Below are 57,671 nucleotides of genomic sequence, written 5' to 3'. Positions count from 1 at the left end.
GGCGTCCACCACCTGCAGGCGGTCGGCGTCGCCGTCGAATGCCAGGCCGAGATCCGCGCCGTTAGCCTTGACTGCTTCGATCAGCTTCTCGGGCGCGGTGGCGCCATACCCGGCGTTGATGTTGCGGCCATTGGGCTGGTTGCCGATCGAAATCACCTCGGCGCCCAACTCGTGGAACACATGCGGTGCGATGTGATAAGCGGCACCATTAGCGCAATCGACTACGATCTTCAGACCATGCAGGTCGTGTTCGTACGGGAATGTGCTCTTGCAAAACTCGATGTAACGACCTGCAGCGTCGTCGATCCGGCGGGCGCGGCCGAGTTCATCCGAGTGCACGCAGGTCATTGGCTCTTCAACCATGGCCTCGATCCGCGATTCCACGTCATCGGGCAGCTTGTCACCCGACGCCGAAAAGAACTTGATACCGTTGTCGTAGTACGGGTTGTGGCTTGCGGAAATCACCACTCCCGCCGCCAACCGGAGCGTTCGCGTGAGATAGGCAATGCCCGGCGTGGGCAACGGACCAGTCAGCAGCACATTGACGCCTGCGGCTGTAAAGCCGGCCTCGAGTGCCGCTTCCAGCATATATCCAGAGATCCGCGTGTCCTTGCCAATCAGGACGGTGGGCTTGCCCTGCGAACTCTTCTGCCCCAGCGCCAGCACCTTGCCGGCCGCATGGCCAAGTCGCATCACAAAATCTGGCGTGATCGGCGCGTCGCCGACCCGACCCCGCACGCCGTCTGTCCCGAAATACTTGCGTGTCATATTTCTCATTCTCCGTGTTGCCCATCGGGGGCAACTGATTCTTGGCGGACGGCCCACCACACCTTGAGGGCGTCCACTGTTTGTTCAACATCATGTACCCGGACGATATATGCACCGCGCTCAGCTGCGCACACGGCTGCCGCCACACTGGCAGCTACGCGCGCCTGTGGAGGTTTGCCGCCGATGATTGCACCCAGCGTCGATTTGCGCGACAGGCCCACCAGGAGCGGCAGGCCATCAACGGCAAGGCTAGGTAATTGCCCGAGCAACCTCAGATTATGGTCTGGAGTCTTGCCAAATCCAAAACCTGGATCAAGGGAAATACGCGCAGTGTCGATGCCCGCCGCACGCAGGGTTGACACCCGCTCTTCCAGAAAAGATGCTACCTCGGCAACCACATCGGTGTAGTGCGGATCCTCCTGCATCGTCTGGGGATCACGCTGCATATGCATGACGCATAGTCCGAACTGCCCTGCGGCAACTGCCTCAACGGCACCCGGCATTCGGAAGCCCCAGATATCATTGATCAGATCCGCTCCGCCCGCCAGCGCTGCACGCATAACCTCCGGCTTGTAGGTGTCGATCGAAAGCGGCTTACCGCAATCGGCCAGCGACTCGACAATCGGCATCACACGATCTAGTTCCTGATCGAGCGGCAGCGCGGCCGACCCAGGTCGGCTGGACTCTCCACCGATATCGATGATGTCGACACCCTCTGCAATCAATTGCTCCGCGTGGCGCAGCGCGGCGTCACGGGTGGTGTGCTGCCCGCCATCGGAGAACGAATCGGGGGTCACATTGAGAATACCCATCACGAGTGGGCGGCGGCGGCGGGAAAAACGATAGCGCCCGCACTGGAAGAACTCGGTCGACAAGATTCGCGTCCTGAAAACAAAAAAGCCGGCGCGCAAGGCACCGGCCTGAGAGGCTATCAGAAACCAGCCCTTGCGAGCTGGTCTCTGCGTATCACCTCATGTCACATCCGTATCAAACCGTTTCGTCGGCACGTGCCGTTGCGGGTGCATTGGTCGGTGCCACCGGGGAACCGCCGGGAGGCGTGTTGCCACCGCTGTTCGGACCCTGCGCGCCACGCGGCGGACGCGGCGGACGGCCCGCCATGATGTCGTTCACCTGTTCGGCGTCGATCGTTTCCCACTCCATCAGCGCGTTGGTCATCGCTTCGACCTTGTCGCGGTTCTCTTCGAGCAAGCGCTTGGCCAGCGCGTATTGATCGTCGATGATGCGGCGGATCTCTGCGTCAACCTTCTGCTGCGTCGCTTCGGACACGGTCTTCGACGACAGCTTGCCGAACATGCCGTCCTGCTCTGTGTCCACGTAGACCATCGCGCCGAGCGAATCGCTCATGCCAAAGCGGGTCACCATATCGCGGGCGATCTTGGTGGCACGCTCGAAGTCGTTCGAAGCACCGGTGCTCATGGCGTTGAGGAACACCTCTTCGGCAGCGCGGCCGCCGAACAGGATGGCAATTTCCTCGAGCATGTTGTCCTTGTACTTCGAGTACTTGTCATGCTCCGGCAACTGCCAGGTCACGCCCAGCGCCCAACCGCGCGGCATGATCGTGACCTTGTGGACCGGATCGGCCTTCGGCAGCAGCTTGGCAACCACGGCATGGCCAGACTCGTGGTAAGCCGTGGCCTTGCGCTCTTCCTCGCGCATGACCGTCGACTTGCGCTCCGGGCCCATGTAAATCTTGTCCTTGGCGTCCTCGAAGTCCTGCATGTCCACCACGCGCTTGCTGCGGCGGGCGGCAAACAGCGCAGCCTCGTTGACCAGGTTGGCCAAGTCCGCACCCGAGAAGCCAGGCGTACCACGAGCGATGATCGATGCGTCCACGTCGTTGCCGATCGGCACCTTGCGCATATGGACCTTCAGGATCTGCTCGCGGCCGCGGATGTCCGGCAGGCCCACATAGACCTGACGGTCGAAACGGCCCGGACGCAGCAGCGCCTTGTCCAGCACGTCGGCACGGTTGGTCGCGGCGATCACGATCACGCCAGAGTTGGCCTCGAAGCCATCCATCTCGACCAGCATCTGGTTCAGGGTCTGCTCGCGCTCGTCGTTACCGCCGCCCATGCCGGCGCCACGATGGCGACCGACCGCGTCGATTTCGTCGATGAACACGATGCAGGGGGCCTGCTTCTTGGCGTTCTCGAACATGTCGCGCACACGGGCTGCACCCACGCCGACGAACATTTCCACGAAGTCCGAACCCGAGATGCTGAAGAACGGCACCTTGGCCTCACCGGCGATAGCACGCGCCAGCAGCGTCTTGCCGGTACCCGGAGGCCCGACCAGCAGCACGCCGCGCGGAATACGTCCGCCCAGCTTCTGGAATTTCTGCGGGTCCTTCAGGAAGTCGACCAGTTCGACCACTTCCTCCTTCGACTCGTCGCAACCCGCGACGTCAGCGAAGGTAACGGCGTTCTGGTTCTCGTCGATCAGGCGCGCGCGGGATTTACCGAAGGAGAAGGCTCCGCCTTTCCCCCCGCCCTGCATCTGCCGCATCATGTAGAACCAGAAGACGATGATCAGGAGCGTCGGTCCGAGGTAGTACAGCGCCTGGACCAGCACGTTGGGCTCGTCGTCAGCCTTGCCGGTCACCTGGACACCGTACTTCATCAGGTCGCCGACCATCCAGATATCGCCCGGCGAAATGATCGTGTACTTGGAGCCTTCCTTGGGCGAAACCACGAGGTTGCGGCCCTGCACGTCGACACGCGACACCTTGCCGTTCTTGGCGTCATCCATGAACTGCGAATAGGTGACACTGTCCTGGGCACGCGGTTTGTCGAACTGCTTGAAGACGGTGAACAATACCAGCGCGATTACGAGCCAGATTGCCGCCTTTTGAAACAGGTTGTTATTCAAGGCCGAACTCCTTTCCAATTGCCTTGCCAACGGGTAGCTGCATTGCATTGTAATGCAGCCCCCGCCCCCGCAGGGAAATCTGAATCTATGGACCTGATAGTGCCTGATACGGCCCATTCAGGGCAAGTCGCGCACCGCCCGGGCGTACCCCGCCCCCTTTTGGGAGCACTGGGAGCGCCTGCGGCATGTTTTGGGCCCGCGTCAGTCCATCGACTTCAGGTAGCGCCCAAGAATAAATGTTTCCGAAGACTTGTCACGCGACGCCTTGGGCTTGCGGCTCGCGACGACCTTGAACTGCCGCTTGAACTTTTCCACGATCTGGCTGTAGCCCGAGCCGTGAAAGCACTTGACCAGCAAGGAACCTTCCGGCTTCAGGTGGGCCTGGGCAAAGTCCAGCGCCAGATCGCACAGATACTCGATCCGCGCGGCATCGGCCGAGGCCACGCCAGACAAGTTGGGGGCCATATCGGAGATAACAAGGTCGATGCGGGAGCCACCAGACGCATCGAGCACCACCTGCTCGAGCTGACGGAATACCTCTTCCTCCCGGAAATCGCCCTGGATAAAGGTCACGTCGGCCACCGGCTCCATCGGCAGGATGTCGATCGCCACCACGGCGCCGTCGATCCGGCCGTCTTTCGCGCGGGGTGAAGCGGCCAGTTTGTTCCGGGCGTACTGGCTCCAGCTGCCCGGCGCGGCGCCCAGATCCACGATGACCTGGCCTGGCTGGATCAACTTGTCCTGATCGTCGATCTCCTTGAGCTTGTAGGCCGCGCGGGCGCGATAGCCCTCGCGCTGGGCCATCTTCACGTACGGATCGTTGATGTGGTCGTGCAGCCACGACTGATTGAATTTGTTCTTGGCCATTGATGAGACTTGCCTACTTGCTACTTACCGGTTTGGCGGGATTGGCACCGCAAGTCGAACGACCGTGCGGAGCTTTTTCTCCCGATTTGGAGATCTTTACCGCCTGCCGGCGATATTTTGGCGGATAATACGCGCCAAATCGCTATTTGCCCTCTCATGCCAGCCCTACAACTGATTTCCGCCCAACGCTCCGACCTGCGCTCGCGCGCCCACAGCCTCAATCCCGTGGTCATGATCGGTGCGGAAGGCCTGACCCGTGCGGTCCTGGCCGAGATCGACCGGAGCCTGGCGGCTCACGATCTGATCAAGATTCGCGTCCTCGGTGACGAACGCGACGCACGCATTGCCATTTACGACGCCATTTGTGACGAACTCAGCGCCGCGCCGATCCAGCACATCGGCAAGTTGCTCGTGATCTGGCGTCCGGGCCCCGCCCTCCTGAAGGAAAACCTGCCGGAGGAACTGGGAGCCGCCGCGCGTCGCCGTGCTACTGGCACAGGCGCTGCGCCACGTACCGTCGTGGTCCGCAAGCCGAGCACTTCCGGTCAACGCCGCCCCAAGAGCACGGCAGTCACCGTACTGGGCAACGAACGTGTGACCCAGGGTGGTAACGTCAAGCGTTCCCGCGCCCGTCCGGCCAGCCAGAAGAAGAAAGCACTGGGTTGACCAGTGGCCGAATCGGCCAGTTCCACCAAAAAGGCGGCCGAGGCCGCCTTTTTTCACACTTCTGCTCAGCGTGGCGCGCTAGCTCGCCACACCAGCACCAGTGCCAGCACACTCTGAACCAGATAGATCACGCTGGACACCCCGTGCAACATGCCGAATTCGGCCTTATAGGGTGATTCGGACACGCCCAGATTCAGCGCCTGAGCCTTGACCTTGAGTCCTTCCATGAACGGCTGCACACCGAAATAGCCGGCCAGCACGCATACCAGCATGGCCAGGACGATCCAGCGCAACGAGCGATAACGCTCGGCGCCACGGCGGATCAGCACATTGCAGAGCACGAGCTGAAGCACGCCCACGGTCATGCCGAGGATCGCCTCGTAGCGGAACAGATGCCCGGCGATCATCCCGGCCGTTTCGCGGCTCGGCAGCACCGAGAACAGCGTCGGCGCCACCAGATAGCCGATCGTCCACAGGCTGCCGGCCCAGATCACGGTCAGCAGCAGAAACAGACGATGCGGCAACGGCGGCAGATTCGAGTAAGACGAGGAGAACACGCCTGTCCCGCGCCGTCAGATGTAGCGAACCGTGATGACTTCGTACTCGCGCTCGCCGCCCGGGGCCAGCACGACTGCTACGTCGCCTTCGAACTTGCCGATCAGTGCGCGTGCGATCGGCGAGCTCACGGAGATCTTGCCGGTATCGAGATCCGCCTCGTCGTCACCGACGATCTGATAGCTCACAGGGCTGCCAGATTCCAGGTCTTCCAGATCCACGGTGGCGCCAAAAACGATGCGGCCGTCCGTGTCCAGCTGGGTCGGATCGATCACCTGGGCGGCCGAAAGCTTCGCTTCCACTTCCTGGATGCGGCCTTCGATGAACGCCTGCTTTTCCTTGGCGGCGTCGTATTCGGCATTTTCCGACAGGTCGCCCTGGGCACGCGCCTCGGAGATGGCGTTGATCACCGCAGGACGCTCGACGGCCTTGAGGCGCTGCAGCTCTTCCTTCAGGAGTTCGGCGCCACGCTTGGTAATCGGAATGGTGCTCATTGTCTTGTTCAACAAAAAAATGAGCCGCAGCGGAGCTGGAACCATGCGCCGGCAGTCACCTGCCAGGCAGCACTTCCGCTCAACCGCGGCTTTCAGATGGGATCACACAGCGGCCAGCAAGGCCGGTGCAATCGGCGAATTCGACGTAGTGTAGGCCAGAACCGCCGCCGGTATCAACCCGACGGACGGACTACTGCGGTACGGGGTCACATTCCCCGCACCGCAGCATCAGGCATGTCAGGCCAGCTGCTTGTGCAGGCCCTGCAGGTCGTAGACCTCCAGGTTCTGCATGTGCTTGAGGCCTTCCACCGCGGCGTTGGCGCCGGCGATGGTGGTGTAGTACGGAACGCGGGCGGCCAGCGCGGCGATACGGATCGAACGCGAATCGGCGATGGCCGTGCGCGTTTCGTCGACCGTCGTGAAGACCAGCGCCAGTTCACCGTTCTTGATCATGTCCACGATGTGCGGACGGCCGTCCTTCACCTTGTTGACAACCCGGACCGGGATGCCGGCGGCCTCGATGGCCGATGCCGTGCCACGTGTGGCGACGATCGGGTAACCGAGGTCGTGCAGCATGCGGGCCACGGTCACGGCGCGCGGCTTGTCGCTGTCCTTGACGGTGATCAGCACGGTGCCCTTCTCGGGCAGGCGCGAACCGGCGGCCAGCTGGCTCTTGAACAGCGCTTCGCCGAACACCTTGCCCACGCCCATCACTTCGCCGGTCGAACGCATTTCAGGTCCGAGGACCGGATCCACGCCCGGGAACTTGTTGAACGGGAACACAGCTTCCTTGACGCTGTAGTACGGCGGCACCACCTCTTCGCCGATACCTTGCGAATCAAGCGACTGGCCGGCCATGCAACGCGCGGCGATCTTGGCCAGCGACAGGCCGGTGGCCTTCGACACGTACGGCACGGTACGCGACGCGCGCGGGTTCACTTCCAGCACGTAGACGATGTCCTCGCCATTCCGCTGCTGGATCGCGAACTGCACGTTCATCAGACCCACCACGTTCAGCGCCTTGGCCATCGCGGCGGTCTGGCGCTTCAGTTCGTCGACGGTTGCCTGCGACAGCGAGTACGGCGGCAGCGAGCAGGCCGAGTCGCCCGAGTGGACGCCTGCCTGTTCGATGTGCTCCATCACGCCGCCGATGAACACGCGATTGCCGTCGCACAGGGCGTCGACGTCGCACTCGATGGCGTCGTTCAGGAATCGGTCCAGCAGCACCGGCGAGTCGTTCGACACCTTCACGGCCTCGCGCATGTAGCGCTCGAGGTCGCGCGGCTCGTGCACGATTTCCATCGCGCGGCCACCCAGCACGTACGACGGACGCACCACCAGCGGATAACCGATTTCCTCGGCCAGGCGCAGTGCCTCGTCTTCAGCGCGCGCGGTACGGTTCGGCGGTTGGCGCAGGCCCAGGTTCTGCAGCAGCTTCTGGAAGCGCTCGCGGTCTTCCGCGGCGTCGATCATGTCCGGGCTCGTACCGATGATGGGTACGCCGTTGGCTTCCAGATCCAGCGCCAGCTTCAGCGGGGTCTGGCCGCCGTACTGAACGATCACGCCGACCGGCTTTTCCTTGTCGACGATTTCCAGCACGTCTTCCAGCGTCAGCGGCTCGAAGTACAGGCGGTCCGAGGTGTCATAGTCGGTCGACACGGTTTCGGGGTTGCAGTTGACCATGATGGTCTCGTACCCGTCTTCGCGCAGCGCCAGCGCGGCGTGCACGCAGCAGTAGTCGAACTCGATACCCTGGCCGATCCGGTTCGGGCCACCGCCCAGCACCATGATCTTCTTGTTGCTGGTCGGGTCGGCTTCGCACTCGCCATGCTCGGCCTCGTAGGTGCCGTACATGTACGCGGTGTTCGTGGCGAACTCGGCCGCGCAGGTGTCCACGCGCTTGTAGACCGGGCGCACGTTCTGCGCCACGCGCGCCAGACGCACGGCCTTCGCGTCGGTCTTCAGCAGCTTGGCCAGGCGGCGATCCGAGAAGCCCTTCTGCTTCAGGTGACGCAGTTCGGCGGTCGACAGGCTTTCCAGCGTGCGATTACGCACCAGGCCTTCGGTCTTCACGATGTCTTCGATCTGGGCCAGGAACCACGGATCGATATCGGTCTCGCTCTGCACTTCCTCCAGCGACATGCCGAGGCGGAATGCGTCGCCCACGTACCAGATACGGTCCGGGCCGGCTTCGCCGATTTCCTCGATCACTTCGTCGCGATCGGTCGACTTTTCGTCCAGGCCGTCCACGCCCACTTCCAGACCACGCAGTGCCTTCTGGAACGATTCCTGGAACGTACGGCCCATGGCCATCACCTCGCCCACCGACTTCATCTGGGTGGTCAGGTGGCTGTCTGCGGCCGGGAATTTTTCGAACGCGAAACGCGGCACCTTGGTGACCACGTAGTCGATCGACGGTTCGAACGAGGCCGGGGTCTGGCCGCCGGTGATTTCGTTCTTGAGTTCGTCGAGCGTGTAGCCGACGGCCAGCTTGGCGGCAACCTTCGCAATCGGGAAACCGGTGGCCTTCGAGGCCAGGGCCGACGAACGCGACACGCGCGGATTCATCTCGATCACGATCATCCGGCCATCCGTCGGATTGATCGAGAACTGCACGTTCGAGCCGCCGGTGTCCACGCCGATCTCGCGCAGCACGGCCAGCGAGGCGTTACGCAGGATCTGGTATTCCTTGTCGGTCAGCGTCTGGGCCGGGGCCACCGTGATCGAGTCACCGGTGTGGATGCCCATCGGGTCCAGGTTTTCGATCGAGCAGATGATGATGCAGTTGTCCGCCTTGTCGCGAACAACTTCCATCTCGTATTCCTTCCAGCCCAGCAGCGATTCCTCGATCAGCAGCTCGCGCGTCGGCGACAGGTCCAGGCCACGCTTGCAGATTTCCTCGAATTCTTCGCGGTTGTAGGCGATACCGCCGCCGGTGCCGCCCAGCGTGAACGACGGGCGGATCACGATCGGGTAGCCGGCGGTGCCGGTTTCCTGGGCGATGCGCGATTGCACGGCCACGGCCTCGTCCATCGAGTGGGCGATGCCGGACTTGGCCGAGCCGAGACCGATCTTGGTCATCGCGTCCTTGAACTTCTGGCGGTCCTCGGCCTTGTCGATGGCTTCCGGCGACGCGCCGATCAGCTCGACCTTGTACTTGTCCAGCACGCCGTGGCGGTGCAGGTCCAGCGCGCAGTTCAGTGCGGTCTGGCCACCCATGGTCGGCAGGATCGCGTCCGGGCGCTCCTTCTCGATGATGCGCTCGACCACTTCCCAGGTGATGGGTTCGATGTACGTCACGTCGGCCGTGTTCGGGTCCGTCATGATGGTCGCCGGGTTCGAGTTGACCAGGATGACCTTGAAGCCCTCTTCACGCAGCGCCTTGCAGGCCTGCGCGCCGGAGTAGTCGAATTCGCACGCCTGACCGATGATGATCGGGCCCGCGCCGATGATTAGGATGCTCTTGATATCTGTGCGCTTTGGCATTGCACGCTCTCTTTGTTGGCCGGCTCGCGCGGTTGGGCGCGGGCCGGGCCGGTAATCAGGTTGTAGGCCGTCAGCCCAGTGTGGCCGTGGCCAGCTTGGCGCCGAAGCCGATGAACATCGCCCCGACCCCGCTCGACATACCTGCGGACAGGCGTCGGCGGCGGCGGAACGCATCGGCCAGCCTTGCGCCCACGAAGATGATCGTGGTCAGGTAGGCGAAGCTGCAGATCTGGCAGACCAGGCCCAGCGCCACGAACGACAGCGCCGGAACGGCGAACTGCGGGTCCACGAACTGGATGAAGAACGAGATGAAGAACAGGATGGCCTTCGGGTTCAGCAGGCTGATGAACAGCGCCTTGCTGAACGGGTTCGACGCGCGATCCAGCGACGCCACCGCCTTCGTGGCGACATCGGCTTGCGCCGACCAGTTACGCACCGCGCCACGCAGCATCTGGAAGCCGATCCAGGCCAGGTAGGCCGCACCCACGTACTTGACCGCGTGGAACAGCCCCGGGCTGGCCTTCAGCAGCGATGCCACGCCAGCGGCCGACAGCACCATCAGGATCGCATCGCCGAGGAAAACGCCGCATGCCCCCTTGTAGCCGGCGCGCACACCGCGCTGCGCGGCCACCGACAGCACATACATCGAATTCGGCCCCGGCAGCAGCACGATGAAGATCGTGCCGAGCACAAAGGTCCAGAAATCAGTGATGCCGAGGTTGGCATGCATGAAGGCGTTCATGGGCGTTTCCCGTTCAGGCTCTCGTTTCTCGATCTCAGGCAGCGGCCTTGGCGCGGGCGTCCTGCATCAGCTTGGTGAAGCGGTCGAACAGGTACGCGATGTCGTGCGGACCGGGCGACGCTTCCGGGTGACCCTGGAAGCAGAAAGCCGGCTTGTCGGTCAGCGCGAAGCCTTGCAGCGTGCCGTCGAACAGAGACGTGTGCGTGACGCGGGCGTTGGCCGGCAGCGTCGATGCATCGACCGCGAAGCCGTGGTTCTGCGACGTAATCACCACACGGCCATCATCATGGTCCTTGACCGGATGGTTGGCGCCATGGTGACCCGTGCTCATCTTGAGCGTCTTGGCACCCACGGCCAGGGCCATGATCTGGTGGCCCAGGCAGATGCCGAAGGTCGGGATACCGCGGGCGATGAACTCGCGCGTGGCGGCGATCGCGTAGTCGCACGGCTCCGGGTCGCCAGGGCCGTTCGACAGGAAGATACCGTCCGGATTCAGCGCCAGGGCGTCGGCCGCGCTGGCTTGCGCCGGCAGCACGGTCACCTTGCAGCCGCGTTCGGCCAGCATGCGCAGGATGTTGAACTTGACGCCGAAGTCGAAGGCGACCACGTGGAACTGCGGCTTGTCCTGCTTGCCGTAGCCTTCGCCGAGCTTCCACTCGGTCTGGGTCCACTCATACGGCTCCTTGACGGAGACGACCTTGGCCAGGTCCATGCCTGCCAGGCCCGGGAACGAGCGTGCCAGGTCGATAGCCTTCTGGACATTGTCCTCACCAGCCAGGATGCATCCGTTCTGGGCGCCCTTCTCGCGCAGGATACGGGTCAGCTTGCGGGTGTCGATGCCCGCGATCGCCACGACCTTTTCCTGCTTCAGGTAGTGGGCGAGGGTATGTTCCTTGCGGAAGTTCGAGGCCAGAATCGGCAGATCTTTGATGATCAGGCCGGCGGCATGGACTTTCGTGGCTTCTACATCCTCAGGGTTGACGCCGTAATTGCCGATATGCGGATACGTCAGCGTGACGATCTGCCGGGAATAGCTCGGGTCGGTGAGGATTTCCTGATAACCGGTGATGGCGGTGTTGAACACCACTTCGCCGATCGTATGGCCGGAAGCGCCGATGGAATAGCCACGAAAGACCGTGCCGTCTGCAAGCGCGAGGATGGCGGACGGAAAAGACGGTAACACGGGTAGGCTCCTGCTGGATTCACCCCGTGACCGACCTGCTCAACGCCTCGTGCCCCGTGGGCGAGTCCTCAGCCATGTGCATGGCGAGACTCCCGGCGGAGGCTCTTTCGTCACTTCGCACAATGTCTGCGTGGTGCACGAAAAGCCCTCGCGAATATGGGGGCGGCGGAAGGTGGAATACGGTAGGCGCTAGGGTGAAGGGTTCTGAAAGCGAAACTTTCGAATTATATCCCGCCGCACCCAATTTCTCAAGTTTTCAAGGACTTGCGTTTGCCATGCCTGCCAGGCGGCCCGTCATTCACGACCGCCCGGCACGCCGGTCATGCCGCGGCGGGTACCACGGCGGTGACCTCGATTTCCACCTTCGCGCGTGGCTCGACGAGGTCCGCCACCTCTACCGCGGTCATCGCCGGAAAGTGGCGGCCGATGATGTCACGATAGTGCTGCCCGATCGCCTTGTAGGCACCCACGTACTCGGCCTTGTCCTTCACATACCAGGTCATGCGCGCGATGTGCTCGGGCCGCGCCCCGCCCTGCTCCAGCACGGCGACGATATTGCGCAATGCCTGCGCCACCTGCAGCCCGAAATCGTCGGTTTCGAACTCGCACTGGCCGTTCCAGCCGATCTGCCCGCCGACGAAGATCAGGCGGCTGCCCACCTGCATCTCGGCGAGCATGCCGTTGGCGTATCCCTTCGGAGGTGCCCAGTCGGGCGGCTGCAATGTCTTGAGCATGATGTCGATTCCAATCCAGAGTTCAGAGTTGTCCGTCAGGCCGCCAGGAAGCGTCCCATTGCATGACGTACAGGGTCAGGCAGGGCCTGCGCGGTCATCGTCCGTGTGTCGACGCAGACGAGCCGCTGAGAGATATGCATACGCGTGCCGCCGTCCGGCCCGGCCAGGCGGACCTCGACCGAGAAACTGCTTCGGCCGATATGGGACACGCGCAGTTCTCGTGTGAGCAGTTCGCCAAGCCGGCTTGGCGCCTCGAAGCGGCACTGCAGTTCGGCCGTCGGCACCCCCGCATGACCGGTCAGATGCATCGCATCGAACGGCCAGTCGAGCGCTTCGGCGAACCAGTCCTCGATAAAGTCGTTCAGCATCTCGAAATAGCGCGGGTAGAAAACGATGCCGGCGGTATCGCAATGCTTGAAACGCACACGCACCTGATTGGTGAACACGTCGTTCATGGCTACGCGCCCTCTGCCGCCATCTGCCGCAGGCGGAAGCGCTGCAGCTTGCCCGTCTCGGTACGCGGCAGCGCCGCCACGAACTCGATGCGACGCGGATACTTGTATGGGGCGATCTCGCGCTTGACATAGTCTTGCAGCGCCGCCCGCGTGGCGTCGGAGGGCTCCACACCGGGACGCAGTACCACATACGCCGTCACGACCTGGCCACGCTCCGCGTCCGGCGCGCCGACCACCCCGCATTCGGCCACCCACTCATGCCGCATCAGCGATCCCTCGACCTCGGGCCCAGCGATGTTGTACCCGGCCGAGATGATCATGTCGTCCGAACGCGCCTGATAGAAGTAGTAGCCATCGGCGTCGGCCATGAATGTGTCGCCGGGCAGATTCCACCCGTCGCGCACATATGCCTCCTGGCGCGGATCGTCCAGATAGCGGCAGCCCGTGGGCCCGCGCACCGCGAGCTTGCCTACCGTGCCCGGCGGCACCGGCTGCATGTTCTCGTCGACGATGCGGGCTTCGTACCCCGGTACCACGCGACCCACTGCGCCCGGGCGCACGTCGGCGCCAGCACTGGAAACGAAGATATGCATCATCTCCGTGCCGCCGAGGCCGTCGGTCATCTCGATGCCAGTGGCTGCCTTCCAGGCCTGCCGCGTGGCATCGGGCAGCGCCTCGCCGGCGGACACGCTCTTCTTCAGGCTCGACAGATCGAAGTTCTTTGCCTGCGCCGCCATCTGCCGATAGAACGTCGGCGCGGTGAAGACGATCGTCGCGCGATGGTCCTGGATCAGCTTGAGCAGCAGTTCCGGCGTAAGTTTTTCCGACAACGCGGTACTGGCGCCAATGCGCAGCGGGAAGCAGAGCATGCCGCCCAGCCCGAATGTGAATGCGATTGGCGGCGTGCCACAGAAGACGTCGTCCGGCGTGGGCTTGAGCACGTGGCGCGGGAACAGGTCGCACATCGCCAGCACATCGCGGTGGAAATGCATGGTGCCCTTGGGCTGCCCCGTGGTGCCACTCGTGAACGCGATCAGGCAGATGTCATCGGCGGCCGTGTCGCACGCGGTGAACGTGTCGGGCTTGCCCGCCATCGCGGTTTCGAGCGCATCGGCACCCTCGCCGTGGAAGTAGCGCACGCGTTCGAGCGTCGGACAAAAGTACTCGCCATCGGCACGCCGGTTCGCGTCCAGCTCGTCGCGCAGACGTGCATCGCAGAGTGCAGCCGTCACCTGCGCCTTGTCGATGATCTGCTTGAGCTCCTTGGCGCGCAGCAGCGGCATCGTCGGCACGGCGATCAGTCCTGCCTTGAGCGTGGCAAGCCAGCTCGCCGCCATCATCAGGTTGTTCGGGCCGCGCAGCAGCACGCGATTGCCCGGCACCAGCCCCATGTCCTCGACCAGCACATGCGCGATGCGATCCACAAGCGCCGCCAGCTCGGCATAGGTCACGGTCTCGATACGGCCCGCGCGCTCATGGCGCACCGCCACGCGGCCACCGTTGCCGGCCGCCACATGTCGGTCCACAAGCTCCACTGCCGCGTTGAGGCGATCGGGGTAGCGCGTGTCGTCATTGAAGTGGAACATCGGCCACGTCTGCGGCGGCGGCAACCTGTCCCGTGCGAAGGTATCAACATGAGCGGTGGCTGGTTGGGGGGCGGCCATACTTGTCTCCTGTCTCGTGTTCTATCGGGCTGCCAGCGTCTCGCGCGCAATGATCAGCTTCTGCACTTCGGTGGCGCCTTCGTAGATCCGCAGCGAGCGAATCTCGCGATAGAGACTTTCCACTCGCGTGCCAACCTTGACGCCCAGGCCGCCGAACATCTGCACGGCCCGGTCGATGACTTGCTGCGCGTTCTCGGTGGCGACCATCTTGGCCATCGCCGCCTCGCGCGTCGTGCGTTGCTGCCTCACGTCGCGCAGCCAGGCGGCACGATAGGTCAGCAGCGCGGCGGCATCGATGGCCGTAGCCATGTCACCGATCGCCGCCTGCGTGAGTTGCAGATCCGCCAGCACGCCGCCGAACATCGGGCGCGACGTGGCGCGTGCCAGCGCATCGTCCAGCGCCGCGCGGCCGAAGCCAAGCGCGGCGGCGGCCACCGAGGCCCGGAAGATGTCGAGTGTCATCATCGCCACCTTGAAGCCCTGCCCCGGCTCGCCCAGACGGTTGCCAACGGGTACGCGGCAGTCATCGAAACGCAGCGTTGCCAGAGGATGGGGCGCGATCACGTCGATGCGCTCCGCGATGGACAGGCCCGGTGTATTGGCGTCCACCACGAACGCGGTGATGCCACGCGCGCCGGCTGCCTCCCCGGTACGTGCGAACACGCAATAGAAGTCGGCGATGCCGCCGTTCGATATCCACGTCTTGGCGCCGTTCAGCACGTAGTGCGTGCCGTCATCGGACAGCTTCGCGCTGCATTGCATCGCCGCCACGTCGGAACCTGCCTCGGGCTCGGACAGCGCGAATGCCGCAATGGCCTCGCCCTTCGCCACGCGCAGCAGATAGCGCTCGCGTACCGCGTCGCTGCCGGCCAGCGTGATCGCGCCCGAGCCAAGGCCCTGCATCGCGAAGGCAAAATCAGCCAGGCCGTCGTGGCGCGCCAGTGTCTCGCGCAGCAGGCAAAGCGCGCGCGAATCGAGCGCGGGCAGCGCGCCGCCGAACGCCGCCGGTACGCAGTAGCGGAGCCATCCCGCCTGCCCAAGCTGGCGCACCAGCGTGCGGCACGCCGCGTCGGCGTCGTGGTGATCGACGTCGCGCAGGTTCTCGCCGCACCAGGCATCCAGATCGCGCTCGAGCGAACGGTGCGCATCGTCGAAGAACGGTAGTTCGAGGTAGGTCTTGTCGCTCATGTCAGCCCCTCAATCGCCTTCGAACACCGGTTTCTGCTTCGCGACGAACGCGTCATAGGCCCGCCGGAAGTCTCGCGTCTGCATGCAGATCGCCTGGGCCTCCGCCTCGGCCTCGATCGCTTCGTCGAGCCCCATATTCCACTCCTGATGGAGCAGCTTCTTGGTAACGCCATGCGCGAACGTCGGACCCGCGGCGATCTGCGTGGCCAGCGACTGCGCCTCGGCCAGCAGCGCGTCGGAAGCGTGCAGCGCATTGAAGAAGCCCCATTGCAGCCCTTCCTCGGCGCTCATCGAGCGGCCGGTGTAAAGCAGTTCGCTCGCTCGTCCCTGTCCGATCACGCGAGGCAGCAGCGAACAGGCGCCCATATCGGCGCCAGCCAGACCAACGCGCACGAACAGGAACGCGGTCTTCGCCAGCGCGGTACCCAGACGCATGTCGGAGGCCAGCGCGATCATCGCGCCGGCGCCAGCGCAGATGCCGTCGATCGCGCTGATGATCGGTTGCGGGCAGGCGCGCATGGCCTTGATCAGGTCGCCGGTCATGCGCGTGAAGTCGAGCAGCTCCGGCATGGTCATGCGCGTCAGCGGGCCAATGATCTCGTGTACATCGCCGCCAGAGCAGAAATTCCCGCCCGCGCCGGTCACCACCACGGTCTTGATGTCGGTGGCGTAGCACAGACTACGGAACAGGTCACGCAGCTCGGCGTAGGAATCGAACGTCAGCGGATTCTTGCGCTCCGGCCGGTTCAGAGTGATCGTGCCGACCTTGCCGTCCGCCGAGACGGACCACAGGAAATGCTTCGGTTGATAGTCCGCAAAGGCGCGCTTGTGGTGGCGCATGTCCAGTGCAATATCGCTCATGTGTTGTCTCACTCCACTCTGTTTGATCGTTCAGCCCGCCATCACCTCGCCGCCGGCCACCGGCACGGCTTGCCCCGTGATCGCGGACGCCGAGGGCTGGCACAGCCAGGCCACCGCGTCAGCCACTTCATCGGGCCGTACCAGGCGCCGCTGTGGGTTACGCGCGGCCAGTTCCGCGCGCGCCTGCTCTTCCGAGCGCCCCGTCTTGCCGACGATATTGGCCACCGCGTCGCGCACGATGTCGGTTTCGGTATAGCCCGGGCACACCGCATTGACCGTCACGCCCTTGGTCGCCAGTTCCAGCGCCAGAGAGCGGGTCAGGCCAATCACGCCGTGCTTCGCCGCGCAATAGGCGCTGACGTAGCCGTACCCGATCAGGCCGGCCGTGCTGGCGACATTCACGATGCGCCCCCAGCCTGCCTCGAGCATCGCCGGCAGCGCCGCCTGCGTGCAGAGAAAGGTGCCGGTCAGGTTGACCTCCAGCATCCGCTGCCAGAGCGCGAGATCGGTCTTGCCGAACGGCGCGCTGTGCGCCTGACCGGCGTTGTTGACCAGCAGCGTGATCGGCCCGCGTGCTTCAGTGGCACCGGCAAAGGCTCCGCTCACCCAATCGGCATCCGTGATGTCCGCGCTGACCGCGCCCAGCGCCGCGCCTTCGGTCACGCACGATTGCAGCGCGTGAACGGTCGCATCAAGCGCTGCCTGCTCGCGACCCAGCAGCGTGACGCTGGCGCCATCGGCCAGCAGCCGGCGCGCGATGGCGGCACCGATGCCACGCCCACCGCCAGTCACCAGAGCGTGACGCCCTTGCAATGCATTGCCCATGATCATTTTCCCGGCTGCTGCGCGTACGATGCGGCGCGGGCGAGGTTGGTTTCCAATTGCCGTTTGCCAGACACGTACTGCTTCGGCCACGTGACATCGCGATAGCCCAGCCTGGCCGCCTCGTGCAGCGTCCACGCCGGATCGGCCAGATGCGGACGCGCAATCGCGCAAAGATCGGCCCGACCAGCCGCGACGATGCTGTCGACATGATCGGCCTCGAAGATCGCGCCCACAGCGATGGTCGGGATGCCCGCCTCATTGCGGATGCGGTCGGAGAACGGCGTCTGGTACATCCGGCCGTAGACCGGCGCCTGATCCGGGCTGACCTGGCCTGATGAACAGTCGATCATGTCCGCGCCGGCCGCCTTGAAGGCGCGTGCGATCTCCACCGCATCATCGGCGGTGATGCCGCCCTCGACCCAATCGTGCGCCGAGATCCGCACCGACATGGGCTTGTCCTGCGGCCACACGGCGCGCACGGCCGCAAACACTTCCAGCGGATAACGCAGACGGTTGGCGAGCAACCCGCCGTACGCGTCGGTGCGCGTGTTGGTCAACGGCGAGATGAAACTCGAAAGCAGATAGCCGTGGGCGCAGTGCAGCTCAAGCCAGTCGAAGCCAGCTTCCGCCGCGCGCTTCGCGTTGGCCACGAAGTCATCACGCACGCGGTCCATGTCTTCCTGCGTCATTTCGCGTGGCACCTGCGACACGCCGGGCATGTACGGCAGCGCCGACGCGGAGATCAACGGCCAGTTTCCGTCCGCCAGCGGGTAGTCCATCTTCTCCCAGCCAAGCTGGGTCGAGCCCTTGCGCCCGGCATGGCCAAGCTGCATGGCGATCTTCGTATCGCCGTTGGCGTGCACGAAGTCAACGATGCGCTTCCACGCATCGCGCTGCGCGTCATTCCACAACCCCGGGCAAGCCGGCGTGATGCGCGCGTCTGGCGACACACAGGTCATCTCGGCCACAACCATGCCGGCGCCACCGAGGGCGCGGGAACCGAGATGCACCAGGTGGAAATCGCCCGGCACGCCATCGACCGACGAGTACATCGCCATCGGGCTCACCACCACGCGGTTCTTCAGGGTGACGCCGCGCACTGTGAATGGTGTGAACATCGGCGGCAAGGCAGCATCGCCGGCAGCCGCGCGCAGCTTCAGCGTCTCCTGTGGCACGCCGGCCTGCGCGGCCAGCCATTGCTCGAAGTTGTCGACGTATTGCGCATCGCGCACGCGCAGATTCTCGTGCGAGATCCGCTGCGAGCGCGTCAGCAACGAATAGGCGAACTGCTCGGGCGCCATGCCGGCATAGCGCTCGACGTTCTCGAACCATTCGGTCGAATTGCGCGCCGCGTTCTGGATCTTGAGCACTTCCACGCTGCGTGTGGCCTCGTAGCGGGCCAGCGCTTCCGGCAAGCCGTCGACACCGGCGGCGCGATGCTCGCCGATCGCCTCCGCCAGATCGATCGCATCTTCCAGCGCCAGCTTGGTCCCCGATCCGATCGAGAAGTGCGCGGTATGCGCCGCGTCCCCCATCAACACCACCGGCACGCGGCGGCCGTCGTCCAGGGTGTTCCAGTGCACCCAGTGATGGCAGATCACTCGCGGAAAGCGAATCCAGATCGCCGAGCCACGCAGATGCGCGGCGTTGCTGATGAGCTTGTTGCCGTCGAGATACTTGGCGAACAGCTTCTCGCAGTAGGCCACGCCCTCCTCCTGGCTCATCTGTTCAATGCCGGCGGCCTTCCAGACCGGCTCAGGCGCCTCAACGATGAACGTCGACGTGTTGTCGTCGAAGCGATAGGCGTGCGCCTGGAACCAGCCATGCTCGGTCTTCTCGAATGCGAACGTGAAGGCGTCGAACAGCTTGTGCGTGCCGAGCCAGACAAAGCGGCACTGGCGCGTGTCGATATCTGGTTGGAAGCTCTCGGCATAGCGTGTGCGGATGCGGCTGTTAAGGCCGTCCGAGGCAATCACGAGATCCGCGTTGTACTGCCGCGCCAGCGCCTGGTCATCGCTGACATCGGTCTCGAACACCAGCTTCACGCCGAGCGCCTCACAGCGTGCCTGCAGGATATTGAGCAGGCGCTTGCGGCCGATGCCGATGAATCCGTGCCCACCGGATCGGATGGTGCGCCCACCGATATGAATGTCGATGTCGTCCCAGTGATTGAATGCCGCGTTGATCTCGGCCGCGCTGACCGGATCGGCCTGTTTCAGGTTCTCGAGCGTCGCATCAGAGAACACCACCCCCCAGCCGAAGGTGTCGTATGGCCGGTTGCGTTCGGCCACGATCACCTCGTTGGACGGATTCTGCAGCTTCATCAGCAGGCCGAAGTACAAGCCCGCCGGGCCGCCACCAATACATAGCACGCGCATCTGGTCGCCTCCTGCAAGCCGTCAGCCGACGGCTCTACATCAGGGTTAAATATTTTATGCTTAAAATATTAGGCGGCATGCCGAGATCTGGCAAGGGGTTTTTCAGGGAGCCCGCAAGTGCCGGGCTCCCTGCCCTTCTATGCCTGCGTCAGGCCAGCGACTCCTTCACCTGCTCCAGCGCCGTCGGGTCCTCGATCGTGGTCAGGTCGCCCGGATCACGGCCTTCCGCTACCGCCTGAATGGCGCGGCGCAGCAATTTGCCCGAGCGTGTCTTGGGCAGCGCATTGACGAAGAACACGCGCGCCGGTCGCGCCACCGCGCCGAGCTGCTGCTCCACCGTCTTCATCAACTCCCCCTCGAATGCCATGCGGTCCGCTTCGGTTGCCGTGCGCCCGGCGTCACGCGCAATGCAGAAGCCCATGGCGACCTGGCCCTTCAGCGCATCCTGCACGCCGACCACGGCCACCTCGGCCACGCCCGGGTGCGACGACAGGCTTTCCTCGATCTCGCGGGTGCCCAGCCGGTGGCCTGCTACGTTGATCACATCGTCGGTGCGACCTAGGATGAAGACGTAGCCATCCTCGTCGCGGATACCCCAATCGAACGTGGAATAGCACTGACGATTCGGCACCGCCGACCAGTACGTGCGAATGAAGCGGTCGTCGTCGCCCCAGACCGTCGACATGCAGCCCGGTGGCAGCGGATAGTCGATCGCCACCACGCCCTTGGTGTTTGGCGGACACTCCTCGCCGGTGACCTCATCGACGATGCGCAGGTCGTAACCGTAGGCCGGCACCCCGGGAGATCCCAGTTTGGGTGGCAGCGCTTCCACGCCGCGCTGGATCGCGATGATCGGCCAGCCCGATTCGGTCTGCCAGTAGTTGTCGACCACGGGCTTGCCGATGCCGTCCTGAATCCAGCGCGCGGTAGGTTCGTCCAGCGGCTCACCCGCCAGGAACAACAGCCGCAGGCTGGACAGGTCGTGACGCTTGAGCAGCGCCGGGTCCTGCTTCTTGAGTACACGGATCGCCGTAGGCGCGCTGAACATGATGTTGACGCTGTACTGCTCGACGATCTTCCACAGGATCGCGCCATCAGGACGAATCGGCGTGCCTTCGTACATGACCGTGGTCATGCCCGCCAGCAGCGGCCCGTAGACGATGTAGCTATGGCCCACCACCCAACCGATATCGGACGCGGTGAACATCGTGTCGCCCGGCTTGCCACAGAAAATATTTTCCATCGACGTGGCCAACGCCACCGCGTAGCCACCGGTGTCTCGCTGCACGCCCTTGGGCTTGCCCGTGGTGCCCGACGTGTAGAGCACGTAGGACGGCTCGCTCGATTCCATCCAGACGCATGGCACGGCCTGACCGGCCACCTTGTCACGCCAGGCCGCGTAGTCCTCGTCGCGGCCGCTGACCAGCGGCATCTCAGCCAGCTTGCGGTCCACCAGCAGCACCTTTTCGGGATGATGACCAGCCAGCCGGATCGCTTCATCAAGCAGCGGCTTGTACGGCACCACCTTGCCCGCACGGGAGCCGGCATCGGCGCTCACGATCACGCGCGGCTTGGCGTCATCGATACGGGCCGCCAGGCTGACCGAGGCAAACCCGCCGAACACCACCGAATGCACGGCACCGATGCGCGTGCAGGCCAGCATCGCAAACATTGCCTCCGGAATCATCGGCATGTAGATCAGCACCCGGTCGCCGCGCTGCACGCCCAGCCCCTGCAGCGTCGCTGCCATGCGCGTGACTTCGTCATGCAACTCGCGGTAAGTGTAGGTGCGTTCGGTATCGGTCTCGGTCGAGACATAGACCAGCGCCCGCTGGTCGGCACGCGCGGCCAAGTGCCGGTCGATGGCGTTATGGCAGATGTTGGTGCGCCCGCCGACGAACCAGCGGGCAAAAGGTGGGCGACTGTCGTCGAGCACGCGTTCGAAGGGGGTCTCCCAATCGATGCGTGCGGCTTGTTCGGCCCAGAATCCTGCCGGGTCGGAAAGGGAGCGCGCGTGCAGTGCGCGGCTTGCCGTCATGGTATGTCTCCTCCGCTATATGGATGATCAATGCGGTGTTGGTGGCTGGGACAGCTCGACAGGCGGAAACCTGCCGACTGCCCTACTGGTTGCACGACGCGGGGTTCGTTTCCACCTGCGTTCGGATGCCCGCCATCTTTTCTGGAGAATCTACCATGACAGCATCCAGCCCCAAACGCTTTGCCTCGCAAAAGTCAGCCCGATCATTCACGCCGAATGCCACGAGGTTGGCCGCCACTCTTGACCGGTAGCACTGGACAGAGGCTTTGGTCCAGAGCACCGCCTGGACCGGCGAATGCCCCTCCCCGAGCGTGAAGGTCTCAACCACGTCCACGTTGCGTCGCATCTCGAATCCCGCCCACACACCTGAAACGGATGGCGCATCGCAGCGCTGGCCAAGCGTTGCGGAGACCAGTCGACGCCGGGTCACGTCACGCGCCTCGGCCAGCCGCGCGCGTGGCCAGGCTGCGAACGTATTCTGGTAGTCGGCCTCGGTCGAGTAGATCAGCACGCGGCTCCAGGCGTTCTCCGCATCCAGCACTGCAGCCACCGCGGCCGTCTGCGCCGCCGCCGGCATCGACTTCATGTCGAGGATGATCGGCACGTTGGCCGGGATGGCACGCAATGCCTGCTGCAGCGTGGGAATGCCGACCGGACTGTCGCGATAGGGGTAGCGCTTCACGCCATCCGATCCCGTTTCGGCGAAGGACCATCCGGCATTGAGCGTCGCTAGCGTGGCGGCGCTGAAATCGGCCACCTTGCCCGATCCATTGGTCAGCGAGGACAGGTCGCTCGGGCGGTACAGCACCGGCACGCCATCGAGGCTCGTTTGCACCGACAGCCAGATCATGTCGGCACGTTGGCGCAATGCCGACTCGATCGCCACAAGCGTGTTTTCCGGGCGATCCGCCGTACCACCGCGATGCGCCACGAGCTTGGGCAGAGGGTAATCGGGTTCGTCATCCTCCTGCGCGCGCTCGCATGACGCGCCAAGACACGCCAAGAGAATCGGCAGGCAACAGACGGTTTTGGGGAAGGACATCGGGCAGTTCCATTGGTGGATCAGACTGCCCTTTTGCCACCCTTCGCCGACTACGTTCTTGATGCCCATCAATTTGCATGACGGAGGCACGGCGCGTCCCCGGCCCAGCGTCTAGCGTGGAACCGGGTTGCCAGAATTTCGTGGCGTCAGGAGGTGGCCGCGCGCAGATGCTACTGCGCGCGGCTCGACTTGGATTTGGTCGCTGGCGTCGGCGACGACTTGCTTTCGCGCGTGGCGGACTTGCCCGACGACTTGCTCGTCGAGCCGTGCGGCGAGGCCTCCACCACCACCCGCTTGCGGGGTTCGGCGTTGGCGCTCTTGGCCGATCGCGACGACTTCTCGACCTTATCGGATTTCTCCGACTTTGCCACGGCCTGTGTCTTGCCACCCGACTTGCCATGTGGCGCGGCCTTGGCTGGCGTGTCGTCTTCGTCCCCGGCGCGCTCCGCCCGCATGGCGGCGGCGGAGTTCGGACGCAGCATCAGCACCAGACTCTGGCCGGCAACAAGCTTGCTGCCGGAGAGCTTGTTCCACGACTGCACCTGCTTGACCGACACGCCATAGCGACGCGCCACCGTGGACACCGTATCCTTGCGCCCCGCCCGCACCACGACGCGCTTGGCGTCAGGCACGTCTGGCTCCACGGCCAGCATGGCCGTATCGACCAGCGATGCGCTGATGTCCTGGTCGTGGCGCTCGGTACGCGGAATCATGACGGTCGAACCGGCCTTCAGGCGCATCCCCTTGGGAATCCGGTTGATCTCGCGCAGCGTGTCCACATCCACATTAAGCCGCGCAGCCAGCGACTCCACACGTTCCCGGCTATCCACGGTCACCGTCGTCCAGCTCGACAACCCGCCACGATAGGTATTGAGGTTGTACTGGAAGCGCTCGGCGTTCTCGAACGGCAGCAGGATCTGCGGATTGGCCGCACCCAGGATCACCGGCCGGTTGAACGACGGATTGAGCGCCTTGAACTCGTCCAGCGGCATATTGGCCAGCTTGGCCGCCAGCGCCACGTCGATATCCCGCGAGGTCGTGACCGTCACGAAGTACGGATGATCGGGAATCTCGGGCAGCCTGACGCCATACGCGGCCGGGTTGGCGATGATGTTCTTGACCGCCTGGAGCTTCGGCACGTAATAGCGCGTCTCGGTCGGCATGGTCAGGCTGGCGTAGTCCGTGGGCAGCCCCCGGGCCTGATTGCGCGCGATGGCCCGCGACACCGCGCCCTCGCCCCAGTTGTAGGCGGCCAGCGCCAGTTGCCAGTCGCCGAACATGTCGTAGAGCCGTTGCAGATAGTCGAGCGCCGCGTCGGTCGATGCCAGCACGTCGCGCCGCTCGTCGCGGAACATGTTCTGCTTGAGGTTGTACGTCTTGCCCGTGCTCGGGATGAACTGCCACATGCCGGCGGCCTTGGCCGTGGATTCCGCCTGGGGATTGAATGCGCTCTCCACGAACGGCAGCAGGGCCAGCTCGGTCGGCATCTTGCGCCGCTCGAGTTCCTCGACGATGTGGTAGAGGTAGCGGCTCGACCGGCCCACCATCCGTTCCATATAGTCAGGGCGGGCCGCGTACCACTGCGTGCGATCATCGACCAGCGTGCCTTCCAGGTCAGGCATCGCGAAACCCTTGCGGATGCGGTCCCAGATATCGCTGGACGGCCCGCGCAGCCAGTCCACGCTGGACTGGTCGACATTCACGACGGTAGAACGGGATAACGTGCCGGCGCGGCCGGTGCTGTTGAGGGTATTGAGCGGGTCCTTCTTCGGACCGGATTCCAGGGCGGTCGGCGTGCCGGACAATTCGCCGGCGGGCGGTGTGGGTGTGCTGGCGCAGGCTGCAAGCAGCGTGGCACACGCAACTACCGCCAGAAATCGACCAAATCGCATTAAGTTCTCTGAAAGTGACGCCAAAAAGTTGGCCTGATGCTATGGAAAAGCCCCCCTCGCGTCAATGAGATTTTCCCCATGATGCAATTTGAGTCAATTGTCCTCGCCCAGCCCGCAACCGGATTGTCCCATCCGCGTTAACGAAAGCCGTCCTTCCAGCCGCGCAGCGCACCAAAAGCCGCCGCGTCATCGCTCACGTCACCGCCCTGCGCCCGCACAGCCTGGCGGACGGCGGACTCGCGGGACCGCAAGAACGGATTGACCGCGCGCTCGTGCGCCACGGTCGTTGGCACCGTAGGCGTGCCGGCCTCGCGCAGGGTATCCACCCGCGCCGCCCACGCCGCCAGATCCGGGTTGGCCGGCTCGACGGCCCGGGCAAAGCGGACGTTGCTGCGCGTGTACTCATGGGCGCAGTAGACGCGCGTGTCGCCGGGCAGTGCCGCGAGCTTGTCCAGCGATGCCAGCATCTGGGCCGGCGTGCCTTCGAACAAGCGCCCGCAGCCGCTGGCGAACAGCGTGTCGCCACAAAACACCACGGGGCCGGCGCCGGGCAGGTCGCCGACATAGGCCACATGGCCCGCGGTGTGGCCGGGTACATCCAGTACCCGGAACGTCACTGCCGGATGACGCAGCGTGACCGTGTCGCCTTCGCGCACGGCCTGCGTCCGGTGGGCGATTCGCTCGCCCTGCGGGCCGATCACCGGCAGTGGCTCGCCGTTCGGCCCACTCGGATGACGCGCGAGGAGGTCTGATACACCACCCTGGTGATCCCCATGGTGATGGGTGATTACAATAGCGCCCAGTGCCAGCCCGCGTTGCGCCAGAAACTGCTCGACCGGTGCGGCCTCGCCTGGGTCCACCACGGCCGCGCTATGCCCGTCGTGGATTGCCCAGATATAGTTGTCCTGAAAGGCGGGAATCGGCTCCACTTTCAACATGCGTGCTCCTCTATGTCCAACCGACCGATTATAGATTGGGAAGAATGGCTAGCCTCGCCACCCGGGCAGTACGTGCTCGAGTGGGAAGGCCAGCAGTATGACCGGACGGTAGCGGACATTTTTGGCTATCACGCGGTGCAGTTCGGCCTGCCCGCCATCGACACGTTGCGCGAGAACCGGATGCCGTTCTCGGCGCTGGCGCTGGACGGCCGCGCGGGCCCGCACGGGCCAAGGGAGACCCATCCCGATGCGCGGCAACTGCTGTGCCGGTTCGACGAACTGCCCTTCGACACGCAGAGCATCGACCTCGTCACGCTACCGCACGTCCTCGAATTCTCGGAAGACCCGCACGAAGTGCTGCGCGAAGTCTCGCGCGTGCTGATGCCCGAAGGGCGCGTGGTGGTGACATGCTTCAACCCGATGAGCCTGTGGGGCGCGCGGCAGGGCCTGAACCGCCTTGGCGCCATGCCCTTCCTGCCAAGTGACGCCCAAACCATCGGGTTCGTGCGAATCAAGGACTGGCTCAAGCTGCTCGGGTTCGAGATCATCCGGGGCCGCTTCGGCTGCTACTGCCCGCCCTATCGCACGGAACGCTGGCTGCAGCGCGCGGCATTCATGGAGAAGGCCGGCGACCGCTGGTGGCCGATCTTCGGCGCGGTCTATATGATCTCGGCGGTCAAGCGCGTCAAGAATATCCGCCTGGTGGGCCCGGCCTGGAAAACACCCAAGTCGGCGCTGAAGCCAGTAGCGGCTCCGGTTGCCACGCCCACGGGCACGCACGGCAAGACCCCCGGCCAAGACAGCTAGGACCATCACCTTATATCCATGCAAGAAGTCACGATTTACTCCGACGGAGCCTGCAAGGGCAATCCCGGCCCCGGCGGCTGGGGCGCCGTGCTCGTCGCCGGCGGCCACGAGAAAGAACTGTTCGGCGGCGAAAGCCCCACCACCAACAACCGCATGGAGCTGATGGCGGTCATCGAGGCGCTGCGCGCGCTCAAGCGCCCATGCATCGTCAATATCTATACGGACTCGCAGTACGTGCAGAAAGGCATCAGCGAGTGGATTCACGGCTGGAAGGCGCGCGGCTGGAAGACAGCGGACAAGAAGCCGGTCAAGAACGCCGACCTCTGGCAGGTACTGGATGAAGCCCAGAAACCTCATCAGATCACGTGGCACTGGGTGCGTGGTCACAACGGGCACCCCGGCAACGAGCGCGCGGATGCGCTGGCCAATCGGGGGGTGGCATCGATCAATACCTGAGCCGTCGTTTACAATCCTGCCCATGCGACAAATCGTCCTCGATACCGAAACCACCGGCCTCAATCACGCAACAGGCGACCGCCTGATCGAAATCGGCTGTGTGGAACTGGTGAATCGCCGCCTGACAGGCCGCCACCTCCACTTCTACGTTAATCCAGAGCGCGACATCCATGAGGATGCCATCGCCGTGCACGGGATCACGCTCGATTTCCTGGCCGACAAACCCAAGTTCGCCGAGATCGTCAACGAGGTCCGTGACTTCGTGCAGGACGCCGAACTGATCATCCACAACGCGCCCTTCGACCTTGGCTTCCTGGATATGGAATTCCAGCGCCTGGACCTGCCGCCGTTCCGCCAGCACGCCAGCAGCGTGATCGATACGCTGCGTGAAGCCCGCCAGATGTTCCCGGGCAAGCGCAACTCGCTGGATGCGCTGTGCGACCGACTGGGCGTCAGCAACTCCCATCGCACGCTGCACGGCGCACTGCTCGATGCCGAACTGCTCGCCGAGGTCTACCTGGCGATGACGCGCGGCCAGAACTCACTGGTCATCGACATGCTCGACGGCGCCGCCACGGATGGCGAGACGCGTAGCACCGCCGACCTGTCCGCCATGACGCTGCCCGTGCTATTGGCCTCCGAGGAAGAAATCTCGGCGCACATGGGTGTGCTCAAGGAACTCGACAAGGCAAGTGGCGGCAAGACGGTCTGGCAGGATGCCTCCCCTGCCGAAGCCGCCACTCAGTAGGGCCCGGCGCCTCCCGAGGGATTTCGAAGAAAATTCGAAAAAGGGCTTTACAAGATACCGGCCCATCGGCATAATCTCGTTTCTCCACTGCACGACATCAGCAGCAACGATGACGAAGCAGCATGGGTGGTTAGCTCAGCGGTAGAGCACTGCCTTCACACGGCAGGGGTCACAGGTTCAATCCCTGTACCACCCACCAAAATTTGTGGCTTGCAACGCCTAACGTTGCCGTGAACCCGGATCGCTGACGAGCTTTCCGGGTTTTTTGTTGTCTGTCGATGACCGACGGTATTCGCCGTCCTTCACGGATCACGACACTGGGCCCATCGAACGCCTATCGACAACGTCGACGCCCTACCCGCCCTCTCGACCAGCCGATCATGGCTGGTGATTCTTGTCGTTTCGGCAAGTACATACCTTGCGACGCTGCCGCTTGATCATCCCGGATGAGGCTCACCGACTCGCGCCAAGCCTGCAGGTGTCGCGCGCCCCTGGCGGATTGACAGCTCCGAATGCCCCGCTGAACGGTGGCACTGCTCTGCCCCAACTTGCCAAGGAGTGTCTTAATCACTTTGATGGAGATCATCCCCCTCAAGCGCCAAGCGATGTTGAAATAGAGATGTGCAGTGCCTTCCAAGGTGTTGTCATCGGGGCGTGATCGAAGCAAGCTAGTATCTGATACGCCCTTTCTCCGTCAGGCCGTCGCCGTGTCGCAGGCTCCCCAGAAGATGCCTGCGGCTTGACCAGGCGATGCGCGCCTCCGATCGAAACGCGAAACCGGCCCGCCCGGTTGCAGAAAAAGGCCCCGACTCCACATGACTGGTCCTCCTGCCAGCCACGACACCGAAAACCAATCGCCACCCATCTGGCACACGCTCACCGACACACAGGTCGGGCAGGCCCTGCAGACCAGCGCAGCCGGTCTGAGCGCAGCCGAAGCCTCCCGTCGACTGGACGAGTACGGTCCCAACCGTCTCGCGCCACCCAAGCGCCGCGGCCCGCTGATGCGGCTGCTGCTGCAGTTCCACAACATCCTCCTCTACATCATTCTCGGCTCGTCGATCGTCTCGGCGATTCTCGGTCACTGGGTCGATGCGGCCGTGCTGCTCGTGGCGGTCGTGATCAATGCCGTCATCGGGTTCATCCAGGAAGGCAAGGCCGAAGCCGCCATCGATGCCATCCGCGCCATGCTCGCCCCGCTTGCATTCGTGATTCGCGATGGCCAGCGGCACGAAATCGCCGCTGCGGATCTCGTGCCGGGCGATGTGGTCGCGCTGGCTTCGGGGGACCGGGTGCCCGCCGATCTGCGCCTGACCTCGGTCAAAGAACTGCGGGTCGAGGAGGCCGCGCTCACCGGCGAATCGCTGCCCGTGGAAAAGAATGTCGCGCCCGTAGCGGAAGACGCGCCGCTGGGCGATCGCTTCGACATGGCGTACTCCGGCACGCTGGTGGTCTACGGCCAGGCGACCGGCATCGTGGTCGCAACGGGTAGCACCACGGAACTGGGCAGGATCAATGAGATGCTCAGCAGCATCGAAAGCCTGTCGACACCGTTGGTACGGCAGATCGATCGTTTCGGACGCGGTCTGGCGGTAGCCATCCTGTTGCTCTCCACCGTGGTGTTCGTGGCTGGCATCCTCTGGCGTGGCCACTCCGCAGCAGACATGTTCATGATGGCCGTGGCGCTGGCAGCCTCCGCCATCCCCGAAGGGCTACCGGCGATCATGACCGTCACGCTTGCGCTCGGCGTGCAGCGCATGGCCCGGCGCCATGCCATCGTGCGGCGCCTGCCGGCGGTGGAGACGCTGGGATCGGTGACAGTGATCTGCTCCGACAAGACCGGCACACTGACGCGCAACGAGATGACCGTGCAGCGCATGGTCTGCGCGGGCCATGTATTCGATGTCGGGGGCGTCGGTTATTCGCCGGTGGGAGACTTCAGCATCGACGGGCACGTCGTCGATCCCATGAGTTGCGCGCCGTTGGCCATGGCCTTGCGCGCCGGCGTACTCTGCAACGACGCCAACATGCGCAATGACGACGGCATGTGGCATGTCGAGGGCGACCCGACCGAAGGTGCATTGCTGGTGGCTGGCGCCAAGGCGGGCGTGGAGCAGCAGAATCCGGAATCCGGCTGGCATCGGCTCGATTCCATCCCCTTCGAATCCGAGCACCGCTTCATGGCCACCTACCACCACGATGCCAATCATGCGCCGTGGATCCTGGTAAAGGGTGCGCCCGAGCGCATCCTCGACATGTGCGCGCGGCAGTGGAATCTCGATGGGGAGCACCGGCTGGACGTGGACTACTGGCGCCGCATGGCGACCGACACCGCAGCGCAGGGCCTTCGCCTGCTCGCCCTGGCCTGCAAGCGCGCGGCGCCCGCGGGCGACAAGCTCGCGTTCACGGATGTAGAAACCGGCTACACGATGCTGGCGCTGGTCGGCATCATCGATCCCCCGCGCGAGGAAGCCATCCGTGCCGTCAACGAGTGCCACCACGCTGGCATCCGGGTCAAGATGATTACCGGCGACCACGTCGAAACGGCACGCGCGATCGGCGCGCAACTGGCGATCGGCGTCGGCAAGCCCGCCTTGACCGGCAGCGAGGTGGCATTGATGGACGATGCCGCACTGCGCCGGGTGGCGATGGAAGTGGACGTATTCGCGCGCGCCAGCCCAGAGCACAAGCTGCGCCTGGTCAGCGCGCTTCAGGACGGTGGCCAGGTCGTGTCGATGACCGGAGACGGCGTCAACGACGCGCCCGCGCTCAAGCGGGCCGACGTTGGCGTCGCGATGGGGCTCAAGGGCACCGAGGCGGCCAAGGAGGCTTCCGACGTGGTGCTCGCCGACGACAACTTCGCGTCGATCGCCCACGCGGTGCGCGAGGGTCGCGCGGTCTACGACAACCTGAAGAAGTTCATCCTCTTCATGTTGCCGACGAACGGCGGCGAGGCGCTGATCGTGATCGCCGCGATCCTGTTCGACCTGCCATTGCCCGTCACCCCTGCCCAGGTACTCTGGATCAACATGGTCACGTCCAGCACGCTGGGACTGGCGCTCGCCTTCGAGCCCGCCGAGGCCGGCATCATGGCGAAGCCACCGCGCCCGGTTGGAGAAACGCTGCTGTCGGGCTTCTTTGTCTGGCGCGTAACGATGGTATCCATCCTGATGATGGCGGGGGCGCTCAGTCTGTTCCTGTGGGAGCTATCCGACGGCACCAGCCTGGAAACCGCGCGCACGATGGCTGTCAACGCAGTGGTGGCCGCCGAGATGTTCTACTTGCTCAACAGTCGGCATATCCTGAAGACCGTGCTCAACCGCGAGGGGCTGTTCGGCAACCCGTATGTGCTGCTGGCCATTGCCGCCTGCGTGCCGCTGCAGCTAGCCTACACGCACCTGCCACTGATGCAGGCAGTGTTTGATTCCACCGACCTGTCCGCGCTGGAGTGGTGCAAGGTGATCGGCGCCGGCCTGCTGGTGTTCTGCGTCGCCGAACTCGAAAAGATCCTGATCCGACGCAAACCGGCTGGTAAGCGTCTGGCTGCCGATTGAACCTGCCATTGAACGATTAGCGAGATGCCCATGACGACTCTCCCCGCCACCTCCCCGCCCGCAAGCCTGATGCTGGCCACCGACCTGAGCCCACGCTGCGATCGCGCCCTGGACCGTGCAGCGGGACTGGCCCAGGCATGGAAGGCCGAACTGATCGTGGCCCATGTGCTCGACCCCGCCGCGCACCCGGACCAGGCACTGGCCTGGGCTGCCGATACCGGCGGTGACGGCGATGCCCTGCATATCGCCCGCCGACAGATCGATCGTGACCTGGCCGGACTCCCCGTACGTGCCGAGGTGCGAATCATGAAGTCCCGGGATATCTCGGAGACGATCCGCAACATGGCAACCGTTTCCGGCGTCGGCCTGGTGGTCACCGGCGTTGCGCGGTATGAGCTGCTTGGCCGGTTCCTGCTCGGCTCTAGCGTCGAGCGCCTGGCGCGCACGCTCGCGCAGCCGTTGCTGATAGTGCGGAATCGCCCGCACGCGCCCTACCGCCGGATTGTTGTGGCCACCGACTTCTCCGAAGCCTCGCGCAATGCGCTGCTGACGGCGGCGCAGCTTTTTCCGGGATGCGAACTGACGGTTTTTCATGCCTACCTGCCGCCTTTCGCGGGGCTGACCGACACGCAACCGCAGCCTGCCTCCGCGCAAGCGCAGGAGCGAGCGCAGTACGACGCGTTTATCGCCGCCACCGCCTTGCCCGCAGGAACGCGCGTCACACCGCTGATCGTGCGTGGTGGGTTGGAATTGCACCTGACCCAGCACGTCCGCCAGCACGATGTCGACCTGGTGGTGATGGGCGCGCAGGGTCGCGATGCCCTGACTGGCGCGTTGCTGGGCAGCACTGCCGCAAAACTGCTCGACTGCCTGCCCTGCGACTCAATGGTCGTGCCCCGGCCGCGCTCGGTGGGTTGAAGGTATCGGGGAACAAGGCAACCCGGCCAGACGTAGCGTCAGCAACATCGATGTCCGCGACGTTCTCACGGTCGGGAGCCTTTGCGGTAGCCACGCCATGCCGCAAGCGGTCGCCTCCCGCTGTCAGTCGCCTCCGACCTGCTCCCCGCCACCAGAACCAGAGGCAGGCGGCAGGTCCGGGGATGCCCACAACATTTCCTGCAGCGGGCGGCGCTGCCGCCAGCCAATCTGCTCGAGCATCGGCTTTTCATAGAATGCCGGCACGGGCCCCAGGCACAGCAGCCCGAACGGCGTGGCGCCTTCGGGAAGCTGAAGTTCGCGTGCCAGCGCTTCGGGGTCGAACATCGAGACCCAGCCCAGCCCCAGGTTTTCGGCGCGAGCCGCCAGCCAGAGATTCTGCACGGCGCACGCGGCGGACGCCCACGCCATCTCACGCGGCATGCTGCGCCGTCCGAATACAGTACCGTCATCCGGCGCCAGCACCACAGCCAGCAGTTCAGCGCAATCGCGAATACCCTCCACCTTGATCCGCAGGAATTCCGCGGCCCGTTCCCCCAGGGCCTGCGCCGTGGCCTGTCGCTCGGCCTCCACGAATGGAATCAGGCGTTCGCGCCAGGATGGTGTGCTCAGGCGCATGAAACGCCACGGCTGCATCAGGCCCACTGAGGGCGCCTGGTGCGCAGCATCCAGCAGCCGTTCCAACTGCTCATCGCCAAGCAACGGCCCGGGCGTGAAATGACGGCAATCGCGCCGCAACGCCATGATGCGGTAGAGCGCTTCGCGCTCGGAAGCTTCTACGTGCGGGCCTGACATGCTTTTTCTTCCTTGTTGTCGATGTCCGCGTCATCCCGAAACGGAATGCAACGCCTGGACGCCCGACAAATACCAAACAGCAGCGGCAAGCGCAAGTCGCAGGTTACTTCGACTGGAACCCCGGCAGGCCCGACGCCCATTTGCTGGCGGCCAGCACCTTCGCGCATTTGACGGCGGCCTGGAAGTCGGCCTTCAGGTCCTCGACGGCGATGTGGCGACGAAAGAAATCGGCCCAGACGAACTCGGCGAAGGCCGTAGGCGTCTTCTGATACCCACCGGCATCGCGCACGTAGCCGGCCAGCGACCGGTACGGATCGTCGATCAGTTTTTCCAGATGGGACGGGATCAGGGTGTAGCAGTGGCGCACCCCGTTCTCGTCCAGCGGATGCACCCACTGGTTCTTGTCCATCTCCCCCCAGAAATCGCCTGGCGCGCTGGTGGAGAGATCGGCCTCCACCATAAAGAAGCCGGACGTAAGGCCCGCCTCCAGCGCAGCCCGGCCAAGGTGATGGTGATCGGTGATGTAGAGCTTGCCTCCGGGGCCTTCGACGGCCGGAATCGGATGCGCCTCCATGAACGCCTGCTGATCCTTGGGCTTCAGCGAGGCCAGGTGCGTCTTCTTGTCCTGCACTTCGATCATGCCCACTGTCAGTTGGGTGGGATGCAGATCGTGGATCAGTGATTCTCGGATCTTCGGCACGGCGGTCGCCCTCCTGGCACATGGTTCGATCCAGGGCCGCAATCCGAAGCGAGAAAGCCGCGCCTCGCAACGTACGTCTCATAAAGAAAGCGGCCCTGGTTCCCGCAAGTATAGGAAACCAGGGCCGTCCCTCCGCTCGGCAGGTGCCTGCGGCGTTACCCGTGTCAGACCACCTCGAAGAAGTGCGTGCGGTCCCGGTCGAGTTGGGCGATCAGGCCAAACTCCCAGTCGAGATACGCCTGCATGGCAGCCGCCGCATTGTCGGTGCCTTCATAGGGCCGGCGATATCGGTCCGTGCGCGGTACGGCGAGACGAGTTTCCCCCTGCTCTACCGGCAAACCGGCCTCCACCCATGCCGCCGTGCCGCCTTCGAGCACGAAGACCTCGGCCGACGTCAGCGCCCGCAGATCAACCGCTGCGAACCTCGCCAGCAGGCTCGATCCACAGGTGAGCACATAGCGCTTCGCTGGCCGAATCGCCTTGATCGCCTGAGCCAACTGGGCACGGATGGCAAACCATGCGCCGGGGATATGGCGCTTGACGTAGTTGACGCTGGCGGTCACGTCGATCACGGCGACGTCGCCTTCCTTCAGCCATGCAGCCAGCGTGGCAGGCGAAACGGTCGCCACCTCGGGCGATGGCGGAACGTTCGCGGCCGCCAATCCACGTTCGCTGCGCTCATGTTCGCCAACGGGATCGACAACATAGACTTCCCACCCCATCTGCGCCAGCCACGACGCGCTCATGTTCGCGCGTACGCCATCGTCATCGGCCAGCACGATGCGCGCGCCACGTACTGGCGCCTGATGGTCGGTCTCCTGCACCAGTTGTCCACCGGGCGCGCTGCGGAATCCCGGCAGATGGCCGGCCGCGTATTCCTCGGGCGTGCGGACGTCGAACTGGTAGACCGTGCGGCCGGGCACATGCAGGGACGCCAATTCGCCAAATCCGATACGACGGACCCCAGCCCGCGCGGCAATGGCACGGGCGCCTTCGCGCGCCTTGTCGTGGTTGGCGGCATCCACCTGTACCGGCCCCACACGGCTCGCGCCGTGGTCCAGTTCCTGGCCGGCCAGCTTCCAGCCGATCGTGCCATTGCGCAGCGCCGCCACCGGGTTCGGAATTCCGGCGTTGACCAGCGATTGTGTGCCGATGATGCTGCGCGTGCGGCCCGCGCAATTGACGATCACCTGCGTCGCCGGGTTAGGGGCCAACTCGCGAATCCGCAGCACCAGTTCGGCACCGGGCAGGCTCGTGGCCGTGGGAATACTCATGGTCTGATATTCGTCGAAGCGGCGCGCGTCGACGATCACCACGTCGGCTTTGCCGTCAATCAGCGCCTGCACCTCGGGTGCGGCCAGCGACGGCGTGTGACGTTTCGCCTCCACCAGTTCACCGAACGACTTGCTCGGCACGTTCACGTCGCGAAAGACCTCGCCGCCTGCAGCGATCCATGCGGTCAGACCGCCATCCAGCAACGAGACGTCGGTGTAGCCAAGTTCCCGCAGTCTGGCCGCCGCGCTCGGGGCCAGATCCTCGCCATCGTGCTCGCCGTACACGACGATGCGCGTGTCGCGGCGCGGGATGCGCGCCCAGGCTTCGAGTTCGAGCTTCGACAGCGGAAAGTTGGCCGCCCACAACGGATGCTGCTGCGCATAGGGGTCTTCCTCCCGCACGTCGATCAAGGCGATCTCGGTGCGGTCCAGCAATGCCTGACGCACAGCCAGGCTGGTTGTCGTCGGAAACGATTGAACTTCAGTCATGACGCGATGGGGTCCTTCGAACGATCCCATGGATTGGGCAAGGTGGAATTGGAATAGCCGGAGATGAATGCCTTGCTGCCGCCGGTCTCCGGAAAGACATGCCGGCGTACCGCGCCGATATTGGCCCCGTACACATGGATGCTGATCGATACGCGGTCATCGTACGCATTGTGCACGCGATGGATGTCGCCAACCGTCGGCGACACCGCCTCCACGTCACCGGGGTTCAGCCGCGTTGCCTCGCCTTGTGGCTGCGGCGTGCCATCGGCATCGATCTCGAACGGCTGCGCGTATTCGGACCCGCGCAACATGCCGATCAGCCCCCATACGGTGTGATCGTGGATGGGCGTGCGCTGGCCCGGCCCCCACACGAAGCTGACAATCGAAAAGCGCTCGGCGGAGTCGCAGTGCAGCAGCATCTGCTGGTAGTACTCGGGATGCGGCTGCGCGTAGGCATCGGGCAACCAGTCGTCTCTGGCCACGAGTTTGGCCAGCAGGCTGCCGCCCTCGTCGAGAATGCGGGCTTCGTCGGGATGCTGGTCGAGCAGCGCCGTGAAAGCGGTAATGAAATCGCGCAGGGGCTTGAGCGCCTGCGCAGGGGTTGGCGATGTGGACATGCCATGTCTCCTGGATCATTCGGCCGTCGTGCCTGGGCAAGGTGTCGCGGCCGATAACGTTTGCCGCAAACATAGCACGACGGCGACGTTCCGTTGCGAGGATCAGTCGGCCAGCGCCGTGCGGCCGGCGGCAGTCAGGATCGAATCGTTCTGGGGCGTGTGGATGCGGCTGCAGAGCACATCGCGATAATGCCGCTCCAGCGGGTTATTGCGACTCAAGCCCTGATTACCGGAGAGTTGCAGCGCCAGCTCCACTGCGCGGATGGCATTCCCGGTCACCGTGAACTTGAGCAGCCCGCTATCTTCGGCCGACGGCGGCGTGCCGGCGTCGGTACGCCCCGCCGCATCGTCCAGCAGCACTTCGTTGGCGCGCAGCAGCGCGGCAATCTCGCCGATGGTCTCCTGCACACGCGGCAGGGTTGCCAGCGGCTTGCCAAGACTGCCAGGTGCGCGTTCGCGCACGAAATCCCGAATCCAGTCGTACGCGGCACGCGCCACGGCGTCATAGAGGCTGCCGAGCAGCACCACCATCCATGCCTGCTGGTCGATATTGCCGTCGATATCGGCCTGGCTCGCGCCCGCCGGGGCCCAAGCCGATGGCGGACGGATATCCACCGCATGTTCGATCGGAATCCACACATCCTCCAGCAGGGTCTCATGGCTGCCCGATGCCCGCAGCCCCATGTGGTTCCAGCTTTCGATCACACGGATGCCTGGCGTATCGGCTTCGGGCTTCGGCACAAGGAACACCCCGATCCGCGGCTCCGGTTCGTGCGTGCGCGCCCAGACCGCCAGCCAGCGCAGCGCGGGGATGCCGGTGCTGTAGAGCTTGTGCCCCCGTAGCCGCCAGCGATCGCCCACGCGCGTGGCCACGGTGCCGGGCAGACCACCCCGCGCCGGCGAGCCCAGTTCCGGCTCCACACGCAACGAGTTGATCAGCGCCCCCTCCTCCACCGCCGAGCGGAACACCTGCTCGCGCACCGCCTCCGGCCAGCGTGCCTCGTCCCGGCCGATCGCGCGGTGCTGCAGGTAGGTCATCGTCAACACCAGCGCCGTCGCGGCGTCTCCGCCGGCCACGGCGGCGATGATGCGGCGCGCCTCCGCCAGCCCGGCACCACCACCTCCCGAAGCCACAGGTACCGCCTGTGCGATCAGGCCGTACTGGTGCAGCAACGCGAAGTTGTCGTGGGGAAATGTGCCGTGCGAGTCGTGATCGGCAGCCGTGGCGGCAAGGCGCGGCGTGAGTTCGGCAAGGACTTTGGCCAGCCGCGCCTCACTGGTCGGCAGCCGGCGCAAGGGGGACGAAGACATCGGGAATCCTTCGGAAGACGTGAACGAATCGCTGCATAGCGTACCGCCCGAAGCGGGCTGGCGATAACGACGCAATTCGCATATCGAGCATCGGTTCCCAACGCATATGGAGTCGCGTTTTTATTCGTTCTCGCACGGCGCGCGCTGGCTTACGGTGGCGACTCGAACCGTTTCACGAACCAGGAGCGCCACCCATGAGCGTCGACATCATCGGCATGATCCAGAGCCAGAAACAGTCCGAGATTCACCCGCCTGACGGGCCGGTGATCGATCGCGACTACGTTCGCGCGTTCGCGCAGGCCCATGAGCAGGCCGGGTTCGACCGCATCCTGGTGCCTCACCACTCCACCGGGCCATCGGCCACGCTGACGATCTCCTACGCGGCCACCGTGACCGAGCGCATCCATTTCATGCTGGCGCACCGCCCCGGCTTCACAGCGCCGACGCTGGCCGCCCGGCAGATCGCCACGCTCGACCAGTTCAGCGGCGGCCGGCTCGGGGTGCATTTCATCTCGGGCGGGTCAGACGACGAACAGCGGCGCGACGGCGACTATCTCGATCACGACCAGCGCTATGCCCGTACCGACGAGTACCTTGGCATCCTGCGTCGCATCTGGACCGAGGACCAGCCCTTCGATCACGAGGGCACGTTCTACCGCTTCCAGCGCGGCTTCTCCGAAGTCAAACCTGCCCAGCAGCCGCATGTGCCGATCTACTTCGGCGGTGCTTCCGAAGCAGCACTCGCCGTGGCGGGCAAACATGCCGACGTCTACGCGCTGTGGGGCGAATCCCTCGACCAGGTACGCGAGCTGACCACGCGCGTGCGTGCCGAGGCCGCCAGGCATGCCCGCGAGGTGCGTTTCTCGGTGTCGTTCCGGCCCGTGCTGGCGGACACCGAGGAAAAGGCGTGGGCCCGCGCCGACAGCATCCTGGAACGCACCCGCGCGTTGCGCGTGCAGGCCGGCTACAGCCGTGGCGGCCCGCAACAGAGCGAGGGCGCGCGTCGTCTGCTCGCCGCCGCCGACAAGGGCGACCGCGTTGATCAACGTCTGTGGACCGCCATCGCGCGCGAAACCGGCGGCCGTTCGAATTCGACCGGTCTGGTCGGCACGCCGGAACAGGTAGCCGATGCGTTGCTGGCCTACTACGACCTCGGCGTCAGCACGTTCCTGCTCCGCGGCTTCGATCCGCTTGACGACGCCGTCGACTACGGTCGCGAACTGATTCCGCGTGTGCGCGCGCTCGTTGCGCAACGCGATGCCGAGCGCCAGCGCAAGGCAGCCTGAGCCGGCCTGAACAACTGAAAACGGGGAGAAAAAACCATGAGCCAGAAGCCGTCCCAACAATCGTCCCGCCCTGACAATCGTCGCCGCAGCCTGCTGCGCCTGGCCGGCACCACGGCCATCGCCGCTCCCGCGCTGATCCTGGGCCGTCAGGCCTGGTCGGCCCCGCGCAAGCTCACCTTCGCATGGAACCAGAATTCCTTCTGCCTGACGCCTATCGTCGTGGCGCAGGAGAAAGGCTTCTTCGAAAAGAACGGCTTGCAGGTGGATCTGATCAACTACAGTGGGTCCACGGACCAGTTGCTCGAGTCAATCGCCACCGGCAAGGCCGATGCCGCCGTGGGCATGATTCATCGCTGGCTCAAGCCGCTCGAAGCCGGCTTCGATGTGAAGATCATCGGCAGCTCGCACGGCGGTTGCGTGCGGCTGGTTGGCGCGAAGGCGGCCGGCGTCACGAACCTTCAGGCACTCAAGGGCAAGACCGTCGGCGTCAGCGACCTGGCCGCACCGGGCAAGCATTTCTTCACGATCCTGCTGGCCAAGAACGGCATCGACCCCGACCGCGACATCACCTGGCGGCAGTACCCGGCCGACCTGCTCGGCGTGGCCGTCGACAAGGGCGAAATCCAGGCAATCGCCGATGGCGACCCGAACCTCTACCTGCTGGAGAAGCGCACCAACGGCGCGTACGTGGAACTGGCCACCAACCTGACGGGCGAATACGCACGGAAGGTCTGCTGCGTGGTGGGGGCGCGGGGCGAGCTGGTTCGCAACGATCGCCCGACGGCGGCCGCGCTGGCGCGTTCGATCGTCCAGGCGACAGACTACGTCAACGAGAACCCTAACGAGGCGGCAAAGGTGTTCGCCAAGTACTCGCCCAAGATCAGCCCGGACGATCTGCGCAAGCTCTACGCCACGCTCACCTACACGCACCACCCTACCGGCGTGGATCTGCAGGAGGAGATCGCGTTCTACGCCGACGACTTCCGCCGCATTGGCGTGCTCAAGAAGTCCACCGATGCCAAACGCCTGGCGCAGCATGTCTACGCCAACGTGCTGGGGTAAGACCATGACGACCAACCAAAGCACCCTCAACGCGCGGCTCGCGCAACCCGCCCCCAGGACCGTCGCCCCACGCGTGACGGTCTGGCCCACGGGCATCGTGGCGGCGCTGGCCTGGGGCGTGTTCGGCGCCGTGACCTGGCGCTGGCCCAACAAGATGGCCGGGTTCAACGACTGGGCCTATACGGAGGAACTCGGCATCGTCGTGCTCGGTGTATCCGCCGCGCTGTTGTTGCTGGCCCTGACGGGCGGGTACGCAAGCCGAAGTGGGCCGCTTCAGCGCGCGGTCGCCGCACTGCGGGCAGCCGGTCCCTGGCTCGTCGCCCTGCCACTGGTCTTCACCGCCTGGGAGATCCTGACCGCCAAGACCGCGATCCTGCCGACGCCATTCTTCGCGCCGCCCCAGGCGCTGATCGAGGTCTACCTCGACGACTGGCAACGTCTGGGCGACAGCGCATTCAACACGTTGAAGCTGCTCGGCCTTGGCGTGGGATACGGCGCGCTGGCAGGCTTCCTGATTGGTGTGTCGATCGGATGGTCTCGCCGCATCGGCTACTGGATTCACCCCGTGCTGCGTGTGCTTGGCCCCCTGCCCTCCACGGCGCTGCTGCCGCTCACGTTCTACTTCTTTCCGTCGAGCTATTCCGCAGCGGTGTTCCTGATCGCGCTGGCGACCGCGTTTCCGGTGGCGGTGCTGACGTGGTCGGGCGTGGCCGGCGTCAACAAGAGCTACTACGACGTGGCGCGCACGATGGGCGCATCGGGCTGGTTCCTGGTGCTGCGCGTGGCGATCCCCGCCGCGCTGCCTCAGGTATTCGTCGGCCTGTTCATGGGGCTTGGCGCATCGTTCTCCGTGCTCGTCACGGCAGAGATGATGGGCGTGAAATCCGGTCTGGGCTGGTACCTGACCTGGGCTCAGGGCTGGGCATCGTACGTGAACATGTATGCAGCGCTGATCGTCATGGCACTGCTGTTCTCAGGGGTCATCACATTGCTGTTCGCCGTGCGCGACCGCGCGCTCTCCTGGCAGAAAGGAACCGTCAAATGGTAGCCGTAATGGAACACGCCCCCGAGGCCGCTGGCGCCCGGATCGACATTCGCAGTGTCAGCCACGCCTTCGGCGACGGCGCGCGGCGGTTGCCGGTGCTGGACGACGTCAGCCTCGACGTCGCGCCCGGCGAGTTCGTCGCGCTGCTCGGCCCGAGCGGCTGCGGCAAGTCCACGCTGCTGCGGCTGGTGGCCGGGCTCGAAACACCGAACGCCGGGGAGATCCGGCAGGATGGCACGCCCATCGACCACCCCGATCCCTCCCGCATCGTGGTCTTCCAGGATCCCACGCTGTACCCGTGGCGGCGCGTGCGTGACAACGTCGCGCTCGGCCTGCAGGCTCGCGGCCTGTTGCGACGTGAAGGCCATCGCGTCGACGCCGCGCTCCGACGCGTGGGCCTCGAAGCGTTCGCGGATGCCTTCCCGCATCAACTCTCCGGCGGCATGGCGCAACGCGTGGCGCTGGCCCGCGCGCTGGTCAACGATCCACGGCTGCTCGTGCTCGACGAACCGCTCGGCAAACTGGACTCGCTCACGCGCCTGGCCATGCAGAGCGATCTAGTCGAACTGTGGCAACGCGCCGGGTTCTCCGCCCTGCTGGTCACGCACGACGTCGAGGAGGCGCTGTTCCTGGCGCAACGCGTCATCGTATTCAGCCAGCGCCCGGCCAAGATCACCGCGCAGATCGACGTGGACCTGCCCTATCCACGGCATCGCGGCGACCCTCGGCTGACCGAGCTGCGGCACGAAGCGTTGCGGCATCTGGGTCTGGATGCCAGCTGGTAACGGGCAGCGCAACGCATGAATGGACCACCGGCACAGGCGTGGCTCAACACGCTGCTCACGCTGTTGCAGGATGGGCAGCTTGCGCTATTGCGGCTCTGGCATGGGCTGCACCTCTCCGGTGACGCGCATGGCCAGCCCGCCTGGCCGTGGGCCCGGAGAATCGCGGGGGAAACGCTGCTGATCGATCTGGGTCTGGCACGTCAGGTCGCATGGAGCCTTGCGGCAATCGCGGCGGCGCTGGCCTGTGTCGCCGTCGCCGGCATCTGGCGTGGCAAGCGGCTGACCTGGCTCGCTGCCGCGGCGCTGACGCTTATCCTCGCACCCTGGCCATCGCCGGCATTGTTGTTCACCCCTGCCGCACCCACCAGTTTTCACCGCAGCCCCACCCGCTTCTCAGCCGACAGCATCGCGCATGGCGCACGTCTCTACGCGCAGCATTGCGCCGCTTGCCACGGCGAGGATGGCCGGGGTGAAGGACCGCTCGCGGCCGGGCTATCGCGATGGCCACCAACGTTCGTCGGCCCGTTACTGGGACGCCGCGCCGGCGGCGATCTGTTCTGGCATATCGCCAATGGGATGCGCGATAGCGAGGGCCGGCAGACGATGCCCGCATTCTCGCGAGCGTTCGACGATGCCGACACCTGGGCCGTGATCGACTACACCAAGGTGCTGGCCGCCGGCGCTGCCGCCAGGACGTTCGGCAACTGGCCGATCCCATTGCGTCTGTTCGACGTCACGGTACGCTGCGGACAGGATGCGGGGCGCCCGATGGCCGACTGGCGCGGACATCAGCGCGTCCGAGTGGTGGCATTCGAGGGCGAGGGCGATGCCGGCGCGCTGCCACTGGAAGACCCACGCTTTCTGACATTGCTGCTGACGCGCGATGGGAAGCCGCCCGTCAATGTCCCACAGTTCCGCGCGGGGTGCGTCGCCGCATCACCGCTAGCCTGGGACGCATACGCCCGCATCGCCGGCATTGCCCCCAACAGACTGGCTGGCACCGAGTTCCTGGCCGATCGCGATGGCTGGCTGCGCGCGCGATCCCTGCCGGGCCGAGATGCGTGGGGTACCGCCGATCTGCTCTGTTCGACCGGTCAGGTCAACAAGGACCGTGGCCCGACATCGCCCGGCACGGATGGCCTCACGTCACTGCTGTTGCGCATGGATGCCGAACCCGTCCGATTCGTCCAGGGAGGCTTTATCCACTAGTCCCCCCGGCATCCGGTTGCGTCGGATCAAGTCACGGAGCAGCTTCAGAAAGGGCCGCCATCGCGCATCGAAAAATCCTCACATTGCGCCCCTTTGCCCCCCGTAGCGTATGCACTCCTCAATCGCTACGGACTGCTTCCGATGTCACTGGATCTTCTGCCCGCGGATGCCGGCCCCGACTTCGCCGTGGGGGCCGCCAAACCCTGGACGGGCCGCTATCCCGTCTCGTCCGGGCTCTTCGAAGTCCGCCCGGCGCGAATGCCGCGCGACGTATTGCCGGTGTTTGACGACGACCTCGACTGTATCGTCGGCTACCAGCGCGCATTCGCCGATCGCTGCCATCTCTTCGATCTGAATGGCGACATGCTTGGTGTATGGGAAGCCATGACGGCACTGCCGCCGCCGGCGGAACGTGGCTCGTTGATGGTAGTGGGCGGCTTGTGGAAGGCCAACGTGCGTGGCATGACCGCACTGGGATTGAACGGCTCAGGCATGGCGCTGGCACCCGCGATGCTCGCGCAGTTGCGTTCGCGTTTCGCCGCACTGGCGGACACGCCGCTGCTCTATACGGAGGCCGCACACGCACGCATGAGCGATCCGCAGCGATTCGTCCCTGTGCATATCTTGCGGCTGGCAATGCGCCACGGGGAGCGCATTGCGCCGCCTGAAGGACTGAAGGGCGTGGCCCGTTACATGATCGGACTACGGATTCGCCAACTGCCGTTCATGCTGGATCTGGTCACGGCGCATGCCGGCGCCACGATCGTCGCATTCAACTACTGGCGTTACGCCGACACGTCGCCCGTAGCACAATCGCGGGGCAATCCCTGACTTGCGCCGGCACCGTGCCCAGTGACCTGGGCAACCGCCGCCAGCACCTCGTCGACCGGAGGGCGCACGCCGTTGTCGCCGACCGAGATCGACTGGCCAGGCCGATTCACGCCGAAATGCGGCCGCGACGTCGCGGTGAAGATCATGACCGTGGGCTTGCCGAGCGCATCGGCCAGGTGCACGAACCCCGTGTCCATGCCGACGACCAGCGCCGCCGCATCGACACGCTGCGCGCACTCTGTGATCGACATGCGCGGCAGCACTTCCGCGCCAGGAATGGCGGCCGCTAGTGCCTTCGCCTCTTCGTGCTCCTGCTGCGATCCCCACGGCAACTGCACGCGGTAGCCCCGGAGCGAGAGCGCGTGGCCCACCTCGATCCAGTTTGCCTGCGGCCACTTCTTGATCTCGGCGGACGTAGCGTGAAACAGCATCGCACGCGGCACGCCGTCTGCGGCGAGCGGCGCGGCCGGCTTCGGGATGCTCAACTCGCAGGTTTCCTGCGGCTCGATCTCGTAGCCGAGCGCATTGGCCACCACGAGGCGCATCTTGTGCCGGCAGTCCGCATCACCGTGCGGCCCGAACAGTTCGGTATAGGCAAATTCGGCGCGTGACTCACCGAGAAATTCGGCGGCATACCCCAGGCGGCGGCGGGTCCGGGACAGGCGCGCAACGATCGCGCTCTTGTAGACACCATGCACGTCGATGGCCACGTCGTAGGGCTCGCGGCGCAACTCGCGCACCGCGCCGAGAATGCCACGCAGGTCTCGCCACTTCTTGCCGTTTTTCTTGAACTGGCGCAGCGGCGGTGCAATCACACGATCAATGCCGACCGTCCAACGCGGGATATCCGCGCAGGATGCATCGGCTACCCAGTCGATTTTCGCGCCGGGATAGGCGCGTCGCAGATCGTGGACCAGCGGTAACGTATGCACCATGTCACCGAGCGACGTGATCTTGATCAGTAGGATGCGCTTCATGAGGTGTGGGTCGGCCACGATGGCCAGCAAAAATGGGGGCGCCGCCGGACAGGCCGCGTTTTGGAAGGCGCTAGTATGCCTCAGCCAGTCGCGCGCAGCATCCCGGCAAGCGCGCTTGTCCACCACCTCCAACCCGACGCCGGCACCTGACCGGCGTGTATTCCTGCCGATTCCTGCCGATTCCTGCCGCTAGTGCCAAACCGATGCATCGGCCACAACGGTGGCGAACCGGTCATTCAAGGCTGCCAGGGTAACGCGATGCAGTTCGGCTGCGGACAACGGCGCACCTCCCAGTGGATCGGGCAAATCACGCGTGGCGCAGGCAGCGGCCACCAGCGTCACGCGGTAGCCGTGGTCGAGCGCGGACCGGACGGTCGCGCTGATGCACATATGGGTCTGGAAGCCCGCCACGATCAGTTCCTTCCTGCCCGTGGCTGCCAGGAGATCGGCCAGGTCGGTGCCGGCAAAGCTGTTCGGCAGGTGCTTGACCACGGACTGCTCGCCATCGACCGGAGTCAGACCTTCGATGATCGCCGCGTGAGGTCCAGCCGGATCGAACGCCCCGCCCGCCTTCCCGTGGTGCATGACGTGAATCACCGGCGAGCCGTGCCGGCGCGCCAACGCCAGAAGCTCTGCGCAGCTTGCCACCGCCTCGGGCATACCGGTCAGCGGCAGCTTGCCGTCGACATACTCGCGCTGATGATCCACCAGCACAAGAACGGCATCCGACCAGGCGGATGGCAGGCGGCTCGCGCCTGCAGCGTCGAGAAGCGTTGTTGGAACGGGGGCGACTGACATCTCACATCTCCATGGCCAGGTGACTATGCAGGCATCGTAGGACAGGCTAAGCTGTGCGCCAATTCGCCACTCATTCACAATCACTGTGCAAAAAAGCACAATCTCATGGGATGATCTGCTGACGCTGTCAACGCTGATGCGGGCCGGCAGCTATTCCGCCTGCGCACGCGAACTCGATATCACCCATGCCACAGCCATCCGGCGGATCCGGCGCCTGGAAACAGCGCTGGGAAAGCCGGTTGCCACCCGGGCGGACGGCACCTTTGTGCTGACCGCGGCGGGTCGCAACGCACTGATCGCGGCACGCCAGATGGAGCAGTCCGCCGACCGCCTGCTGCGGGAAATCGAAGGCGTGGCATCGGGGGTCTCGGGGATGGTGCGGGTGGCAGCCACCGCGGCGATGGGCACCTGCCTGCTGACGCCGCGCCTGCCGGCGCTCTACGCAGCCAATCCAGAGGCGGAAGTCAGGCTCGAACTGGACAACCGGGTAGCCAGCTTGGCCAGGCGCCGCGCGCATATCGCGGTGCGTCTGGCGCGGCCGCAGGAAGACACGGTGGTCGCCCAACGCGCGGGGACCGTGCATTTCGGGCTCTATGCGCCGGCCGGTATGCCGGTGACTACCGCGCTCGCCAGCGATACGCCACTCTGTGGCCTGCTCGACGAGGGTTTCACGCTGCCGGAAGTGGAGTGGCCGAAATCGCTAAATCGGCGTTTCGCATTCCAGTCCAACAGCCTGCTGGCGGTCAGCCAGGCAGTGCGCACCGGCCTAGGGGTTGCCCTGCTCCCCCACTACCTCGCCGCCGGAGACCCGGGCCTGACCCTGGCGCAGGACGTACCCGAGGTCACCCGTGAAATCTGGCTGGCCTACCCGGCCGAGTTTCGCGGGGCGTCACGCTTCCGCCCGGTCATCGACTGGCTGGTCGAAGCGCTGGCCAAGTGCCGCTGACAATCCTCTCATTCGCCGCACAGGAAGCTCCCGAATGTCGCGCCACCGCCACGGTGTGCGCCATGTTCCACCTCGCGTGCGATCACACACGCGTTTGTGCCGGTACTCCCAAGGCAACCGATAGCAGTTCTGCTACGCTTTGAACCGGTTGCCGATGATAGATAGGTGGGGCCAATCAATGACAGCATCCAGGCAGCCAAATACGGGTCAGTGCGCGAACAGACAAGAATCATGCGGCACTCATTGAAGTACCGGATGGCGATCGCCGCCGCAATTGTGGTTACGCTGGTATTTGTGGCACGCGCGGGGATTTCCCAGTGGTACGCCTATGGGCGCCTGAACGATCTCGTTCAGAGCCAGCAGGACACACTGGTGAGGCTCGTCGCCAACCAATTGGACGAGAAGCTCGAATCACGCGCAGTCGTGCTGCGACGGCTCGCCCACAACCTGTCGCCTGTGCTCGACGCACCCTCCGCCCGACAGCGCCAGCTTGCCGCCGACACCATCGACATACCAGAGCAATTCAACGCGGTCTTCATGGCATGGCCCGACGGCACACTCGCGTTCAGCACGGCGGTTCCGGATGGCGTCAAGATGACGATCGGCGACCGCGACTACTTCAAGGAAATCCTGCGCGGCTCCCCGTTTGTCGTTTCGGACCTGCTGCAGGGCAAACACAGTGCCGCCCCCGGCGTCATCCTCGCCGTGCCCCTGCTGGGTGCGAAGGGTGAACTGCGCGCCGTCGTCGGCGGCATCCTGAACCTGTCCGCGGACAACTTCCTGCGCGAGCTGGCAGGCAGCCGCATCGGCCTGACCGGTTTCTATTGCCTGGTCTCGGCCGGTCCGAATCCACGCTATGCCATGCATCCCGACAGCGCCAAGGTGCTCACGCCCGCACGCGCCTCGGGAGAATCCTGCGGCGCTGAACAGCCAGCCTCGCGCTGGGAAACGCTGGAGCCGCAGCAACCGGTCGTCGCACGCCACCTGCTGGCATCAAACGGGTGGGAGGTGATATCGGTCCTGCCCGCCAAGGAAGCCTACGGGCCGCTGCTCGAAGCCCGCCAACATGCCATCGTCATCGGCTTCGTTTCCCTGATCTTTGCGGCCGCGCTGATGTGGATGACGATCCGTTTCCTGTTGGCCCCGCTCGAACACCTGCATCGCGCCGTCAGGCAACTGGCCACGCGCCCATCCGCTGTGGCGGACCTGCCCGTCGACCGCGAGGACGAAATCGGCGAGCTTGCCGGCGCCTTCTGCGAGGTCATGCAGCAACTCTCCGAGCGCGAGGCGGCGCTCAAGGCCGCCAACGACAGCGCCGCAGCGCGCGAGAAGCGCTTCGTGGCCATCGCCAATCATGTTCCCGAGTTCGTCGCTTTCATCGATGCCAGCGAGCGGTTCGCGTTCGTCAATCAGGCCTATGCGCGACACTATGGTCTGCCGGCCGACCAGATCACGGGCCTTTCTGTGCGAGAACTCTGGGGCACACCAGACTACGTCGCCAACAAGCCCTACCTCGAGCGTGCAAGCACTGGCGAAGTCGTGACCTTCACGCGAGAAACGTCCGACGGCACCGCTCGGGAGATCACCTACCAGCCAGCGTGGAACGATACGCAGGACGTTCTCACCGGCCTGCACATGTTCGCCCGCGATGTGACCGGCGAACGCCTGAAGCTGCGCACACTTGAAGCCCAGACGCTGTCCGACCACCTGACCGGCCTGCTGAATCGCAAGGGCTTCGACCGGCGACTGCAGGAAGCCATGGCGCGAGCGGACTCGGCAGATCACGGCGCCGCGCTGCTGCTGGTGGACCTCGACGATTTCAAGGCGGTCAACGACAGCTACGGCCATCCAGTCGGCGACCGCCTGCTCGTCGCTTTCGCCGAACGACTGCGCACCTGTGTACGTAGCGGCGATGCTGTGGCCCGAATTGGCGGCGACGAGTTCGCCATCATCCTCGAACACATCACCACGCCGAGTATCGTCGAACGCATCGGACATGCGGTCGTTCATGCGGCGCTACGCCCGTTCACGATCGATGGCCAGACACTCGTCTCGACGTGCAGCGTCGGCAGCGCGCTCCACCAATCAGGCCAGAGCGCATCCGTCAGCGAACTGTTCATACGGGCGGATATGGCCCTGTACGACGCCAAGCGGCATGGCAAAGCCTGCTACTCGGCGACCGGCCCCAACAAGGCCGCAGATATCGCTCCGCACGCGTAGCTGACGCGCCCCATTCGCAGCCCCGCCTCAGGCAACCGATAAGTCGTGCTCCGCTCCGGAAACAAGGGTCAGCTTTCTGCCAGAGACGCGCCTGACCACGTCAAGCAGCCCTGCCCGGCGCATCGCCTCGGCGAGCGTTGGGTCTTCGAGAACATGCAGGCCCAATGCGGAGCGCCAGACAAGTCGCAGGACCACCAGTCTTTCCAGCGCCCGCTCCACCTCGGCATAGTCGAGACGCGACGATGGCTCGCCTGACAGGGCGTTCATGACTCGCCGATAGGTTTGCATCGTTGGCGCGCTGAATCCGGCGAACATCTGTTTGCTCGTCGCCATGACGCGGATGATCGCGTCATCGAGCGGCGGCAGTTCTTCCAGCGTTCGCATGGCCGGCGCATGAACAGCGCGCATCTGTTCGTCGATCCGCCGTTCGAGCACCGCTGCCGCATCGCCCCCGACAAGGCCGTCCCCGCCCGCCGCAACCGCCGCGGACTCGAATAGCTCGGGACGATACGCCGCACGCGCGAACAGATGCGTCATGACATCGGCGTTCAGTACGTCGGAAAAGCCGTGCCGCGACCGGAACCAATCGATGTAGTCACGCCCCAGCACCGGAAAGATCCGTTCCGTCGCGCAGAAGAATGCCTCGCGCGAGCCAAGCAGCATGCGCAGCTTGACGTGATCGGAGCCCGTGGCGATGATGCGCAGGCCGTGATGGGCGAAGTTCAGTTCATCGCGTGCCGCCTTGAGCGCGAACATCGCGTTGTTGCCGCGCCGGGTGGCCATGCACTGCTGAGCTTCGTCGATGACCAGCGCAATGGGCCGCTGGACCTTGTCCGACAGTTCGGCCAGCGCATCGGACAGGGCAATGCCCTTGCCGAGCCCCACCCGGTCTATGGAGAAAGAAAAGCCTCCGAATCCGAACTGGTCCAGCCCCACGGCGCGCGCCGCTCTGGCAACGACTCCCTCATGCGCGGCCAGTGCCCGGCGCACGACGTCGACGATCACGTCGCCAGGATCGACATCGTTGTTTTTCCATAGATCCGCCACCAGAACCAGTGCGCCACGACGCTCGAGTGCCGGCTGAAGGTCCTCCCGCAGAAACGTGGACTTGCCCGTGCGGCGTGGCGCCGACAGGAACAACCCCGACCACGCCATGCCCGTCCGTGAATCGCCCATCAGCTCGTCGGCGAGTTCGGCCGCGAGCTGTCGCCGTCTGAAAATGCTTTCGGATTCGTTCATCTTTGCCTCTGTCCATGAGATCCAACTGCGAGCGATTCTAGATAGCCATGGGAGGCTTTAGGGTGTCGAATACGGAGTGCAACGCGGAAGTTCCAAACTGGCACAGATCCGGCACAAAACGAAACGGCGACGCAACAGCGCCGCCGTTCCTCCCTACAAGCCGAACACCCCGTTCAGCAACAATCAGCGCACGCGCCCTTCCTTCCACGCCTGCAGCAGCTTGTCATAGGCGATGGTTTCGCCCTTTGGTTTTTCGTTGTCCAGCTTCTTCCACGGCGCATGTTCCGACGACAGCCACTTCGACGGATCGCTCTTCGGATTGAGCTTCGGCGCGCAATTCGCCATGCCGGCGCGCTGCAGGCGGCCCATCACGTTGTCCATCTCCTCGGCCAGGGTATCCATCGCCACCTGAGGCGTCTTTTCGCCCGTCACCGCAGTGGCCACGTTCTTCCACCACAGTTGCGCCAGCTTCGGATAGTCAGGCACGTTGTTGCCAGTCGGCGTCCAGGCCACGCGGGCGGGGCTGCGGTAGAACTCGATCAGGCCACCATACTTGTCCGCGTTCTTGGTCAGGTACTCGTGGTGAATATCGCTGTCGCGGATGAAGGTCAGGCCGGTCAGCGATTTCTTCAGCGACACCGTCTTGGACGTCACGAACTGCGCGTAGAGCCAGGCGGCAGCCAGGCGGTTCGGATCGGTGTTCTTGAAGAAGGTCCACGAGCCGACGTCCTGGTAGCCGTTCTGCATCCCCTGCTTCCAGTACGGGCCGTACGGCGACGGCGCCATGCGCCACTTCGGCGAGCCATCGGCATTGACCACCGGCAGGCCCTTCTTGGTCATGTCGGCCGTGAACGCCGTGTACCAGAAGATCTGCTGCGCCACCTGGCCCTGGGCAGGCACCGGGCCTGCCTCGGAGAAGGTCATGCCCATGGCCTGCGGCGGCGCGTACTTCTTCATCCAGTCGATGTACTTGGTCAGCGCGTACACCGCGGCCGGGCTGTTCGTGGCGCCGCCACGCGAGACCGACGCGCCAACCGGCGTGCACTTGTCCTCGGCCACGCGAATGCCCCACTCGTCCACCGGCATACCGTTGGGCAGCCCCTTGTCGGCCGATCCGGCCATCGACAGCCACGCATCGGTGAAGCGCCAGCCGAGCGACGGATCCTTCTTGCCATAGTCCATGTGGCCGAACACCTTCTTGCCGTCCAGTTCCTTCACGTCGTTGGTGAAGAAGTTGGCGATGTCCTCGTAGGCGGACCAGTTGGTCGGCACGCCCAGGTCATAGCCATACTTGGCCTTGAACTTCTCCTGCAGGTCCTTGCGCGCGAACCAGTCGGCGCGGAACCAGTACAGGTTGGCGAACTGCTGGTCCGGCAGCTGGTAGAGCTTGCCGTCCGGCGCCGTGGTGAACTTCGTCCCGATGAAGTCCTTGATGTCGATGCCGGGGTTCGTGTACTCCTTGCCCACGCCGGTCATGTAGTCGGACAGCGGCAGGATCGCGCCATAGCGATAGTGCGTGCCGATCAGATCCGAGTCAGAGATCCAGCCATCGTAGATCGACTTGCCGGACTGCATCGACGTCTGCAGCTTTTCCACGACATCGCCTTCCTGGATGATGTCGTGGTTGACCTTGATGCCGGTGATTTCCTCGAAGGCCTTGGCCAGCGTCTTGGATTCGTACTCGTGCGTGGTAATGGTTTCGGACACCACGTTGATCTGGGTGACACCCTTCGCCTTGAGCTTGGCGGCGGCGTCCATGAACCACTTCATTTCCGCCATCTGCTTGTCCTTGGACAGCGACGACGGCTGGAACTCGTTGTCTACCCACTTCTTCGCGGAGGCCTCGTCGGCCCAGGCCGCATGACCGCAAGCCAGCGCGGCCGCAAAGGCCAGGGCCGACATCCCCAACTTCACGCGCTCTTTCATCTGTGTCTCCTCATGAACCCCTTCCCCGGCTCTCTGTAATTGGGTTGCGGCCCTGGGGAAGGGACAAGATCTCGCAGCCCACATCAGCAAAATCCGCGTTGCGCCGGAACACTAGCCCCGGCGCATGATCAGCAGCAGCACCAGAGCAGAGACGCCCGCGCTGATCCATATCGATGGTTCTTCGGCCAGTTGCAGCCAGCTCTGGATCTTTTCGCCCAGTCCCACCCATGCAAGGTTGACCCACGCCGCGCACATCAGCCCGATGAACAGGCGGTCGCCACGCGTGGTGGCGATCGGCAGGAAGCCCTTGCGCATCACCGTCGGCGTACGGGTTTCCCAGATCGTCATGCCGATCAGCATCACCACTACCGCGGCAAAGAACACGGCCACGGGCGTGGTCCATACCATCCAGCTCAGCATCGGTGCCTCCCTTAAACGCGGCCCATCGCGAAGCCTTTCGCGATGTAGTGCCGCACAAACCAGATCACGATGGCGCCCGGCACGATGGTCAGCACGCCGGCCGCGGCCAGCACGCCCCAGTCCATGCCGGACGCCGACACCGTGCGCGTCATCGTCGCAACGATCGGCTTGGCGTTGACGGACGTCAGCGTCCGCGCCAGCAGCAGTTCCACCCAGCTGAACATGAAGCAGAAGAACGCCGCCACGCCCACGCCGGCCTTGATCAGCGGCAGGAAGATCGTCAGGAAGAAACGCGGGAACGAGTAGCCGTCAACGTAGGCGGTCTCGTCAATCTCGCGTGGCACGCCCGACATGAAACCCTCCAGGATCCACACCGCAAGCGGCACGTTGAACACCAGATGCGCCAGCGCCACGCCAAGGTGTGTATCCATCAGGCCGATCGTCGTGTAGAGCTGGAAGAACGGCAACAGGAACACCGCGGGCGGCGTCATGCGGTTGGTCAGCAGCCAGAAAAACACGTGCTTGTCGCCGATGAACTGGTAGCGCGAGAACGCGTAGGCGGCCGGGAGCGCCACGCTGATCGATATCACCGTGTTCAGGACCACGTAGATCATCGAGTTGATGTAGCCCGAGTACCAAGACGCGTCGGTGAAGATCGTCACGTAGTGCTCGAGCGTGAACGATGCCGGCCAGAGCGAGAGTGTCGAGACGATCTCCTCGTTGGTCTTGAACGACATGTTCACCATCCAGTAGATCGGCACGATCGCGAACAACAGGTAGGTGGTCAGGAATACAGGCCGCCACCAACTGGCGCGCTGGCCCGGAAGCACGTGCTCAGCCATTTGGAATCTCCTCGGCGCCCGCCGTGCCGGCGCGTTGCATCCAGTTGTAGAGGATGAAGCAGGTCAGCAGGATGATCAGGAAGTAGATGATCGAGAACGCCGCGGCCGGCCCCAGATCAAACTGGCCCACCGCCTTCTGCGTCAGGTATTGCGACAGGAACGTGGTGGCGTTGCCCGGGCCGCCGCCGGTCAGCACGAACGGCTCCGTGTAGATCATGAAGCTGTCCATGAAGCGCAGCAGCACCGCGATCATCAGCACACCGCGCAGCTTCGGCAACTGGATGAAGCGAAACACCGCGAAGCGCGATGCGCCGTCGATCTGCGCCGCCTGGTAGTAGGCATCCGGGATGGCCCGCAGCCCCGCGTAGCAGAGCAATGCCACCAGGGGTGTCCAGTGCCACACGTCCATGACGAGCACGGTAACCCAGGCGTCGAACGCGCTACCGGTGTAGTTGTAGGCGAAGCCTAGCCCGTCGAGCGCGGCCCCGAGCAGGCCGATATCGGTACGGCCGAAGATCTGCCAGATCGTGCCGACCACGTTCCAGGGAATCAGCAGCGACAGCGCGATGATGACCAGCGTTGCCGATGCCTTCCAGCCCTTGGCCGGCATCGACAGCGCCAGCAGGATGCCGAGCGGAATCTCCACGCACAGCACGGCCAGCGAGAAACCAAGCTGACGGAACAGCGCACCATGCAGTTCCTCGTCTCGCAGCACGGTGCGGAACCATTCAGTACCGACGAACACCCGCCGATCGGGCGAGATGATGTCCTGCACCGAGTAATTGACGATTGTCATCAATGGCAGGATGGCCGAGAACGCCACGCACAGCACCACTGGCAGCACCAGCAGCCAGGCCTTCTGGTTGACGGGCTTCATTGGACCAGTTCCTCGTTGACGTAGAAGCAGGTATGCCGGTTGAACACTGACAACCACGCGGTATCGCCAGCACGCAGATGCGCGGCCTCGGTTCCCAGCCGCGCGCGCAGGGTCGCGGCTTCGCCGTGGTCTACCGTCGAGGACACCAGCCAGTACGTGCCGATATCCTGCGCGCGCTCCACGCGCACGGGCAGCGCTTGCGGATCGTTGCCGGCTGCCAGCTTCAGGTACTCCGGACGCACGCCGACCTTGAAGGTGCCGGCAGCCTGCAGCCTCGCTGCCACATCTGGCGACAGGTCGGGCGCGTAGCGCCGCCCCGCCATCTCGATGCCGCCATCGCGCCATTGGCCCGGCAGGAAATTCATGCCGGGCGAGCCGATGAAGTGCCCCACGAAGGTGTGCGCGGGCCGCTCGAACAATGCATCGGCCGAGCCCACCTGCACAGCCTTTCCACGCGACATGACCACAACCTGATCGGCAAAGGTCAGTGCCTCGGTCTGGTCATGGGTCACGTAGATCAGCGTCAGGCGAAATTCGTGGTGGATCTCCTTGAGCTTGCGACGGAGTTGCCATTTCAGGTGCGGGTCAATCACGGTCAGCGGCTCGTCGAACAGGATCGCCGATACGTCCTGCCGCACCAGACCACGACCCAGCGAGATCTTCTGCTTCGCGTCGGCAGCCAGCCCGCTGGCGCGGCGGTCCAGCGACGCCGAAAGGTCGAGCATTTCGGCCACGCGCCCCACCCGCTCCTTGACCTGCGCGGCCGGTACACCGCGATTGCGCAGTGGGAACGCGAGGTTCTCGCCGACCGTCATCGTGTCGTAGATCACCGGGAACTGGAATACCTGGGCGATATTGCGTGCCTGCGGCGAATCGCCAGTCACGTCCTTGCCATCGAAGCTGATCGTGCCTTGCGAAGGACGCAGCAGACCCGAGATGCAGTTCAGCAGCGTAGTCTTGCCGCAGCCTGACGGGCCCAGCAGCGCGTAGGCGCCGCCATCCTCGAACGTGAAATGTAGTGGCAGCAGCGCGTAGTCCTCATCCTTCTGCGGATTGGCGACATAGGCGTGCGCGAGATCGAGATCGATACGTGCCATATCAGGCTCCCGACTCGGTGATCGCGGTGACCGGGCCCGCCGACGCCGGCGACATGCCTGGACGGCGCGGCGCGTGTATGCGGTCGCCGTCCGCGTTGAACAGGTAGATCTGGGCTGGCTCGATATGGAGCGACAACTGCGCGCCCAGTTCGAGATCGCGCACACCGGTAAGCTGGGCCACCAGATTGCCGGCGGGTGTATCGACATGCACGAACGTATCCGAACCCGACAGTTCGGCCAGCGCCACTCTGCCCGGCACGGCCACGGCCTGTGGCACGGCGTCGAGCCGCAGCGCGCCAGCACGCACGCCCACCGTTACCGGCCCATCGGTATGAGCCACGTCCGGCATCGGGATGGAAATGTTGCCGGCCAGCACGACGCGGCCATGCGCCAGCGCACCTTCGAGAAGATTCATCGGTGGATCGCTGAAGGCGCGCGCCACGCGCAGTGACGCCGGATAGTGGAACACCTCCGGCGTCGGGCCATATTGGAGCAACTCACCAGCATCGAGCACTGCGGTATGGCCACCGAGCAGCAGCGCTTCGGCCGGCTCGGTAGTGGCGTAAATCACGGTGGCATCGCCCTGCGCGAAGAGTTGCGTCAGTTCCTCGCGCAGTTCCTCGCGCAGCTTGTAGTCGAGGTTGACCAGCGGCTCATCGAGCAGCATCAGCGGCGCATTCTTGGCCAGCGCACGGGCCAGGGCCACACGCTGCTGCTGGCCACCAGATAGCTCCGAGGGATACCGGTCGAGCAGATGCTCGATGTGCAGGCGCCCCGCCAGCGAGCGAACACGCGCGTCGACGTCGGCCTGGCGATCCCGGCGCAGCCGCAACGGCGATGCAATGTTGTCGAAGACGCGCAGCGACGGGTAGTTGATGAACTGCTGATAGACCATCGACACGTTGCGTTCCCGCACCGGCACGCCGGTCACGTCGGCGCCGTCTACCAGCACGCGGCCCGCGGTGGGCTTGTCCAGCCCCGCCATGACCCGCATCAGCGATGTCTTGCCCGCCTGGGTCGTTCCCAGCAGGATCGTGACGGCGCCAGGCACGGGCGCCAGCGACATCGGGTAAAGATAGGCTTGCGATCCCACGTGCTGCGCAATGCCTTCCAGGCTGAGCTGCATCCAGTCTCCAATATTCTTCTTGTGACAGCTCAGCCACTTCGAAAACCTGCGGCTGAAGCGCACTTTTCATAGCAACCCGCTCGTTTTAGCTCAAAAACGAACACAAAACAATACTGCGCCGCATCATTTGTTTTCGTTTCTGTTTGAACTAGAATGCCGGACATGACGCTCAATCCACGCCAGACCGCACTCCTCGAGGAAGTCCGCACGCAGGGCTTTGCCTCTATCGACGAACTCGCGCGCAAGTTCGGCGTGACCCTGCAAACGGTGCGCCGGGACGTCAACCTGCTGGCCGAGAACGGCATGCTGGCCCGGTTTCATGGCGGGGTACGGGTAGAGGGATCGACCACCGAGAACATTGCCTACCGGCAACGCCAGGTGCTGAACGCGGAGGGCAAGGCGCGCATCGCGCGCGCGGTGGCGGCTGCCGTGCCGGAAGGCTGCTCGCTGATCCTGAACATCGGCACCACGGTGGAGGAAGTGGCGCGCGCGCTGATCCATCACCGAGGCTTGCGGGTGATTACGAATAACCTGAATGTGGCCAATATCCTGGCCGACAACCCCGACTGCGAGGTCATCGTCGCCGGTGGCGTGCTGCGTTCGCGCGACCGCGGCATCGTTGGCGAGGCTACGGTGGAATTTATCCGGCAATTCAAGGTGGATATCGGCCTGATCGGCATCTCGGGCATCGAGGCCGACGGCTCGCTGCGCGACTATGATTTTCGCGAGGTAAAGGTGTCTCGCACGATCATGGAACACTCGCGCGAAATCTGGCTGGCGGCCGACGCCAGCAAGTTCAACCGGCGAGCCATGGTGGAACTGGCGCCGCTCGCGAGCATCGACCGGCTATTCACGGACGAGCCGTTACCCGCGCCTTTCGACACGATGCTGCAGGAAAGCGGGGTGGAATGTGTGGTCGCGGATCAGGAGTGAGGTGGGCTCACGTCTCGCGCTCCCTTCTCACGCTTGTGGGAAAGGGGTTCTGGGAGAAGGCGTTGGGGTAGTAGCAGCCAGGACGGGTCGCAAATTGAACCGCATGCCCTCTTCACCGCCCCCCTCCCCCGTTCGGGAGAGGGGCGGAAACCATTGCGGTTTCCGGTCCTTACTTGAACACCACCGTCTTGTGGCCGTTCAGCAGAATCCGATGTTCCGCATGCCACTTGACGGCGCGGGCCAGCGCCACGCATTCGACGTCGCGACCCACAGCGGTCAGTTGCTCCGGATCCATGCTGTGGTCCACGCGCTCGATCTCCTGTTCGATGATCGGGCCTTCGTCGAGATCGGCAGTCACGTAGTGGGCCGTCGCGCCAATCAGCTTCACGCCGCGGTCATGCGCCTGGTAGTAAGGCTTGGCACCCTTGAAGCTCGGCAGGAACGAATGGTGGATGTTGATCGCGCGGCCCTGGAGCTTGCGGCACAGGTCATCGGACAGCACCTGCATGTAGCGGGCCAGCACGACCAGGTCGATATTCTGCTCGCGCACGACTTCGAACACGCGCGCTTCCTGCGCGGCCTTCTGCTCCGCCGATGCGTTCATCAGCGGCAGATGGAAGAACGGCACGTCGTAGGACGCGGCGAGCTGATAGAAGTCACGATGATTCGAGACAATCGCCGCGATCTCCACCGGCAGACC

The 57,671-nt window shown here is 64.5% G+C and carries 50 protein-coding genes and 1 tRNA gene (2 of these 51 running past the window's edge); 16 read left to right on the top strand and 35 right to left on the bottom strand.

Annotated elements, in window-relative coordinates; genetic code table 11:
* From glmM to B2246_RS00980, 4 genes are all read right to left on the bottom strand, one after another.
* Positions 1 to 768, bottom strand: the 5' portion of a protein-coding gene (gene glmM / locus B2246_RS00995; RefSeq protein ID WP_008641656.1) for a phosphoglucosamine mutase. 576 nt of this gene lie to the left of the window's left edge; the window shows 768 of its 1,344 coding nt (coding positions 1-768); it begins with the start codon at positions 766 to 768; its stop codon lies off the left edge, out of view.
* A 5-nt stretch (positions 769 to 773) separates the two neighbouring features.
* On the bottom strand, positions 774 to 1,643 hold the full coding sequence (gene folP, locus B2246_RS00990; RefSeq protein WP_008641655.1) for a dihydropteroate synthase: 870 nt from the start codon (positions 1,641 to 1,643) through the stop codon (positions 774 to 776).
* 112 nt (positions 1,644 to 1,755) lie between these two features.
* The gene (gene ftsH, locus B2246_RS00985; RefSeq protein ID WP_008641654.1) at positions 1,756 to 3,657 is read right to left on the bottom strand and encodes an ATP-dependent zinc metalloprotease FtsH; all 1,902 of its coding nucleotides are present in this window, start codon (positions 3,655 to 3,657) and stop codon (positions 1,756 to 1,758) included.
* Positions 3,658 to 3,858: 201 nt separating this feature from the next.
* The gene (locus B2246_RS00980) at positions 3,859 to 4,524 is read right to left on the bottom strand and encodes an RlmE family RNA methyltransferase (protein ID WP_008641653.1); all 666 of its coding nucleotides are present in this window, start codon (positions 4,522 to 4,524) and stop codon (positions 3,859 to 3,861) included.
* Between the two features lie 156 nt (positions 4,525 to 4,680).
* On the opposite strand from B2246_RS00980, the gene B2246_RS00975 reads away from it, so the two are divergent.
* On the top strand, positions 4,681 to 5,190 hold the full coding sequence (locus B2246_RS00975; protein ID WP_286881328.1) for a YhbY family RNA-binding protein: 510 nt from the start codon (positions 4,681 to 4,683) through the stop codon (positions 5,188 to 5,190).
* A 65-nt stretch (positions 5,191 to 5,255) separates the two neighbouring features.
* On the opposite strand, the gene B2246_RS00970 is transcribed toward B2246_RS00975, so the two are convergent.
* The 16 genes from B2246_RS00970 to gloB form a co-directional block, all read right to left on the bottom strand.
* A complete protein-coding gene (locus tag B2246_RS00970; RefSeq protein ID WP_017513923.1) occupies positions 5,256 to 5,747 on the bottom strand; it encodes a DUF4149 domain-containing protein in 492 nt (163 codons plus the stop codon).
* Positions 5,748 to 5,762: 15 nt separating this feature from the next.
* A complete protein-coding gene (greA, locus tag B2246_RS00965) occupies positions 5,763 to 6,239 on the bottom strand; it encodes a transcription elongation factor GreA (protein WP_008641647.1) in 477 nt (158 codons plus the stop codon).
* A 237-nt stretch (positions 6,240 to 6,476) separates the two neighbouring features.
* Positions 6,477 to 9,725 carry a carbamoyl-phosphate synthase large subunit gene (gene carB, locus B2246_RS00960; RefSeq protein WP_008641645.1) on the bottom strand — a complete coding sequence of 1,083 codons (3,249 nt, stop codon included), beginning with the start codon at positions 9,723 to 9,725 and terminating at the stop codon, positions 6,477 to 6,479.
* A gap of 70 nt (positions 9,726 to 9,795) precedes the next feature.
* Entirely contained in the window at positions 9,796 to 10,467 is a 672-nt protein-coding gene (leuE, locus tag B2246_RS00955) for a leucine efflux protein LeuE (RefSeq protein WP_008641643.1), read from the bottom strand.
* A gap of 34 nt (positions 10,468 to 10,501) precedes the next feature.
* Positions 10,502 to 11,650 (bottom strand): glutamine-hydrolyzing carbamoyl-phosphate synthase small subunit, encoded by a 1,149-nt coding sequence (carA, locus tag B2246_RS00950; protein ID WP_011516902.1) that lies wholly within the window; start codon positions 11,648 to 11,650, stop codon positions 10,502 to 10,504.
* A gap of 320 nt (positions 11,651 to 11,970) precedes the next feature.
* Positions 11,971 to 12,384, bottom strand: coding sequence for a RidA family protein (locus B2246_RS00945; protein WP_008641641.1), 414 nt, complete (start codon positions 12,382 to 12,384; stop codon positions 11,971 to 11,973).
* Positions 12,385 to 12,419: 35 nt separating this feature from the next.
* Entirely contained in the window at positions 12,420 to 12,839 is a 420-nt protein-coding gene (locus tag B2246_RS00940; protein ID WP_008641640.1) for an acyl-CoA thioesterase, read from the bottom strand.
* A 2-nt stretch (positions 12,840 to 12,841) separates the two neighbouring features.
* Positions 12,842 to 14,503 (bottom strand): AMP-binding protein, encoded by a 1,662-nt coding sequence (locus tag B2246_RS00935; protein ID WP_286881329.1) that lies wholly within the window; start codon positions 14,501 to 14,503, stop codon positions 12,842 to 12,844.
* Between the two features lie 21 nt (positions 14,504 to 14,524).
* A complete protein-coding gene (locus tag B2246_RS00930; RefSeq protein ID WP_008641638.1) occupies positions 14,525 to 15,691 on the bottom strand; it encodes an acyl-CoA dehydrogenase family protein in 1,167 nt (388 codons plus the stop codon).
* A gap of 9 nt (positions 15,692 to 15,700) precedes the next feature.
* Positions 15,701 to 16,552, bottom strand: coding sequence for an enoyl-CoA hydratase family protein (locus B2246_RS00925; protein ID WP_008641637.1), 852 nt, complete (start codon positions 16,550 to 16,552; stop codon positions 15,701 to 15,703).
* A 30-nt stretch (positions 16,553 to 16,582) separates the two neighbouring features.
* Positions 16,583 to 17,377, bottom strand: a complete 795-nt coding sequence (locus B2246_RS00920; protein WP_286881330.1) for an SDR family NAD(P)-dependent oxidoreductase — start codon at positions 17,375 to 17,377, stop codon at positions 16,583 to 16,585.
* 2 nt (positions 17,378 to 17,379) lie between these two features.
* Complete coding sequence (locus tag B2246_RS00915) at positions 17,380 to 19,755, bottom strand: bifunctional salicylyl-CoA 5-hydroxylase/oxidoreductase (protein ID WP_286881332.1); 2,376 nt, start codon at positions 19,753 to 19,755, stop codon at positions 17,380 to 17,382.
* Positions 19,756 to 19,903: 148 nt separating this feature from the next.
* Positions 19,904 to 21,793 carry a propionate--CoA ligase gene (locus B2246_RS00910; RefSeq protein WP_286881333.1) on the bottom strand — a complete coding sequence of 630 codons (1,890 nt, stop codon included), beginning with the start codon at positions 21,791 to 21,793 and terminating at the stop codon, positions 19,904 to 19,906.
* 82 nt (positions 21,794 to 21,875) lie between these two features.
* Positions 21,876 to 22,835 (bottom strand): glycerophosphodiester phosphodiesterase family protein, encoded by a 960-nt coding sequence (locus B2246_RS00905; protein WP_286881334.1) that lies wholly within the window; start codon positions 22,833 to 22,835, stop codon positions 21,876 to 21,878.
* Positions 22,836 to 23,005: 170 nt separating this feature from the next.
* A complete protein-coding gene (locus B2246_RS00900; protein WP_286881335.1) occupies positions 23,006 to 24,727 on the bottom strand; it encodes a transglycosylase SLT domain-containing protein in 1,722 nt (573 codons plus the stop codon).
* Between the two features lie 137 nt (positions 24,728 to 24,864).
* A complete protein-coding gene (gene gloB, locus B2246_RS00895; protein ID WP_035882293.1) occupies positions 24,865 to 25,665 on the bottom strand; it encodes a hydroxyacylglutathione hydrolase in 801 nt (266 codons plus the stop codon).
* A gap of 12 nt (positions 25,666 to 25,677) precedes the next feature.
* Between gloB and B2246_RS00890 the strand changes: the two genes are divergently transcribed.
* The 6 genes from B2246_RS00890 to B2246_RS00865 all read left to right on the top strand — a co-directional run bounded on the left by B2246_RS00890 (position 25,678) and on the right by B2246_RS00865 (position 32,148).
* A complete protein-coding gene (locus B2246_RS00890) occupies positions 25,678 to 26,472 on the top strand; it encodes a class I SAM-dependent methyltransferase (protein WP_011516914.1) in 795 nt (264 codons plus the stop codon).
* An 18-nt stretch (positions 26,473 to 26,490) separates the two neighbouring features.
* Positions 26,491 to 26,928, top strand: a complete 438-nt coding sequence (gene rnhA / locus B2246_RS00885) for a ribonuclease HI (RefSeq protein ID WP_008641621.1) — start codon at positions 26,491 to 26,493, stop codon at positions 26,926 to 26,928.
* 22 nt (positions 26,929 to 26,950) lie between these two features.
* A complete protein-coding gene (gene dnaQ, locus B2246_RS00880; protein WP_008641619.1) occupies positions 26,951 to 27,676 on the top strand; it encodes a DNA polymerase III subunit epsilon in 726 nt (241 codons plus the stop codon).
* A gap of 124 nt (positions 27,677 to 27,800) precedes the next feature.
* Positions 27,801 to 27,875 (top strand) — tRNA-Val (locus tag B2246_RS00875).
* Positions 27,876 to 28,491: 616 nt separating this feature from the next.
* The gene (locus B2246_RS00870; RefSeq protein ID WP_286881338.1) at positions 28,492 to 31,230 is read left to right on the top strand and encodes a cation-transporting P-type ATPase; all 2,739 of its coding nucleotides are present in this window, start codon (positions 28,492 to 28,494) and stop codon (positions 31,228 to 31,230) included.
* A gap of 30 nt (positions 31,231 to 31,260) precedes the next feature.
* Complete coding sequence (locus tag B2246_RS00865) at positions 31,261 to 32,148, top strand: universal stress protein (protein WP_008641614.1); 888 nt, start codon at positions 31,261 to 31,263, stop codon at positions 32,146 to 32,148.
* Between the two features lie 123 nt (positions 32,149 to 32,271).
* Here the strand turns inward: B2246_RS00865 and bluB are convergent, their stop codons facing one another.
* The 5 genes from bluB to B2246_RS00840 all read right to left on the bottom strand — a co-directional run bounded on the left by bluB (position 32,272) and on the right by B2246_RS00840 (position 37,352).
* Positions 32,272 to 32,961, bottom strand: coding sequence for a 5,6-dimethylbenzimidazole synthase (gene bluB / locus B2246_RS00860; protein WP_286881341.1), 690 nt, complete (start codon positions 32,959 to 32,961; stop codon positions 32,272 to 32,274).
* Between the two features lie 103 nt (positions 32,962 to 33,064).
* Entirely contained in the window at positions 33,065 to 33,661 is a 597-nt protein-coding gene (locus B2246_RS00855) for a ParB-like protein (protein ID WP_286881343.1), read from the bottom strand.
* Positions 33,662 to 33,825: 164 nt separating this feature from the next.
* Positions 33,826 to 35,424: a rhodanese-related sulfurtransferase gene (locus B2246_RS00850; protein WP_286881345.1), complete on the bottom strand. Its 1,599-nt coding sequence runs from the start codon at positions 35,422 to 35,424 to the stop codon at positions 33,826 to 33,828.
* Positions 35,421 to 36,041 carry a cysteine dioxygenase type I gene (locus B2246_RS00845; RefSeq protein ID WP_008641596.1) on the bottom strand — a complete coding sequence of 207 codons (621 nt, stop codon included), beginning with the start codon at positions 36,039 to 36,041 and terminating at the stop codon, positions 35,421 to 35,423. Before B2246_RS00845 ends, B2246_RS00850 begins: the two co-directional genes overlap by 4 nt.
* Before the next feature lie 102 nt (positions 36,042 to 36,143).
* Positions 36,144 to 37,352 (bottom strand): acyl-CoA dehydrogenase family protein, encoded by a 1,209-nt coding sequence (locus tag B2246_RS00840; protein WP_286881349.1) that lies wholly within the window; start codon positions 37,350 to 37,352, stop codon positions 36,144 to 36,146.
* A 194-nt stretch (positions 37,353 to 37,546) separates the two neighbouring features.
* Between B2246_RS00840 and B2246_RS00835 the strand changes: the two genes are divergently transcribed.
* From B2246_RS00835 to B2246_RS00810, 6 genes are all read left to right on the top strand, one after another.
* Positions 37,547 to 38,638: an LLM class flavin-dependent oxidoreductase gene (locus B2246_RS00835; protein ID WP_008641588.1), complete on the top strand. Its 1,092-nt coding sequence runs from the start codon at positions 37,547 to 37,549 to the stop codon at positions 38,636 to 38,638.
* A gap of 36 nt (positions 38,639 to 38,674) precedes the next feature.
* Positions 38,675 to 39,700 carry an ABC transporter substrate-binding protein gene (locus B2246_RS00830; protein ID WP_008641586.1) on the top strand — a complete coding sequence of 342 codons (1,026 nt, stop codon included), beginning with the start codon at positions 38,675 to 38,677 and terminating at the stop codon, positions 39,698 to 39,700.
* A 4-nt stretch (positions 39,701 to 39,704) separates the two neighbouring features.
* Positions 39,705 to 40,748, top strand: coding sequence for an ABC transporter permease (locus B2246_RS00825; RefSeq protein ID WP_008641584.1), 1,044 nt, complete (start codon positions 39,705 to 39,707; stop codon positions 40,746 to 40,748).
* The gene (locus B2246_RS00820) at positions 40,742 to 41,530 is read left to right on the top strand and encodes an ABC transporter ATP-binding protein (protein ID WP_008641582.1); all 789 of its coding nucleotides are present in this window, start codon (positions 40,742 to 40,744) and stop codon (positions 41,528 to 41,530) included. The genes B2246_RS00825 and B2246_RS00820 overlap by 7 nt, the downstream gene beginning before the upstream one ends.
* Before the next feature lie 15 nt (positions 41,531 to 41,545).
* Positions 41,546 to 42,739, top strand: a complete 1,194-nt coding sequence (locus tag B2246_RS00815; RefSeq protein ID WP_286881354.1) for a c-type cytochrome — start codon at positions 41,546 to 41,548, stop codon at positions 42,737 to 42,739.
* A gap of 141 nt (positions 42,740 to 42,880) precedes the next feature.
* On the top strand, positions 42,881 to 43,570 hold the full coding sequence (locus tag B2246_RS00810; RefSeq protein WP_008641579.1) for a hypothetical protein: 690 nt from the start codon (positions 42,881 to 42,883) through the stop codon (positions 43,568 to 43,570).
* On the opposite strand, the gene waaC is transcribed toward B2246_RS00810, so the two are convergent.
* Both waaC and B2246_RS00800 read right to left on the bottom strand, forming a co-directional pair.
* The gene (gene waaC / locus B2246_RS00805; protein ID WP_035882357.1) at positions 43,525 to 44,547 is read right to left on the bottom strand and encodes a lipopolysaccharide heptosyltransferase I; all 1,023 of its coding nucleotides are present in this window, start codon (positions 44,545 to 44,547) and stop codon (positions 43,525 to 43,527) included. The genes B2246_RS00810 and waaC overlap by 46 nt on opposite strands.
* 189 nt (positions 44,548 to 44,736) lie before the next feature.
* Positions 44,737 to 45,345 (bottom strand): cysteine hydrolase family protein, encoded by a 609-nt coding sequence (locus B2246_RS00800; RefSeq protein WP_035882286.1) that lies wholly within the window; start codon positions 45,343 to 45,345, stop codon positions 44,737 to 44,739.
* 85 nt (positions 45,346 to 45,430) lie between these two features.
* Between B2246_RS00800 and B2246_RS00795 the strand changes: the two genes are divergently transcribed.
* Both B2246_RS00795 and B2246_RS00790 read left to right on the top strand, forming a co-directional pair.
* Entirely contained in the window at positions 45,431 to 46,291 is an 861-nt protein-coding gene (locus B2246_RS00795; protein WP_286881358.1) for a LysR family transcriptional regulator, read from the top strand.
* 255 nt (positions 46,292 to 46,546) lie between these two features.
* Positions 46,547 to 48,511, top strand: coding sequence for a sensor domain-containing diguanylate cyclase (locus B2246_RS00790; protein ID WP_286881360.1), 1,965 nt, complete (start codon positions 46,547 to 46,549; stop codon positions 48,509 to 48,511).
* Between the two features lie 27 nt (positions 48,512 to 48,538).
* Here the strand turns inward: B2246_RS00790 and B2246_RS00785 are convergent, their stop codons facing one another.
* From B2246_RS00785 to B2246_RS00755, 7 genes are all read right to left on the bottom strand, one after another.
* Positions 48,539 to 49,750 (bottom strand): hypothetical protein, encoded by a 1,212-nt coding sequence (locus B2246_RS00785; RefSeq protein WP_035882281.1) that lies wholly within the window; start codon positions 49,748 to 49,750, stop codon positions 48,539 to 48,541.
* 183 nt (positions 49,751 to 49,933) lie between these two features.
* Positions 49,934 to 51,664, bottom strand: a complete 1,731-nt coding sequence (locus B2246_RS00780) for an ABC transporter substrate-binding protein (RefSeq protein ID WP_008641556.1) — start codon at positions 51,662 to 51,664, stop codon at positions 49,934 to 49,936.
* A gap of 123 nt (positions 51,665 to 51,787) precedes the next feature.
* Positions 51,788 to 52,096 (bottom strand): DUF2160 domain-containing protein, encoded by a 309-nt coding sequence (locus B2246_RS00775; protein WP_008641555.1) that lies wholly within the window; start codon positions 52,094 to 52,096, stop codon positions 51,788 to 51,790.
* 11 nt (positions 52,097 to 52,107) lie between these two features.
* Positions 52,108 to 52,938: a carbohydrate ABC transporter permease gene (locus B2246_RS00770; protein ID WP_035882278.1), complete on the bottom strand. Its 831-nt coding sequence runs from the start codon at positions 52,936 to 52,938 to the stop codon at positions 52,108 to 52,110.
* Complete coding sequence (locus tag B2246_RS00765; protein WP_008641553.1) at positions 52,931 to 53,815, bottom strand: carbohydrate ABC transporter permease; 885 nt, start codon at positions 53,813 to 53,815, stop codon at positions 52,931 to 52,933. Before B2246_RS00765 ends, B2246_RS00770 begins: the two co-directional genes overlap by 8 nt.
* On the bottom strand, positions 53,812 to 54,912 hold the full coding sequence (locus B2246_RS00760) for an ABC transporter ATP-binding protein (protein ID WP_286881366.1): 1,101 nt from the start codon (positions 54,910 to 54,912) through the stop codon (positions 53,812 to 53,814). The genes B2246_RS00765 and B2246_RS00760 overlap by 4 nt, the downstream gene beginning before the upstream one ends.
* Position 54,913: 1 nt before the next feature.
* Complete coding sequence (locus B2246_RS00755) at positions 54,914 to 56,038, bottom strand: ABC transporter ATP-binding protein (protein ID WP_286881369.1); 1,125 nt, start codon at positions 56,036 to 56,038, stop codon at positions 54,914 to 54,916.
* A gap of 162 nt (positions 56,039 to 56,200) precedes the next feature.
* On the opposite strand from B2246_RS00755, the gene B2246_RS00750 reads away from it, so the two are divergent.
* The gene (locus B2246_RS00750; RefSeq protein WP_008641550.1) at positions 56,201 to 56,971 is read left to right on the top strand and encodes a DeoR/GlpR family DNA-binding transcription regulator; all 771 of its coding nucleotides are present in this window, start codon (positions 56,201 to 56,203) and stop codon (positions 56,969 to 56,971) included.
* A gap of 169 nt (positions 56,972 to 57,140) precedes the next feature.
* Here the strand turns inward: B2246_RS00750 and purU are convergent, their stop codons facing one another.
* Positions 57,141 to 57,671, bottom strand: the 3' portion of a protein-coding gene (purU, locus tag B2246_RS00745) for a formyltetrahydrofolate deformylase (protein ID WP_008641549.1). It continues 336 nt past the right edge of the window; 531 of the gene's 867 nt are visible here — the last part of the coding sequence; its start codon lies beyond the right edge, outside the window; the stop codon is at positions 57,141 to 57,143.

This window comes from Cupriavidus sp. UBA2010 (genome assembly GCF_002335265.1).
Lineage (GTDB): Bacteria > Pseudomonadota > Gammaproteobacteria > Burkholderiales > Burkholderiaceae > Cupriavidus > Cupriavidus metallidurans.
Note: the sequence above shows the minus strand (reverse complement) of the source record. Positions and strands in the feature narration are given on the sequence as shown.

Excerpts from the sequence above, each read along its gene's own strand:
- leuE (WP_008641643.1), bottom strand. The coding sequence starts at position 10,467 with ATGAACGCCTTCATGCATGCCAACCTCGGCATCACTGATTTCTGGACC.
- B2246_RS00800 (WP_035882286.1), bottom strand. The coding sequence starts at position 45,345 with ATGTCAGTCGCCCCCGTTCCAACAACGCTTCTCGACGCTGCAGGCGCG.
- B2246_RS00755 (WP_286881369.1), bottom strand. The coding sequence starts at position 56,038 with ATGCAGCTCAGCCTGGAAGGCATTGCGCAGCACGTGGGATCGCAAGCC.
- B2246_RS00935 (WP_286881329.1), bottom strand. The coding sequence starts at position 14,503 with ATGGCCGCCCCCCAACCAGCCACCGCTCATGTTGATACCTTCGCACGG.
- B2246_RS00975 (WP_286881328.1), top strand. The coding sequence starts at position 4,681 with ATGCCAGCCCTACAACTGATTTCCGCCCAACGCTCCGACCTGCGCTCG.
- B2246_RS00820 (WP_008641582.1), top strand. The coding sequence starts at position 40,742 with ATGGTAGCCGTAATGGAACACGCCCCCGAGGCCGCTGGCGCCCGGATC.
- B2246_RS00920 (WP_286881330.1), bottom strand. The coding sequence starts at position 17,377 with ATGGGCAATGCATTGCAAGGGCGTCACGCTCTGGTGACTGGCGGTGGG.
- B2246_RS00865 (WP_008641614.1), top strand. The coding sequence starts at position 31,261 with ATGACGACTCTCCCCGCCACCTCCCCGCCCGCAAGCCTGATGCTGGCC.
- greA (WP_008641647.1), bottom strand. The coding sequence starts at position 6,239 with ATGAGCACCATTCCGATTACCAAGCGTGGCGCCGAACTCCTGAAGGAA.
- B2246_RS00850 (WP_286881345.1), bottom strand. The coding sequence starts at position 35,424 with ATGACTGAAGTTCAATCGTTTCCGACGACAACCAGCCTGGCTGTGCGT.
- B2246_RS00900 (WP_286881335.1), bottom strand. The coding sequence starts at position 24,727 with ATGCGATTTGGTCGATTTCTGGCGGTAGTTGCGTGTGCCACGCTGCTT.
- B2246_RS00770 (WP_035882278.1), bottom strand. The coding sequence starts at position 52,938 with ATGGCTGAGCACGTGCTTCCGGGCCAGCGCGCCAGTTGGTGGCGGCCT.
- B2246_RS00915 (WP_286881332.1), bottom strand. The coding sequence starts at position 19,755 with ATGCGCGTGCTATGTATTGGTGGCGGCCCGGCGGGCTTGTACTTCGGC.
- B2246_RS00810 (WP_008641579.1), top strand. The coding sequence starts at position 42,881 with ATGTCACTGGATCTTCTGCCCGCGGATGCCGGCCCCGACTTCGCCGTG.
- B2246_RS00760 (WP_286881366.1), bottom strand. The coding sequence starts at position 54,912 with ATGGCACGTATCGATCTCGATCTCGCGCACGCCTATGTCGCCAATCCG.
- B2246_RS00785 (WP_035882281.1), bottom strand. The coding sequence starts at position 49,750 with ATGAACGAATCCGAAAGCATTTTCAGACGGCGACAGCTCGCGGCCGAA.
- B2246_RS00890 (WP_011516914.1), top strand. The coding sequence starts at position 25,678 with ATGTCCAACCGACCGATTATAGATTGGGAAGAATGGCTAGCCTCGCCA.
- B2246_RS00910 (WP_286881333.1), bottom strand. The coding sequence starts at position 21,793 with ATGACGGCAAGCCGCGCACTGCACGCGCGCTCCCTTTCCGACCCGGCA.
- B2246_RS00775 (WP_008641555.1), bottom strand. The coding sequence starts at position 52,096 with ATGCTGAGCTGGATGGTATGGACCACGCCCGTGGCCGTGTTCTTTGCC.
- B2246_RS00840 (WP_286881349.1), bottom strand. The coding sequence starts at position 37,352 with ATGTCTTCGTCCCCCTTGCGCCGGCTGCCGACCAGTGAGGCGCGGCTG.
- waaC (WP_035882357.1), bottom strand. The coding sequence starts at position 44,547 with ATGAAGCGCATCCTACTGATCAAGATCACGTCGCTCGGTGACATGGTG.
- B2246_RS00845 (WP_008641596.1), bottom strand. The coding sequence starts at position 36,041 with ATGTCCACATCGCCAACCCCTGCGCAGGCGCTCAAGCCCCTGCGCGAT.
- B2246_RS00980 (WP_008641653.1), bottom strand. The coding sequence starts at position 4,524 with ATGGCCAAGAACAAATTCAATCAGTCGTGGCTGCACGACCACATCAAC.
- gloB (WP_035882293.1), bottom strand. The coding sequence starts at position 25,665 with ATGTTGAAAGTGGAGCCGATTCCCGCCTTTCAGGACAACTATATCTGG.
- B2246_RS00825 (WP_008641584.1), top strand. The coding sequence starts at position 39,705 with ATGACGACCAACCAAAGCACCCTCAACGCGCGGCTCGCGCAACCCGCC.
- B2246_RS00830 (WP_008641586.1), top strand. The coding sequence starts at position 38,675 with ATGAGCCAGAAGCCGTCCCAACAATCGTCCCGCCCTGACAATCGTCGC.
- B2246_RS00940 (WP_008641640.1), bottom strand. The coding sequence starts at position 12,839 with ATGAACGACGTGTTCACCAATCAGGTGCGTGTGCGTTTCAAGCATTGC.
- B2246_RS00750 (WP_008641550.1), top strand. The coding sequence starts at position 56,201 with ATGACGCTCAATCCACGCCAGACCGCACTCCTCGAGGAAGTCCGCACG.
- B2246_RS00790 (WP_286881360.1), top strand. The coding sequence starts at position 46,547 with ATGGCGATCGCCGCCGCAATTGTGGTTACGCTGGTATTTGTGGCACGC.
- rnhA (WP_008641621.1), top strand. The coding sequence starts at position 26,491 with ATGCAAGAAGTCACGATTTACTCCGACGGAGCCTGCAAGGGCAATCCC.
- bluB (WP_286881341.1), bottom strand. The coding sequence starts at position 32,961 with ATGTCAGGCCCGCACGTAGAAGCTTCCGAGCGCGAAGCGCTCTACCGC.
- dnaQ (WP_008641619.1), top strand. The coding sequence starts at position 26,951 with ATGCGACAAATCGTCCTCGATACCGAAACCACCGGCCTCAATCACGCA.
- B2246_RS00815 (WP_286881354.1), top strand. The coding sequence starts at position 41,546 with ATGAATGGACCACCGGCACAGGCGTGGCTCAACACGCTGCTCACGCTG.
- B2246_RS00925 (WP_008641637.1), bottom strand. The coding sequence starts at position 16,552 with ATGAGCGATATTGCACTGGACATGCGCCACCACAAGCGCGCCTTTGCG.
- B2246_RS00930 (WP_008641638.1), bottom strand. The coding sequence starts at position 15,691 with ATGAGCGACAAGACCTACCTCGAACTACCGTTCTTCGACGATGCGCAC.
- B2246_RS00905 (WP_286881334.1), bottom strand. The coding sequence starts at position 22,835 with ATGTCCTTCCCCAAAACCGTCTGTTGCCTGCCGATTCTCTTGGCGTGT.
- B2246_RS00870 (WP_286881338.1), top strand. The coding sequence starts at position 28,492 with ATGACTGGTCCTCCTGCCAGCCACGACACCGAAAACCAATCGCCACCC.
- carB (WP_008641645.1), bottom strand. The coding sequence starts at position 9,725 with ATGCCAAAGCGCACAGATATCAAGAGCATCCTAATCATCGGCGCGGGC.
- B2246_RS00765 (WP_008641553.1), bottom strand. The coding sequence starts at position 53,815 with ATGAAGCCCGTCAACCAGAAGGCCTGGCTGCTGGTGCTGCCAGTGGTG.
- B2246_RS00945 (WP_008641641.1), bottom strand. The coding sequence starts at position 12,384 with ATGCTCAAGACATTGCAGCCGCCCGACTGGGCACCTCCGAAGGGATAC.
- B2246_RS00835 (WP_008641588.1), top strand. The coding sequence starts at position 37,547 with ATGAGCGTCGACATCATCGGCATGATCCAGAGCCAGAAACAGTCCGAG.